The organism is Sulfitobacter sp., assembly GCF_036961165.1.
Classification (GTDB): Bacteria; Pseudomonadota; Alphaproteobacteria; order Rhodobacterales; family Rhodobacteraceae; genus Sulfitobacter.
In genome coordinates, this window is sequence record NZ_JBALVJ010000005.1 from 1 (window position 1) to 57,671 (window position 57,671).

Consider the following 57,671-nt stretch of genomic DNA (forward strand, 5'->3'; position numbering starts at 1 on the left):
ATCACTCCATCTTTGGCTAAAGATTAAAGTGTTGCGTCGACCCGTTGAAATCACCAGCGATAGCGCGCGCCGAAAGTCCAAAGCGGATCGCAATCGTCGAAAGAGGTGGGGATTATCGTTGGCTGGAATTTGAGTAACCCCGGAAACACATATATGCAATTGAAGCAGTCGTTCGTGTAACGCGCAGTATTGGTCAATCTGGGCTCATAGCCGACTTTCGCTGCAGGGGATTGATATTAGGCTTTCGTGCTCGGTTTTGGTAGTTGCCGACCTTTTTTAATCACGCCGCATCACCTTTCTGGATGAAAAAGAACAACGTGAAGACGGGGACTATTGCACCCTGACAGTGTGCACGGCCATAATGCCTCTATGGAAATATTTAATATGGATGCGCTGGCCCAATCAGCCGCGCTTGAAAAGGGTGATCTGTCAGCTTCAGAACTGATGGAGGTCACGCTGGACCGGATCGACGCGGTCAATGGTAAAGTCAACGCAATCGTCAGCCTGCGCGACCGTGACCGGAATATGGCAGAGGCACGCGCAGCCGATAACGCGCCGCGTGCAGGCTGGCTGCACGGCATGCCCATCGCGATCAAAGATCTGGCAAATGCCGCTGGTCTGCCCACTTCGATGGGCTCTCCGCTATTTGCGGGGCAGGTGGCTGACAGTGACGATACCATGGTGGCGCGCGTGCGGTCCGCAGGCGCGATCATCATTGGCAAGACCAACACGCCTGAATTCGGCCTTGGATCGCACACTTACAATCCGGTGCACGGCGCCACGCGGAACCCTTATGACCTGAGCCGCTCCGCCGGCGGGTCTTCGGGTGGGGCGGCGGCGGCGCTGGCAACGGGGATGCTAAGCATTGCCGACGGCTCTGACATGATGGGCAGCCTGCGCAATCCGGCGGGATGGAACAACGTCTATGGGATGCGCCCGACTTGGGGCACCGTCCCGTCAGAGCCTGTGGGCGATATGTTTATGCACCAGCTCTCGACCTCCGGCCCGATGGCGCGCAGCCCCTCCGATCTGGCCGCCTTGCTGGATGTCATGACAGGCGCAGACCCGCGTTTGCCGCTTAGCACGCAGGGGGCCAAGACGCTTGGCGACATCGGGACTGCGCCCAAGGGCCTACGCATCGGCTGGCTTGGTAATTGGGACGGGGCATTCGCCTATGAGGACGGGATCGCCGACATCTCCCAAGCCGCGCTTAAACAGATGGAAGAGCTCGGCCACCGGATTGAGACACTTGCCGCGCCCTTTGATGCGGATGCGATGTGGCAGTCGTGGATTGATCTACGCTCATTCGCCGTTTCGGCAGGGTTTGGCGTGTTCTACGATAGTGCGCAAAAGCGCGAATATCTCAAGCCTGCCGCGTTGTGGGAAATTGAGCGCGGATTTGCCTTGAGTGCGCGGGAGATACAGCGCGCTAGCGCGGTCCGCTCTGACTGGTTCCGCCGGACCACGCGCCTGTTCGAGAACGTCGATGTGCTGGTGCTGCCGTCGGCGCAGTTGTGGCCATTTGACGTAGATCTGGCCTATCCCGAGGAGATCGCGGGACGGAGCATGGACACCTATCACCGCTGGATGCAGGTGGTGGTGCCGGCAGGTCTGATCGGCTTGCCGGTGGTGAATGTGCCAGCGGGCTTTGGCGACAACGGGCTGCCTGCTGGCCTGCAACTGATCGGACGGCGCGGTAGCGACGCAGCACTTTTGCGCCTTGCACAGCAATGGCACGAAGCGACAGGTTGGCCACAGGCAAGGCCGCCTGTCCTTTAGGGAGGAACGACGATGGAAGCCACAACAGAGCGCAAGCATGGTGTTCCGACATTGGCAAAGCCGACAATCGCACTTTTACGAATTGCGTTGGCGGCCGGCTGGCAGGACTTTCGCGCCGCTCCGGCCTTCGGGTTGATCGTCGCGGTCTTGTGCCTGTTGGCGGGCTGGGGGCTTGTGGGCCTCACGGCCTGGGCCGGTCACACATTCTGGTTCGTACTGGGGGTCTTCGGCTTTCCGCTGGCAGCCCCTTTCGCGGCGCTTGGCACCTATGAGGTGTCACGTCTGCGCGGCTTGGGGGAGCACCCTTCGGTCAGACGGGTGATACATGTTTTATGGGCCGAGCGGGGGCGTCAATTGCCGCTGCTCTGTGCGCTGATGATGGTGATGCTACTGTTCTGGTTCTTCCTAGGCCATATGATTTTCGCACTGTTTTTGGGTCTCAAGCCGATGACGAACATTATGTCTTCGGCGTCGGTGTTTCTGAGCGCAGATGGTTTGATGATGTTGGGGCTCGGGTCGGTCGTGGGGGCGGTTTTTGCGCTGCTGCTCTACTCGATCTGTGTGATCGGGCTGCCGCTGTTGCTGGACCGTGAGGTGGATTATGTTACGGCGCTGATCACAAGCATCGGCTTTGTCGCCGCGCATTTCTGGTTCATGCTTTTATGGGCCGCGTTCATCGCAGTCGTGCTGATGATCGCCATGTTGCCTGCGTTTTTCGGACTGCTGGTGGTTCTGCCGTGGCTGGGCCACAGCTCATGGCATGTTTACGCGGCGCTAAGGTCCGATTAATCAGGCGCTTCGCGGCCATGGGCCACCAATTGTGCACGTAAGGTTTCGGCCTGCGCGTCGCCCAATTCCAGCGCAAAAACATAAGCATGGGTTAAATAGAAACAGGCCTCTTCCTCATCCAGCGCCGCCTGTGCCGCTGCATGATAAAGCGCCACTAGCGCGGGCAGATCACCCGCCTCATGCGCTGCGAGCATTTGCGCATTCAGATCGCTCATTCGGCCGCGAGGGGTGTGCGATGGCGGGTCATTTGGGATGCGACCCAATCATGGAACATGTGGGTCGGCCCGTCCATCGCAGGAGAGAACCGTCCTCCGTCAAACCCAACCGCATGGCGGCCACGCTGCATACCTTCGACTACAAAGATGTCCTCTTCGAGCACCTCTTTCCACTGGGCGGTGTTGCGTGCGCGCAGTTCGGGGTCGGTCTGGGGCTGGGCATAGTAGAGGTGTACGTGCTCGACCGTGCGCTCCGGTCCTTCGGGCACCAGAACGATGGCAAACGCGTGGTCACGGTGCACACCGAGCAGAACGTTTGGATAGGCGGTGATATATTCGGCGGCGGTGTCCCACTTGTCGCTCAGGCCTTCAAAATCAGGAAAGCTGTTGCCGTCTCCGCCCTTTAGCTGGCGGTAAACATATGTCCCTTGGCCGGAAAAACACCCAGACTGTTCAATGTGGTAGTGATCCTCAAGCCGTGAATAGCTGTTCAGACCGGGGTGTACCCAAGGCAAATGATAGCTCTCACAGTAGTTTTCGACGGCTAGTTTCCAGTTGCAGTTCACCGACAGTTCAAAGCGGCTGTCCGCGCCGCCGTGGTGCAGCGGTTTGTCAAACTCGGACCAACGCGCCAGAAGATCTGCATTGGCCTGCTCGAAGGGGTCGGCGGTGCCTGACACGTTGATCCAGACCACATCCATCCAGATGTGGCTGCGTACTTCGATAAGCCCCAATAGCGCGCGATTGATGCCGTCAGCGGTATTTCTGCCCGGACCGCCGACATGCGGGGTGCTCACCAGCTTGCCTTCGGTGCTGTAACACCACGAATGGTAGGGGCAGCGGATTGCCCCTTCGATTTTGCGCGGGGCATCCACAAGGATCATGCCACGGTGGCGGCAGATGTTCTGGAACACCCGCACGTTGCCTGCGCGGTCACGGACCATCAAGAGCGGCACACCAAGGAAAGTTACTGGTACAGCATCACCCACAGCGGGCACGTCCGCCGCAACGCCAAGACCGGCCCAATTGTCGAACAGCACCGCCTGCCGCTCTTCAGCGAAAAGGGCAGGGTCCGTGTAGTGGCCATTGGGCAAGCCATTGGCGGATGAGATCGGGCGGCGCACGGTGCTGAGATCGGAATGGGTCATGGAAGGAGTTCTCCTGTGGATGCTCCAATCATACCATGCGGCCGCAGGCGGCTTGTTATCGCCAGCGACCAGCTTTGCTCAGGGGCGACATGCTGTGTGTTATGCGCTTATTCGCCGCGTGACAGCGCGGCAACGCCTGTGCGCGCCACATCAGCAAGGCCAAGCGGGCGCATCAGATCGGCAAATGCGTCGATTTTCTCGGGCGCGCCGGTGATCTCGAAGACAAAGCTGCCCAGCGTGCTGTCCACAACATTAGCGCGGAAGATGTCTGCCAAACGCAGCGCTTCGACCCGCTTCTCGCCGGTGCCTACGACTTTGAACATCGCGAGCTCCCGCTCGACGCTCGCGCCCTCGACCGTCAGGTCGTGTACGGTACGGACCGAGATGATGCGCCCGACCTGTGCTTTGATCTGTTCGATCACCTGCGGCGTGCCGCGGGTCACAATCGTGATGCGGCTGAGGTGGCCTGTGTGGTCGACTTCGGCCACTGTCAGACTGTCGATGTTATAGCCGCGCCCGGCAAATAGGCCGATGACGCGCGCCAGAACACCCGGTTCGTTTTCAACCAGCATGGCGAGCGTGTGGCGCTCTTCCACGTCCGAGAAGTTGGGGCGTAGGTTGTAGGCGGAGTGGCTGGTGGCGCCTTTTTTGATTTTTAGCGGTGACATGTGTGTAGTCCTTTACAGTAGAAGGGGATGGCCGGAGATTGTAAAAACCTCCGAACCGTTTTTGCGAAAAAACGGTTAGACCAGCACCTTTCCTTCAGCATCAATAGCGGTAGATGTGTCCACATCGCCCATAATCATCTCATTGTGCGCCTTGCCCGACGGGATCATCGGGAAGCAGTTTTCATGCTTTTCCACCAGACAATCGAAAATCACCGGACCGTCGTAGTTGATCATCTCCATGATCGCCTCGTCCAGACCAGCAGGGTCAGAGCATCGGATACCCTTGGCACCAAACGCCTCTGCCAGCTTCACGAAATCAGGCAGGCTTTCGGACCAAGACTGCGAGTAGCGCTCACCGTGCAGCAGTTCCTGCCACTGACGCACCATGCCAAGGCGTTCGTTATTGAGGATGAACTGTTTGACCGGCAGGCCGTACTGCATCGCCGTGCCCATTTCCTGCATGTTCATCAGCCAAGATGCTTCGCCAGCCACGTTGATCACCAGCGCATCGCGGTGCGCCATCTGCACACCGATAGAGGCAGGAAAGCCATAGCCCATTGTGCCAAGGCCACCAGACGTCATCCAGCGGTTAGGATCTTCAAAGTCCAGATACTGCGCCGCCCACATCTGGTGCTGGCCCACTTCGGTGGTGATATAGCGGTCATGGTCTTTGGTTAGCGCCTGGAGCCGCGACAGCGCGTACTGTGGCTTAATCACTTCGCCCTTTTGCGTGAACTTGAGGCAGTTAACAGCGCGCCATCCCTCAATCTGTTTCCACCACTTGGCGACCGCTTCGGAATTGGTCTTGCGGCCGCGCGATTTCCAGACCTTCAGCAGGTCTTCAAGCACATGGCCAACGTCGCCCATGATCGGGATATCCACGCGGATTACTTTGTTGATCGAGCTTGGGTCGATGTCGATGTGCGCTTTTTTCGAATTTGGGCTGAACTTTTCAACAACGCCAGTGATACGGTCGTCAAAGCGTGCGCCGATGTTGATCATCAGGTCACAGCCGTGCATGGCCATATTTGCCTCATAAAGACCGTGCATACCCAGCATACCCAGCCATTTTTCGCCAGACGCAGGGTAGCAGCCCAGACCCATCAGGGTTGAGGTGATGGGAAAGCCTGTCGCCTCTACCAGTTCGCGCAGCAACTGGCTGGCACCGGGGCCAGAGTTGATTACGCCGCCGCCCGTATAGAACACAGGGCGCTTGGCCTTTTCCATGGCTTCAACCAGCTCGGTGATAGCTTCCATGTCGCCTTTAACCTGCGGCTGGTAGTGCGATTTCGAGGGTGATTTGGGTGTATAGCTGCCAGAGGCGAACTGAACGTCCTTGGGGATGTCCACCAATACAGGGCCGGGACGGCCGGAGGTCGCCACGTGGAACGCCTCATGGATTACGCCCGACAGCTTGTCAGTCTCCTTCACCAGCCAGTTATGTTTGGTGCAGGGGCGGGTGATGCCAACGGTATCAGCCTCCTGAAACGCGTCCGAGCCGATCATGAACGTCGGCACCTGTCCGGTCAGAACGACGATCGGGATGCTGTCCATCAGCGCATCTGTCAGGCCGGTAACCGCGTTGGTCGCACCGGGGCCGGACGTGACCAGCGCCACACCTGGCCTGCCAGTTGAGCGGGCGTAGCCTTCGGCGGCATGCACGGCACCTTGTTCGTGGCGTACAAGGATGTGCTTGATGCTGTTTTGCTGAAAGATCTCGTCGTAAATCGGTAAGACGGCGCCGCCGGGATATCCGAATACAGTGTCCACACCCTGATCAATCAGGGCTTGGACGATCATTTTGGCTCCGGTCATTTGGCGTGTCATTGTCTTGCTCCGTGCAGCGGTTTGCTATGTGTGTTCGGCATAAAAAAGCCCCCGAGGGTGTCGGGGGCGCATGGGGTCGAATATGGTTTACCGTTACCGGCCCATGCGCTTGTATCCTAAGATGACGACTAGATCGATCATGCCCAAAGGCTCCTTTATACGTTTTGCGACATTATGAGGGGTTTTCGAGGGCGTCAACCGTGAATATTGTGAAAAAGTGTCGCAGGGCTCATGTTTTTTGATATTTTATTTCGTATAGCGGGTGGTTTTGGCTAATTTGTGCTAAGCGGAGCCGCTAAAACGTGATTGTTGGCGGGATTTGATTGATCGAGGGGGCAGTTTGGACGGGTGTCGCAGCTTCGCCTTACTCAAAAACGATCGCACCGTAGTGCTTGGTTTTATGGGGTGGCTCCACGTGGATGGTCACGCTGGCATCCTCCAGTACATCCGTCAGAGCATGCTCGATCCGGTCACAGATTTCATGCGCTTCATAGACCGTCGTCTCGCTTGGAACGACGAGGTGGAAGTCGATGAAGGTTGCTACGCCGGCATGCCGCGTGCGCAGATCATGGGCCTCGATCGCACCGGAAGACTCTGCTGAGATCACGTCGCGGATGCTGTTCAGTGTTTGCTCTGACACCGCTTCATCCATGAGGCCGCTCAGGGATTCCTTCACAATCTTTGATCCGGACCAAAGGATGTTGATAGCGACAAGTGTGGCCAGCACCGGATCAAGTATCCACCAGCCAGTTGCAACAGCCAGTAGAACGCCAACGGCAACACCGACAGACGTGAAAACGTCGGTGATCAAGTGCCTGCCATCGGCTACAAGCGCGGGCGACTTTTGGATGCACCCGCGACTGATCAGAACCCATGCCCATAAGCCGTTGATAAGTGTCGCGGCCATATTCACCAACAGCCCCTCAATCGGCGCTTCAAGCGGCATCGGGTTCATCATGCCATCGAAAGCTTCCCGAAAGATCAAAAGGGCGGCTACAATAATCATCACACCTTCCAGCACGGCGCTGAAGAACTCTGCCTTGTGGTGGCCGTAGGGGTGATCCGCGTCAGCGGGTTTTGCAGCGACGCGAATGGCGATCAAAGCGGCAAAGGCTGTGGCAACATTCACCGTACTTTCGAGGGCGTCAGACAGCAGCGCGACCGAGCCCGTCATCCAGTAGGCAAACGTCTTTAGGGCCAGCACGGCGAAACCGACAAAAATACTACCAATCGCAAGTTTGATCGTGGTCATTTTGGCGTCCCTCTGACTTTGGCCCGTCAGCTAGTTCAGGATAGCAGCGGGTGCAAGTTACGTCTATGAGTGCAGCGTAGGTCGGCCGGCGTGCGCAGGAATAGGCGTGCTAGACGCCCGTTCCTTGCAGCACCCCATGCTCCAAGGCGTAGCGCGTCAGCCCTGCGGTGCTGGAGATGCCGAGCTTGCGCTTGATGTTTTTGCGGTGCGTCTCGACCGTGCGGACAGAGATGTCGAGGGTCAGGGCCACCTGTTTGTTTGACTGACCCTGTGCCAATTGCAGTAATATCGTCTGTTCGCGCCCTGTCAGGGTTTCGCGCGGATCATCGTCCTTGGGAATCAGCGAGCCTTGCGCGCCAGTGCACAGATATCGCTCGCCGCGCATGACCATATCTATGGCCAATTTGATCTCGTCCGTGGGCACGTCTTTCAACAGATAACCCATGGCACCGTGGTTCAGCGCAGAAGAGATGTATTCGGGGCTGTCATGCATGGACAGGATCACAATGCGGGTGCCGGGGCGTTGCTCAAGGATGATCTCGGTGGCGGAAAGCCCTCCCATGTCGGGCATGTTGAGATCCATCAGGATCACATCGGGGTTGAGCGTTTCGAGTTGCTCGATCACCGCGCGGCCTCCGGTTAGTGTGCCGACGATTTGCACGTCGTCATAGCTTTCCAGAATAGACTGGATGCCTTCGGCGACCATCGGGTGATCGTCCACGATGGCGATGCGCATACGTTCGGTCATACTGGTGCCTTTCTGGTATCGGGGCGTTTGGTGTCGGCGTTGCCGGGGCTTGGCGGCAGCATGTGGGTGAGGGGGGCCGTGGCCTCGATCTCGACCCCTTTGCCGGGGGCCGCACGCATGTACAGATGTCCGCCAAGCTGGTCCATCCGCTCTTGCATGTTGCGCAGACCCAGCCCTTGCGTACTAGAGCGGTGGTCAAAGCCGCAGCCGTTGTCGGTGATCCGCAGCGTTGCACCGCGCCGATGACCCCGCAAGTCGATGTTGACTTCGGTGGCGCCCGCATGGCGTTCGATGTTGGTCAGCGCCTCTTGGGCGATGCGGTAAAGCGCGATCTTGGCATCATCATCGAGCCGGTTGCGGAAAACAACGGTAGAGTAGTGCACCTTGATACCTGTGCGTGTGCCAAACTCTTCGGCCAGTGTGCGCAAGGCAGGGCCAAGCCCCAGATCGTCCAGCACACGGGGGCGCAGATCGCGGCTGATCCGGCGCACTTCGGTGATCGCTTCGCCAAGCGACTCGATACCCTTTGCCAAGGGCGCACCTGCGGCGGGATCACCGCGATCAAATTTGCGCCGCGCGTTGTCGAGCGCGTAGCGCACGCCGACCAGCAACTGGCTGATCCCGTCATGTAATTCGCGCGCCACGCGGCCACGCTCTTCTTCCTGGGCATCAAACACCCGTTGCGTCAGCTTTTTAAGCTTGGCATCCGCCAGCCTCCGTTCGCGCAGGTTCAGCAACATACTGCTGGCAAAGACCACCAAGAGTGCAATCAGGGTAATGGCGCCGATGTATAGAAAGGTCCGCTGCACGCGCGCTTCGACATCCCTGCGGGAGGTTGCGACCGTGGCCAGCACATCGTCGATGAAAACACCGGTGCCCACGGCCCATTGCCACGAGGGGAAAGAAGTCACGTAGTCAATCTTGCGAGCGGGCACACCCGTGGACGGCTTGGGCCATAGATAGCTGTGATAGCCGTCGCCCTTTCGGGCGATATCGATCAGTCGGTCCACTACGAGGGTGCCTTCGCTGTCTGTCTCGCCGCGTAGGTTCTGGCCGATCCGCTCTGTCTCACGGGGGGAGACAATGGCGGTGCCATCATAATCATAGACAAAGAATTGGCCTTCCTCGCCGTAGATCATCGCCGACAGGATCTGGGCTACGCGCCGCTTGGCGGCTTCATCATCCGGTGCAGCAGACCCGTAGATAAAGTAGAACCCGTTGCGGGCCTGTGTGACGTAGTTGCGCAGTTCGGCCTTCTTGGCCTCGATAAGTTGGGCCTCAAGCGCTGTAATCTCACGGTCTGCAAGCGCGCGTGACTGGGCCGCCACCAGCACGGCAATGGCCGCGACAGCAACGATCAAAGGCACAGACGCCAGCAGCGTAAGCTTTTGCGCGTAGGGGATGTGAAAACGGAAGCGGTCAAGTTTCATAGCGATTCGATACGACGAATCTGCCCGACGTTCAAAGCCAAAGCGCACAACAGCCTTTGTTACGTGATTTTGGAGAATCGTTGCGTCCAAGAACCCAAATAGCCTTTTGTGCATGAAAATTAGTCAGTCTGGGTGACAGAAAAGCTATTTCTACGCAGTACTAGGTATTTCAAATCCCTGAACGGTCGCTAGTCTTGGCCCACTTGAAACAACCTGCGCGAACTTTAACCGTGCGGGCGCAATAATCCCGGGAGGATACCTTTATGGATCGTCGTTCATTTTTGAAGACATCTGCACTTGGCGGTACAGCCGCAGCAGCGACAACGCTCGCGGCCCCTGCGTATGCCCAAGGCAAGCGCACACTGACAATGGTTACATCATGGCCACGCGGCTTTGCCGTGCTGGACGATGCGGCCACATACCTTAACAACATGGTCAACGAGATGTCTGACGGCACCTTGACCATCGACAAAAAAGCCCCCGGTGAGCTGGTTGGCGCGTTCGAAGTATTCGACGCCGTATCCTCCGGTCAGGCCGACATGTATCACTCTGCCGACTATTACTTCATCGGTCAGCACCCAGCATATGCCTATTACACAGCCGTTCCTTTCGGCGGTACAGCGCAAGAGTTGACAAACTGGTACCTGCACGGCGGCGGCCACGAGCTGCACAACGAGCTGGGCGAAATCTTCAACCTGAAGTCCTTCCTGGCGGGTAACTCCGGTTCCCAGTCCGGTGGCTGGTTCCGCAATGAGATCAACTCCGCTGCTGACTTTAACGGTCTGAAGTTCCGCATGCCGGGCCTTGGCGGTAAAGTACTGGGTAAAATGGGCGCATCCGTTCAGAACATCCCCGGTGGTGAACTGTATCAGGCGCTGTCTTCGGGTGCTTTGGACGGTCTGGAGTGGGTTGGCCCATTCGCGGATGAACGCGCCGGCTTCCAAGAAGTTGCAAAAGTCTACTACACAGCGGGCTTCCACGAGCCAGGTTCCGGCCTTGCCTGTGCGGTTAACCTCGACGTCTTCAACGAGTTGTCCCCAGCGCACCAGAAGATCATCGAGTATTCCACAATGGCTACAACACACACCCAGCTGGCCGAAACTCTGGCCAACAACGGTGCAGCCCTTTCACGTCTGCAGCAGCAGGGTGTGAAAACCATGCAGTTCTCGGACGATGTCTGGGATGCGTTCGGTAAAGCATCCGCAGAAGTCATGGACGAGAACATGGGCGACGAGCTGTTCGCACGTACACGTGAAAGCTTTGAAACATCGCTTACTTCTTCGGCCGAATGGCTGTCCAAATCGGACGCATTCTACGTCGAGCAGCGTGAGCGCGTGCGCAAAAACATGTAAGCTGACGACAGGATTGAGGGCCGCGCGGTTTCGCTGCGGCCCTTGGTCTTTCACCAACAAAAAAACGGCAGCGCGCAGGCCGGAAATAGGTGTCGATAACGGCACCGGACGCGCGACCCGGGGAGGGGACACATGGCTGACGATATTGTATGTTCGGGATTTTTCCGCGCAGCTGAGGGCGCAAAGCTTAGCTGTCTCGATAAGTTCCAAGAGGGCGGCCTTGTCCAGTTTGTGACAGGCAACGTTCTTGAGGCATTTTATAACTTCTTTGCCGCAATCCTGAATCCGGGCATGTGGTTGAACTGGTCAGACAGTCAGTCGCTGATGCGCTTTATTTATTACGGCGGTTCGGTCGAGCTGTTCTTTGTACTCGCGACAGCGCTGGCAATCATCACCGTTATTGGTATGCGCAAGCGTCAGTTCATGTGGGCTATGGTGCGCGGGCTGGAAGGTTTTGCCAACGGGGTGGGTCGTTTGTTTGCCTGGGCCGGTCTGATCATGGTTCTCCAACAGATCATCATTGTCTTCATGCAGCGTATTTTTACACGGCCGGATATCTCCATCGGTTTTGGTATTCCGCTCCAGTTTGACATCAGCTGGTTTGCGGAAGAATTGAAACTTTACAACGCTTTGGTCGTTTGTCTTTGTGTAAGCTACACCTTTGTTCAAGGTGGACATGTGCGGGTTGACCTGTTCTATGCCGGCGCGAAATTCCGCACCAAAAAGATTGTGGACATGTTTGGCGCGGTCTTCTTCATGGTCCCGTTTGCTATCGTCACGTGGATGTACGGCTGGTACTTCCTGTGGCGCCATCTGGTCACACCGAACCCGTCAGCCTCCGACAAACTTGAGCTTTTGCTGCGCAAGGCGCGGTTGTTGAAATGGAACGTGGAAACCATCGGTTTCTCACCCAACGGGTTCAACGGTTACTTCCTGTTCAAAATCCTCCTCTGCACCTTCTGTGTGATGGTGATCTTGCAGGCGATTGCGGTCTTCTACCGCTCGTGGTGCGAATTGCGCGAAGGTGAAGAGAGCGAAGGTAAATATCTCGACAAGGATACTCTTGGCGAGGGCGAAGAAGCCTATGAGGGCACACACTAATTTAGGGGAAAACAGAAATGTTTTTTGGTCTCGACGGGGTCGAAGTTGGCCTGATCATCGTATTCGTGTGTCTCTTCGGCGGCATTCTGTCCGGCTTTCCGGTGGCCTTTGCCATCGGTGGCGCGGGTATCATTTCATTTTTCATCATCGCGGCGCTCGATAGCGCGGGGCTGATGATCCATCAGGCGATCGACACCTCATCAGAGGCGTACCGCACGTTGATAAACTCCGGCATCAGAGAGGATACGGTATCGCTATTCCGATATCCCGACTTACCGCGCGTAGCTGAATCCGTGTTCCCGGCTGGCTGGGAAGTGGCATTGGACCGCAACGTGTCCTTCGTGGTGAACCGCATGAACGAACGTGTTCTGGCGGGACAATCCATTGAGACACTGCTGGCCGTGCTGATGTTCGTCCTTATGGGCATCACGCTTGAGCGCTCTAAGATCGCAAACGATCTGCTGACATCCATGGCCAAAGTGTTTGGCCCATTGCCCGGTGGTTTGGCTGTCTCTGTTGTTGTGGTAGGCGCGTTCCTTGCCGCTTCGACCGGTATCGTTGGTGCGACTGTTGTGACAATGGGTCTGCTGGCGCTGCCGACGATGCTGCGCAACAACTACTCGCCAGAGCTGGCAACGGGGGTCATCGCGGCCTCTGGGACCTTGGGGCAGATCATTCCGCCGTCCATCGTGATTGTCCTGCTCGGCACGCTGGCCGGTGATCTTTATTCATCCGCACAAGAGGCGCGTGCTTCTTCGTTGGGCTGTACCGATGCACTGACATATCTGGGTGAACCTGCTGTTGTCTCGGTCGGGACACTGTTCCAAGCGGCGCTGTTGCCCGGTATCCTGCTGGCTTTGCTTTATGCGCTTTATGCCTTTGGCTATGCGCTGTTAAACCCGAGCAAGGCACCTGCGGTTGTTTTGGGCTCCACCAATTCGGAACCTGTGACACGCAGTGAAGCGTTTACGTGGTTTGTGGGCGCACCAGTGCTTATGATTGTCGGCACAATTGTGCTGGGCAATCTGGGTTTCGTCGGCAGCCAAAGCACGCGCATCTCCAGCTTCTCCGATATTGGTGAGAGCGCGACCTTGCGTACCAACGTAGGCGACGAATGTAAGGCGGCGATGATCGACCTACACGGTCAGGAACGCTGGGACCTTGCCCTTCAACAGCAGTCGGTAATCGACGCGTCTGGTGGCCTATCGGCGAGTAAAAAGCTTACCGAAGATCAGTACGCTACCGCACAACAGGCCAAGATCGACGGCGCGGCCCCGATCGGGACCGGTATTGCGATCATCATGATCCTTCTGGGTATGATCCTGACCACTGCACGCGGTGTATCTCCTTCCTCGGACACCAAGCCGCTGATCATCGGCGGGATAGGTGTGGTGCTTTTGCTGCTGGTGGATATCCTGCTGGTAGCATCCACCACATCGCCGGGGACCATGGTTGTCCTGATGGCGCTGCCCTTTGCAGCGATCATGTACGGTGTGGTTTATGCGACGGGGCTGTGCGCCAGGAACGAGCTGATCCGCGTGGTCTTCCCACCGCTGGTTCTGATCGTTGCGGTGCTGGGCTCTATCCTTGGTGGGATCACCAACCCAACGCCAGCGGCGGCGCTTGGGGCAGGTGGTGCCCTCATGCTGGCGGCTTACCGCAAGCTCAAGGATATGGACCGTTCGCCTAAGGTGATCATCTGGTCCACACTGGCGATTATCATCGCGATCCTCGTGGGCGTGAACTTTGACCTGCGGATCAATCAGGACGAAGTCGGCTTTGAGAACTGGGTGGCCTTCTTTGTGGCTTACGGCGCATATCTCTACGCTGTGTTCGGCCTGCTGTTCAGCTGCTACATCCTGTGGACCTCGGGCGTTCTGGCGCCGGTGGTACGCGAGACGGCCAAAGTGACCTCGATGGTGTTTACGATCCTGATCGGCTCACAGCTGCTGAACCTTGTGGTCATCAGCTTTGGCGGCGAGCATTACATCCAGCAATTCCTCAAGTCTTTCGACAACGAGTTGACGGTCTTCTTGCTGGTTATGCTAGTGTTGTTCGTGCTGGGCTTCGTGCTCGACTTCCTTGAGATCATCTACATCGTGGTGCCGATTGTCGGGCCGGTGATCTACGGCGGCACGTTCGATCCTAAATGGGTGACGATTATGATTGCGGTGAACCTGCAGACGTCGTTCCTGACACCGCCCTTCGGCTTCGCTTTGTTCTATCTGCGCGGTGTGGCTCCGGCGAGTGTCACGACACAGCACATCTACCGCGGGATCATTCCCTTCGTGATGATCCAGGTGGCAGGACTGGCCATTCTATGGTTCTTCCCTGCTATTGTGACCATCGTTCCGGACCTGATCCCATAAGCCGGATCAGCCACAGAAATCTTACACAAAGGGCGTCCGACTAGGGCGCCCTTTTTTCATGACACTGCAAAGAGCTGCGCAAAGCGCAAAGCATTGGGAATAGAGACTTTTAGGGAAACAGCGACAGGCAGCTAAAAATGGCGCGATCTGACTATGCTGCGTCAGATGCGCTTGGGCGCCAGATCGGGCAGCGAGATATTCGCGACCTGTTCAGCAATCGGATCGTTGGTGAGCGGATGGGGCGGATGCTCAAAGCTTTCGGGATCTTTCATCGGCTGCCATTCGCCTCCAATGAAAACCTCAAGACCCGAGAATTTGGCCTTATAGCCCATCTTCTGACTGCCAGGCACCCAATAGCCCAGATAGACATAGGGCAGGCCTGCGCTGCGTGCGATCTCGATATGGTCGAGGATGATATAGGTGCCCAAGCCGTCGCGGGGGCGGTCCGGCGTGTAGAAGGAGTAGACCATGCTCACCCCGTCACCCAACACATCCGTCAGGCACACGCCGGTCAGGTCGCTGGTTTCGGTATCTGTATATTCAATCACGCGGCTGCGAATCGGGGTTTCCTCGATCATCGCGGCGAATTCGAACACATCCATATCGGCCATGCCACCATCCGAATGGCGGCTCTCAAGGTAGCTGCGGAACAGGTCATACTGGTCTTCGGTGGCCCATGGCGATGTGGCGCGGCGTGTAAGCCCTTTATTGCGGTTCATCGTGCGGCGCTGACTTTTGCTTGGCTTAAAACGCGACACGTCAATCCGTGCAGAAAGGCACGACGAGCATTCCGCGCATGAAGGGCGGTAGAGAACGTTCTGGCTGCGTCGGAATCCCTGCCCAGACAAGCTGTTGTTCAGCTTCTCTGCATTCTCCCCCTGCAACGCGGTAAACAGCTTCCGCTCCATCCTCCCGTCTAGGTAGGGACAGGGTTGCGGAGCGGTCACATAGAACTGCGGAGCAATGGGAAGCGAATGGCGCATAAGGGGGGTCCGTCTGTTTGTCTTGGGTAAGATAGCGCGCCTATTTTGAGGCGCAAACCCTAAATGCGCCCGTTGGCAAGACCCCGCGTGCGTGCGTGTCAGAAGAGAGGCTGAGCGCGACGGTTCAGCGCAACTGTGCCCAATAACAGATCACTCAGCCCTTGGCGGCGCTCTGTGCTGAGCATCAAGACAACCGAGATAAGCTGCAACAGGGGCATCGCTAGCGAAACGGTATAACCCAGCGTGTGCAGAAAGGCTGTGGGCAGATCAAAAGGTTCATCGTCGCGGTCGCGCAGTTCAACCGCCATCAGGCGCATGCCCAGCGTGGCTGAACCGCGTGATAGGGTCACAACGCGGTACGAAAAACCCAACACCAGATAGAGCAGGGGCAGAAAGAACAGCCCGATGAATGCGGTGAAGGGGACCACTACCACTGTCAGTGCGGTAATCACCAACGTGTCGACGACCCAAGCCAGCAACCGCTTGCTGGGAACGCCGTCATAAAACTGTGGCTGCATGTCTGGATCTGGGGTCATTTTTGGTCCTGTGCCTGTACGGGGTGCGCCCACCCGATATGTGGGCGGGCGCACGGAAGGTTTCAAGGCGCTTATGCCTCGGCGGCGCCATCGTTCCGCTTGGCACGCTCGTCCATAAAGGTGTCAAACTCGGATTTGTCCTTGGCTGCGCGCAGACGCTCTAGGAAGCTCTCGAAGTTGTCCTGCTCTTCTTGCAGGCGGCGCAGAGTGTCTGCCTTATAGGCGTCAAAGGCTGTGTTGCCTGTGGGTCGGCCCATTGCCATGCTGCGGTGCATTTTACGGCTACAGTCGCGGGAAGATGATGAAAACATACGTTTGCTCCAGATCATATAGGCCAGAAGGGCAAGGCCAACGGGCCAGAAAAAGATGAACCCCAGTACCATCGCGGCGATCCATGCGCCCTTGCCGCGCGCATCAAGCCAGTTTTCCGTACGCTTCAGCCAGCTTTCGCGGTTGGCGCTGCGGGACGGGTAGGAGGCAGTGTCAGTCATCGTGGTCATAATAGTCCCTCTAGGTGGCGGTGTGCGGCCGCCGTGCATGGGGCGCTTCACCGGAGAAAGGACTGGAATGTAAATGCCTTTCACATCACTCAATTTGGGGGAGTTCCGGAATATTACAAGACTTTATGTGAATGATGTTTACATTAATTTTTATTATTGTAATATTTCAATATGTTAGAGAGTTCAGAAATATCACTGTCGGGCATTGACGGCCACCAGAACAACAGCAACTGTGGAGATATGAAAGCCATATCTCTCTCAAAACGACTGACCAGATGCCCGCGCGGCACCGCCGAAGCTGACGCCGATCTACCGCTTGAGCGGTTCGATGCGGATATCCGTCCCTTACTTGCAGGAACAGCGGCGCTCGCGCCCTATCTCGCAACGCTAATCACCAAAGAAGCCGACTGGCTGGAAGAAGCGGTCGATGCGCCCGAGGCCGCTTTGGCAGCTATCTTGGCCGCGACAACCCAGCTTGATGAGGGGACCGTGAACGCAGGTCTGCGTCAGGGTAAGCGGCGTGTGGCACTGCTGTCTGCGCTGGCTGATCTGGGGGGCGTGTGGTCGCTAGAAGAAGTCACTGGCGCGTTGACCGATTACGCGGATGCCGCCACGCAAGCGGCGCTGCGGGTTGCGGTAGGTACCCAGATCCGGCGCGGCAAACTGCCGGGGCTGACCGCGGATGACGCCGAAACAGGCGGCGGTATGACGGTGCTCGCGATGGGCAAGATGGGGGCGGGGGAGCTTAACTACTCCTCGGATATCGACCTTATATGTCTGTTTGACGAGAGCCGCTATGATCCGGATGATTTTCAAGAGGCCCGGGCGGGGCTGATCAAAGCCACCCGCGCCATGTCCGCCAGCCTGAGTGACATCACTGGAGACGGTTATGTTTTCCGCACAGACCTGCGGCTGCGTCCTGATCCGGCTGTGACACCGGTTTGCGTCGGGCTTCTGGCGGCTGAACGCTATTACGAGAGCCTTGGCCGCACATGGGAGCGTGCCGCCTATATCAAAGCGCGTCCCTGTGCGGGTGACATCAGCGTGGGTGAGGGGTTCTTGCAGACCATGCGCCCCTTCGTTTGGCGCAAGCATCTGGACTTTGCCGCCATTCAGGATGCCCATGACATGCGCCTCGCTATCCGTGAACATAAGGGGCTTGGCGGTCCCATCACTTTGCCCGGCCACAACATGAAGCTGGGGCGCGGCGGCATCCGCGAGATCGAGTTCTTTACCCAGACACGCCAGCTGATTGTCGGCGGGCGGGACGAAAGCCTGCGCGTGCGCGGGACCAAAGAGGGGCTTTCGCTGCTGGCAGGTAAAGGCTGGTTGCCGCAAGGCGTCGCCGACAGTCTGACCGATCACTACACCTTCCACCGCACGGTCGAGCACCGCTTGCAAATGGTGCGCGATGCGCAGACCCATACGCTGCCGAAAACGCCTGAAGGCATGGAACGGATTGCTGCAATGATGGACATGGATGTGTCAGCGCTGGAAACAGAACTGCACGTGCGCCTGAGTGCCGTACATGACATCACCGAAGGCTTCTTTGCGGAAACGCGTGACCCCGTTACCAAGGCGGAGACGAACCACAGCTTTGACACGAGCGTGATTGATGCGTGGCACGGCTATCCTGCGCTCCGCTCCGAGCGGGGGGCAGAGCTATTTGAACGGCTCAAGCCCGAACTGTTGGCGCGGTTGGCACAAGCCGACAAGCCCGACGAGGCGATCCTTGCCTTTGACGGCTTTCTTAGGGGTCTTCCTGCGGGGGTGCAGCTGTTCTCTTTGCTCAAGGCAAATCCACAGCTGGCTGATCTGCTGATCACCATCGTGTCGGTGTCACCGATGCTGGGGGCCCACCTGTCACGCAACGCTGCTGTGTTGGACGCCGTCATTGGCGGGGATTTCTTTGCTGACTGGCCGGGGCAGGATGCTTTGGCCGAAGCGCTCACCAAACGGTTGGCCGCGACGGAGGACTATGAGACGCAACTTGATGGCACGCGGGCATGGGCGCGCGAATGGCATTTCAGGATCGGCGTGCATCATCTACGCGGTCTAACTGACGGTGCCACTGCGGCGGCGCAATATAGCGATCTGGCCCGCGCGGTGCTGCGCGCGCTATGGCCTGTGGTGATAGCAGAGATTTCGCGCCGTCATGGCCCGCCGCCGGGCAAGGGTGCGGTGATTGTGGGCATGGGCTCGCTTGGGGCAGGGCAACTGACGGCGCAATCGGACCTTGATATGATCGTGATCTACGATGCCGACGGGGTCGAAGCCTCGGACGGGCGGCGGCCCTTGCCTGCGCGGCAGTATTACGCGCGCCTCACGCAGGCGATGATCACAGCGATGAGCGCGCCGATGTCGCAAGGGCGCCTGTATGAGCTGGACCTGCGACTGCGCCCCTCTGGCAATAAGGGCCCTGTGGCAACCTCGATCGACTCGTTTGCCGGCTACCAACGGAATGAGGCATGGGTCTGGGAGCATCTTGCGTTGACCCGTGCAGAGGTTGTCGCAGGCCCCGAATCTTTGGCGGCAGAGGTAGAGGCGCTGCGCGTTGAAATCCTCAGAACCAGCCGCGATATTGCTTATGTTTGCACCCAGACCGCTGAGATGCGCGCGCGTATCGCAGCGGCGAAAACGCCCGAAGGGGTCCTGGATGCCAAGATTGGCGCAGGCCGCTTGCAGGATATCGAACTTTTTGCCCAAGCAGGGGCGCTGGTGGGCGGGGCGCTGGCGCGTGATATTCCTTCGGGGTTAGCTGCTGCGCGTGAGGCGGGGCTGATCGACGCGATGGGCGAACAGACGTTGACTAAGGCATACGCCTGCCTATGGGCGCTGCAATCTGCCACGCGATTGCTTTCCGCGCGGCCTCTCAAACTTGGGGATTTGCGCGCGGCAACTTGGCGTTTTCTGATCCATGCAGTTGGGGCATCACCCGAAAGCGACACCTCTGAGGCACTGGAGGCGCAGCTGGAGCAGACCTATACAGAAGCTGACGCGATAATCTCGGCAGCATTGAAAGCACATGGCAGCGAGACAGCATCATGAAGAAGTCCACACCGGATGATCCTAAGGGGCTGATTTATGAAGCCTATCGGATAGAGGGTATCACCAAGCCTGAGTGCCGGACTATTTTCCTTGATTGGGCGATTAGCCTTGGACCGGAGCGCGAGACCCACGCGGCACTTCTTGAACTGCTGAAGATCTACGGCACCGATCCCGCGCATCCGATGTCCGAAGTCCTCAACGAGGGGCTGCACAGCATTGCAACACCGCGCCGTCGCGGCGGGTGGCGGAGCCGCAAGCGGGATTAACGGGCCGTACAGGTTGACCTAAGGATACCTGTGCGTCAGCCGGATTACCTTCAATTCGTGCCAAGTTTGGCCCAGATTTGTCTCAAACCTGCCTCATTCAGACGTCAAGCCTGTGGAAACACCAGTTTCACGGCCCACCGGCCTGAGGAGTACGAGATGAAGATGATCAAGCTTGCATGTGCCCTGACACTTGGCGCCGCACTGAGCGCCTGTTCCACCAATGATGTCGTGACACGCGAAGCGGCGTTCACCGCGCCTCAAACCAGCAACGATGTAACATTCAGCACCGGTGACAGCCGCGCTACGCTGAAACAGGGTACTGAGCGCAGTGCGCGCCGGGTGACAAACAGCCAGCAGCAGGCACAGACCATACTCCCTGATGCGATCCTGCGCCATATTAACGTAGCGCAAATCAACGTCCGCGTGCCAACGAAACTGAAAGTCTCCGAGGCAAACCGTTATTACCCCAGCGGTGATATTGTTTGGCGCGAAGATCCGATGGGCAACCGTTACGAACAGGTAGCGCGCATCGTGTATGACGCGATGTCAGCTGGCACATCTACTTTCCAAGGGCCGGTTCCGGTGATCCTTGATGTAGAGGTTGAACGCTTCCATGCCCTGAGCGAAAAGGCTCGTTATACAGTGGGCGGTGTGCACCACGTAGTCTTCAGAATGGTGCTGCGCGATGCCAAGACAGGTGAGTTCCTCTCAGAACCGCGCCGCGTTGAGACTGATCTGGAAGCATTTGGTGGCCAGCAAGCTATTACCGCCGAAGCGCGCGGATTGACCCAAAAGGTTCGCATCTCGGGCCACTTGGCCGAAGTGATCCGCCAGCAAATGACCCAGCCTGACGGATACAAGAACGCCTCCTTTGGCTTCTACCAGCTGGTCAACAAATTATAAGCTTTCCCTCTGCATGGGAACAGACTAGGGAAGGGCGCTATGACAGCGCCCTTCCCCACGTCCGCTCCGCTTCCCGTTGTACGCCTTATGCCAAAGGCCAACGCGCGCGCCATTCGTCATGGTGCGCCTTGGGTTTATGCCAACGAACTGGTCACAGACCGCCGTACCAAAGGGCTTGCCCCCGGTGCAATGGCGGTGCTGGAGGACAGCCTGCGCCAGCCTTTGGGGGTGGTGACGGTTAACCCGAACTCCAAGATCATGGGCCGGATGATGGATAGAGATCCAGCCGCGGTCATCGACCAAGCGTGGATGGAAGCGCACCTGCGCCGTGCGCTGTCCCTGCGGACGCGCATGTATGATGCGCCAAACTACCGCTTGGTGCACGCCGAAGCGGATGGTCTGCCCGGTGTCATTATCGACCGTTTTGGCGATACCTGCGTGATCCAACCCAATGCCGCATGGTCCGACGCATTGATCGAGCCGCTAACGGCAGCACTGATCGCGTTAACCGGCGTTACAAACGTGCTCAAGAACGCCTCCGGCCGCACGCGCAGCCTTGAGGGGCTGGACGATGTGAGCGGCGTTCTGGCGGGCCAAGCACCTGATCAGGCCGTTCCTGTGCAGATGAACGGTGCGACCTATATGGCCGACCTGACTGGCGGTCAAAAAACCGGTATTTTCTACGACCAGCGGCCCAACCATGCCTTTGCAGCGTCCCTGTCGCGCGGTGCGCGCGTGCTGGATGTCTTTGCCCATGTGGGTGGCTTCGGTCTGGCTGCTGTGGCAGCTGGTGCCGACTCCGCGCTTTGCGTAGATGGTTCCGCCCCCGCGCTCGCCCTTGCCGAGCAAGGGGCCGCTGCGATGGGTGTTTCTGACCGTGTGAGCACGCGTCAGGGGGATGCATTCGACGTACTCACTGCCCTGCGTGCCGAAGGTGCCGAATTTGACATCGTCATCTGTGACCCGCCAGCCTTTGCACCTGCCAAACCAGCGCTTGAAGCCGGTCTGCGCGCCTATGAGCGTATCGCACGACTTGCAGCGCCGTTGGTGGCCGACGGTGGTGTTTTGGGGCTGTGTTCATGCTCGCACGCGGCGGATTTGACCGCATTTCGCGTCGCTTCTGTGCGCGGTATCGGACGGGCAGGTCGTCGTCCATCGCTGATCCACACCGGATTTGCCGGCGCAGACCACCCACAATTGCCGCAACTGGCTGAAACCGGCTACCTCAAATCGCTGTTCTTCCACCTGTAACGCGATGAAGGTTCTTCTCGACGCCTGCGTTCTGTATCCTACCGTTATGCGAGAGATGCTTCTGGGCGTCGCGCGCAGCGGTGTTTACACGCCGCTGTGGTCAGAACGTATTCTGGAAGAGTGGGCTAGGGCCGCGCGCAACATGGGCCCCGAAGGGGAGACCATTGCGCGCGGCGAAATCGCCTTGATCCAATCGGCTTTTCCGGGCGCCACCGTGCTAAAGCATCCAGGTCTTGAGGCGCGGCTGTGGCTGCCTGATGAGAACGACATTCACGTGTTGGCTGTGGCCATTCACGGGAATGCCGATGCCATCGTCACCATGAATGCAAAAGACTTCCCGCGCGGTATTCTGGCCGAAGAAGGGTTGGTGCGTATTGACCCTGATGCCTTTTTACTTGGATTCTACCATAGCGCACCTGATGAGGTGATGATGGTCGCCGAAAAGACCGTGGCCGAAGCCCGTAGGCTGTCAGGTGAAGACTGGAACATCCGATCTTTGCTCAAGAAAGCGCGACTTCCACGATTGGGTAAAGCGCTGACAGGCTAAAGTCTTGCTTTAGGAATTCTCGCTAAGACTTTGACTTAGTTATCCCATTTCAGCTGCATCTTTTCTAGCGCAGCAATGCGGTCGTCCGTTTTCGGGTGGGTCAACAACCATGCGGGCGCACGACCACCACCGGATTTGGTAAGCGCGTCCAGCTTTTGGAACAGGGAAATCTGCGGCCCGATACCGATGCCTGCCTTGGTCAGCAGCGCTGCGGCATAGGCGTCTGCTTCAAACTCGTCACTTCGCGAGAGCTTTGCAGCTAGCAGGGATGTCATCATATTGGCGATCCACATGCCGATGCCGGGGATAAAGCGGCTCAGCACCATGCCCAAGGCCGCGCGCATGGCGTTCTGGCCCGAGAAATCAATCATCCGGCGGCGCGAATGGCCCAAGGCGACATGGCCCAGCTCATGGGCGATGACGCTTGCCAGCTCCTGCGCCGTGACCTCGCCCGCGCGGAATTTGTTGTAGAACCCGCGGGTGATGAAAATACGCCCGTCAGGGGCGGCGAGGCCGTTCACTGGCTCAATCTCATAGATGTGGACATTGATGCGCGGCAGATCGAGCGCCTTAGCCATCTGCTTGCTCATCTCCACCAGCTTAGGATCGGCCAATACGGTGGATTTCTCATCCAGCTCGCGCCCCGTGCGCCAGACGGAAAAGCGGTACATCATAAGACCGTAAAGCACGGCGAGCAGGATGGGGATGACTTTAATCATTATATTAATATGGGGGGGATGCGGGCGGGGGCAAGGGTTGTTTTACGATGTGGGTACCTTGCAGGAGAGTTTCAGCAGAAGGTATCAGTATGAGCGCTCCAAAGGGTTGTGTCTCCCACAGCCTGCCTGCCAAGGCTATTGCCTTTTGGCGATTTGGTATATCGATGCGATATATTCGCGAAAGTGAGGAAGCATTTGGAGAATGAACAGGATAGAGTATCCGGGGGTACGGCCCTCGTTATTGTACTTTGGCCTGCGATTATTTGGCTGTTAGGTTTTGCAATCAGACTTCTGGTGCTTTTGAAGGGCTGTAGAATTTCGGCACAAGGTCCCCAAGAGTGTCTTGTTCTTAAAGTGGATGTTGGTGGAGCGGTCTACCCGCTCTAGGGACTTGGGGTTTATCTGATGTATGCTTTTCTTTGGATTCCATTTGGCTTGATCATTTTGGGAATTGCCAACTACATAAAACGAAACTCGTTTTAAGCCTCGCAAGACGGGGAATATGTATGCTGTATTCACATCAGACCACATGTAGGCGTGCAAGACCCCCCGTCTGATAGGTGTAGCTGTCGCTGAACTTTCAGTTGCCGGGTCCTACCGCGTCAGCGTCTTCATCCCGCGTGACAGCCCCTCGAGCGTCATGGGCACCATTGCGTCTTGGCCAAATATCTCTTGGATCATGGTGATCGACTGGGTGTAGGACCAGTATTTCTCGGGGATGGGGTTGATCCAGAGGCTGGATTTCCACTGCTCGCGCACGCGGTTCAGCCAGACGGAGCCTGCTTCGGGGTTCCAATGCTCGTTCGCGCCACCGGGGTAGGCGATCTCGTAAGGCGACATGCTGGCGTCGCCGACAAAGATGCAGCGGTAGTCAGGGCCGTAGGTGCGCAGGATTTCCTGTGTAGATATCTGCGCGTCCCAGCGGCGGCGGTTATCGCGCCACACGCCTTCATACAGGCAGTTGTGGAAGTAGAAATATTCCATGTGCTTAAACTCGGACCGCGCAGCAGAGAAGAGCTCTTCGACGACCTTGATATGTGGGTCCATGGAGCCGCCCACGTCGAGAAACAGCAGCACTTTAACCGCATTCCGCCGCTCGGGGCGGGTTTTGACGTCCAGATAGCCTTGCTCGGCGGTGGAGCGAATGGTGCCGTTCAGGTCCAGTTCTTCATTCGCGCCATCACGCGCCCAGCGGCGCAGACGTTTGAGCGCTACTTTGATGTTGCGCGTGCCCAGCTCGACGCTGTCATCAAGGTTGCGGAATTCGCGTTTGTCCCAGACCTTCACAGCCTTGCCATGGCGACCTTCTTTCTGGCCGATGCGCACGCCTTCGGGGTTGTAGCCGTAAGCACCGAAAGGCGAGGTGCCGCCAGTGCCGACCCATTTATTGCCGCCCTCGTGGCGCTTTTCTTGTTCCTTGAGTCGCTCCTTGAGCGTCTCCATCAGTTTTTCAAACCCGCCAAGGGCTTCGATCTCGGCCTTTTCTTCGGCGCTGAGGTGCTTTTCGGACATCTTGCGCAGCCATTCCTCTGGAATGTCGACGGCTTCAAGGACCTGATCCAGCGTGATGCTCTCAAGGCCGGAGAAGGCGGCAGAAAAGGCTTGATCAAACTTGTCGATATTCCGCTCGTCCTTCACCATCGAGACGCGGGCGAGGTAGTAAAACGCCTCCACGTCATAGGTTGCCAGGCCCGCAGACATGCCATCCAGAAACGCCAAAAATTCCCGCATGGATACGGGAACTTTATGGGCACGCAGTTGTTCGAAAAATGGCAGAAACATTAGCTGGCCAGCCTGTCGATAATGACTGTCAAAAACATACCGATAATAATGAATGCCATAGCGTAGCCGATAGCATATTGCGCAATGTCCTTACGGTTGCCTCGGCGTTTGCGCGCGGTCATTCCGCCAATCAATGCGCCAATTATCGCCAACCCGATTACAATCATGCTCTAGCCCTTTGTTGTTGCGGGCTATCCTTTGAGCGGGTTGAGCGATGCGATCTCGCGCAGCTTGGCCCGCACAGCCCAGTCTGAACCAAATCCGTACCGCGCCCAACCTAGACTGTCCAGACGGACGGCCTCTGCTTCGGAGGGGCGGTTTTCAAGATCTAGCGCTTCGGCACGTAGCAGCAACAGCGTTGAAAGCAATGCGGCGTTTTCGTTCAGACGTGCAATTTCTATATGCGGCGCAATCATTTGCAGCGCTTCGGAACCCTCACCCTGACTGATTGCAAAAGCCGCCATCTGCGTGGCCACATAGGCCTGATGCAAACGGGTGCCGGGCGTCGCGATGTAAAAGCGTTTCGCGGCAGCATAGTGCTGTTGTGCTTCACGCGGGCTGTCGTGCTGGATGACGCGGCCCATCGCATAATGGGCAAAGGCGCGGCGTTGGTCCTGCCAGCCCATCGCTTCGGCGATGCGTAAAGCTTCGGCTGCGGCAGATCGGCGCGCACTGCGGTGTGTCGCTGGACCCAGCGCTGTCTCGATGGCGCGCTTCCACTGGATCGGGGTGCGGGTAGCGTAGCTCGCAGGGGCTGCTTCGCCACGCGGGTTAATCTGACGCAGAATGTGGGGCAGGGTGGCTGCCACCTGACCGCGGCTCATGCCGTTGTGCAGTTGCGGTGCGTAGTATGTGCGCAACATCAGCATATCAAAGCCGGTCAACACGGTGTGCACGTTATCATCGTTAAAGACGGAATCGGGCAGGCGGTAGAGATCGTTGAGCGGACCAAGCGCCTGAGCCAGTTCTTCGTGCAGGCAATCGCGCACCTCTTGCGGGCTCACGTCGTTGGGTAAGAAGATCGCCATACGCTCTCGGGAGCGCAGTTGTGACCAGTTGGCAAGTTTGGTTTTGCGCGCCTTGCGGTACTCTTCAAGAGTGCTGACATTGGGTGCCACAAAACATGCGGCCTGTGGAAGCAGGCTGCGGATTTCCTTGCGAGGAACCGCGTTGATGGTGATGTTAGCACGCGGCGCGCTTATCTGTGAGATGTTGATCCGTGCTTCGGTGCGCAAGCGACCGATCAGACGGTTCAGATCGTGCTGAAGGGAGGCGGGCTGCTCACCGATCACGGCCACCGTAATTCGGCCTTCGAAACGGGTGAAAACGGGCAATTCGCGGCCGCTTTCAAGTTTGAAAGAAAGCTCGATGAAATCCAGCGCGAGATCATTGTTTGCGCGAACCGGACCAACATGCTGGCCAGTATCAAACACTTTCACTGGTGGCAAAACACTGTCGGGGATGGTCATTCGGCGGGAAACATCTCCGCCGGATGTCGGGGTACACGCATTTAACGCCATGGCGAGAACGAGGGCGATGTGTGACCTCATAGCGCCATGCCGCTGTCGTTGGGTGCTGCGTAAGCTGTTGAAAAGCGCGAAAACGCTACGGACACAAATTGTGCGATCCGGTTACTCATAATCTGCCTGCCTGCCCTTTTGAGCTTCAATTGGAGATCTTTTCGCTTTGCAACCTGTTCTCGGTAGGGAGCAATTAAGGCAAAATAGAGGCAATTTTTTCCGACTAAGGCAAACCTATGGTTGTGGATGCGAGAAAGCCACAGTTCAAATAGGGGGGAAAGTAGCCGTTCAGCGACGCAAACGCGTGCGGATTAGCCATGCATGCGTGCATATTAGGGCTGTCAGATTGAGGGCGGTAGCTTCGGCTGGGGTCGCTCCACCGAACATAATGCTGGCGAAAGCAGCAGCTCCAATCAGCACCGCCGCCGCGATAACTACTATCCTGAATTGCAGGAGATTCTGCGCCTGATCCAGAAGCCTAAGACGTCGCATTAGCGCAGGGACTGACCAATAGAGAAGGGCGCAAAAGACCGGCAGCGCGAAGGCAAGCTGAAGGACGATGTCAGGAGGGAGCAGCAGCGCGGCGGGCAATGTCGCCGCGACAGTCGCCAGGTGGTGTAGCGGCCCTATCACTACGATGTAGAGCAGGGCGCGCCACTTCATTTTAGTTAACGGCCGCCGCGTGCCATAAAGGCTAGGCGTTCAAACAGATGCACGTCTTGCTCGTTCTTGAGCAGCGCACCGTGCAGTTTTGGCAGAGCCGAATTGCCGTCCGCCTTGAGGTCCTTGGGATCCAAATCCTCGGCCAACAGCAGCTTGAGCCAGTCGATGACTTCGGACGTCGAAGGCTTTTTCTTGAGGCCCTGTTGGTCGCGGATTTCATAAAACTGGGTGAGGGCGGTCGTCAACAACTCTGGCTTGATCCCGGGATGGTGAACTTCGACGATCTTTTTGAGCGTCTCCATATCGGGGAACTGGATGTAGTGGAAAAAACAGCGGCGCAGGAACGCGTCGGGCAGCTCTTTTTCATTGTTGGACGTGATGATCACGATGGGGCGGATCTTCGCTTTGATTGTCTCGCCGGTCTCGTAGACAAAGAACTCCATCTTATCGAGCTCTTGCAAAAGGTCGTTCGGGAATTCGATGTCGGCTTTGTCGATCTCGTCAATCAGCAGGACGACTTTCTCGTCTGCGTCGAAGGCTTCCCAAAGCTTGCCCTTGCGAATGTAGTTGCGCACGTCGTGGACTTTTTTTTCGCCCAACTGGCTGTCGCGCAGACGGCTGACAGCGTCATATTCGTACAGACCCTGCTGGGCACGTGTGGTGGATTTGACGTTCCATTCGATCATGCGCAGACCCAAAGCAGAAGAGACCTGCCGCGCCAGTTCGGTCTTGCCTGTGCCGGGCTCTCCCTTGACCAGCAAGGGCCGTTCCAGCTGGACCGCAGCGTTTACCGCAATCTTCAGATCATCCGTTGCGACGTAGTCGGCGGTGCCTTGAAATTTCATGTCCTGATCATCTTTCCGGTTCATTTCAGTCAACTTTTTCGTTGTTTATCATAGCGCATCATTGAGTAGTGACAATCACCTACGTGTCATGTAGACCCCGCGCCATGGGAAATGTCGTGAGGGAGAAGTCCACGTGACAATGACGAATTATGTTGAGGGTAAAAGCAAAGTGAAGAACGAAAGCTTTTTGCCGGACGACTATACGCCGGCCGAAGACGAGCCTTTCATGAATGATCGGCAAGTCGAATATTTCCGCCGGAAGTTGCTTAACTGGAAAGCGGAACTGCTGGCAGGCAGTCGCGACACCATCGAGGCACTTCAGGACGGCACGCGCAACATTCCGGATGTGAATGATCGCGCCTCCGAAGAAACTGATCGCGCGCTTGAATTACGCACCCGTGACCGTGCCCGCAAGCTGGTTGGCAAGATCGACGCCGCCCTGCGCCGCATTGACGAGGGCGAATTCGGTTACTGTTCGGTGACCGGTGAGCCGATCTCGCTCAAGCGTCTGGATGCGCGTCCCATTGCCACCATGAGCCTTGAAGCGCAAGAAAAGCATGAGCGCCGTGAGAAAGTACACCGCGACGAGTGATCGCTTTGCGGTTGAACGTGGCTAGAACCGTAATGCCGGTTTCAGGCTGGTGTCGTGTAGAGATTTGAAGAGCGCTGCAGCGAAAGCTGTGGCGCTTTTTCCAAAAGGGACACTGCGATGAAAATCAGAAACGTGATTGTGGTCGGGGCAGGCATTGGTGGGCTTACCGCTGCCATCGCTTTTGCCCGTCGCGGGGTGGCCGTAACCGTGCTGGAGCAAGCCACCGCGATCCGTGAAGTTGGCGCGGGCCTACAGGTCAGTCCCAACGGATTGTTCGTGTTGCGCGCGTTAGGTCTGGAAAAGCGGTTGTTAGAACGCGGCGCTGTGCAGGGCAAAGCCGTTGTGATGCGTGCGCATGATAGCGCTGACGAACTGGTCCGCCTTGATCTGTCGCTTCTTCCGCCAGATCAGCGATATTTGTTTATGCACCGCGCAGATCTGATAGATGTATTGGCCCGTGCCGCGAGCGAACACAACGTCAGCTTCGAGATGGGCGCGCAGGTGCAAGATATCGAACCCGGGACGACCCCGAAGTTGACGCTGACGGATGGCAGCACCCGCCGCGCAGAGTTGATCATTGGCGCAGATGGTCTGCATTCACGCGCACGTATCGCCCTCAACGGGGACGACGATCCCTTCTTTACAGGGCAGGTGGCGTGGCGCGCGATGGTTCCGAATACGGCAGGGCATGCAAATGTGGCAATGGTCACGATGGGGCCGGGCCGCCACTTGGTGAGCTATCCCTTGCGCGGTGGCACACTGGTCAATCTTGTGGCGGTGGAAGAGCGTAAAAGCTGGGCGGCAGAAGGCTGGAACCATCCCGACGATGCCGAAAATTTGAAAATGGCTTTTGCCGGATGGGACGGCATGGCCGGAGAGTTAATCAACGCGGTCAAAGCGCCTACGCTTTGGGGCCTTCACCGGCATCCGGTGGCGCCCGTTTGGCAGGCCGGCGGTGTTGCTTTGCTGGGGGACGCCGCGCATCCGACGCTGCCATTTCTGGCGCAAGGCGCTAATATGGCGATTGAGGATGCTTGGGTATTGGCAGATCATGTCTTGTGGGGAGGTGTCGATGCTTTGCCAGCCTATCAAAATGAACGCCGCCCGCGTGTGGCCCGCGTGATCAAAGCAGCGGAGGGCAATGCATGGCGGTTTCATCTGCGCCCAGGACCTGTGCGCTTTGCCGCGCATAAGGTGATGGGGCTTGGCAGCCGCTCTGCGCCGCGCCGGATGCTGGGCGCGTTTGACTGGCTTTACGGTGTGGATGTTACGGCCCGCTCTTTGCGTTCCTGAGCCGCCACAGATTTCTTATTTTGCGCGCGCAACCATGCCGAAAAGGTCGCGTGGATCATCAGGATCAGCCAGCATATCGAGCGGGGTGAAGAATTCGGTTCCCTTGATTGCATCGCGTACATAGCACAGCGCTGAGAAATCCTCGATCGCGAAGCCGACACTGTCAAAAAGCGTGATCTGCTTGGCGTCCTTGCGGCCCTGCGCAGCACCAGTCAACACTTCCCAGAACTCGGTCACGGGATGATCGGGGGCCAACTGCTGGATTTCGCCCTCGATGCGGGTCTGTTCTGGATATTCAACGAAGATTTCAGCGCGGTTGAGAATGGCAGGGGCCAGCTCTGTCTTGCCGGGGCAGTCGCCGCCGATGGCGTTTATGTGCACACCTGCGCCCACCATGTTGTCGGTCAGGATGGTGGCGTACTGTTTGTCGGCGGTGCAAGTCGTGATGATCTGCGCGCCCAAAATTGCCTCTTCGGCGCTGTCGCAGCTGACAACTTTCAGGCCGGAGCCTTCGAGATTGCGTGCGCATTTGGCAGTGGCAGCGGGATCGACGTCATAAAGACGGACCTCTTTGATGCCAACGATGGCTTGCATCGCGATGCTTTGGAATTCGGATTGAGCGCCGTTACCGATCATTGCCATAACAGTGGAACCCTTGGGCGCTAGCACCCGTGCGACCAGCGCTGAAGTTGCGGCAGTACGCAGTGCCGTCAGGATCGTCATTTCGGATAACAGCACCGGATACCCAGTGGCCACGTCCGACAGCAGGCCGAAGGCGGTGACTGTCTGTAAACCGCCAGCAGTGTTTCCGGGGTGCCCGTTGACGTATTTGAAGCCGTATACATCGCCATCCGAGGTCGGCATCAGCTCGATCACGCCCACGTCTGAATGCGAGGCTACGCGCGGTGTTTTGTCAAACAGCGGCCAGCGGCGGAAGTCTGCCTCGATCCGGTCGCTGATACCTTGCATCATGGGGGCAAGGCCCACGTGATTAATGAGTTGCATCATGTGATCGACGCTGACGAACGGCACAAATGCCTTTTCGGATGGAGTAAGCATGACGGATACCTGTTTGTTAAAGTTTAGCGGCGCGAAAGGTGCAACCCTGCAATCATGCAGCGCACAGATCCTCCGGCGGTTTCGAGTGTTGGAATGGACAGCGGCAGCAGATCGGCGTGTTGCGCTATCCGGTCAATTTGGTTTTGGGTCAACGTGTTATGGGCCGTTGTTGACAGTGCCATGATCATTCCACCACGGCCTGAAAGCTCAATCGCGTTACTGGCAAAAGCGTTTATCTGGGCCTCGCTTAGCGCGATGACCTCACGGCCGCTTTCTTCAAGCCGTGTGGTAACTGTCGCGCGGCGTTCGGGATCTGTGATCATATCAAGACCCACCAGCGCCACACGCGTGCCAACAGCCATCAGCACGTTTGTATGATAGACCGTACGGCCCGCCTGATCTGCCGCATCAAAGGCGATGGGCTCAAAGTTGAAATGGGTGCAAAACCGCTCCAACAGAACCGGATCGGCGCGGCGGGATCGGACCACGTAAGCAACCCGCCCGATATGATCCAGCACCATCGCACCGGTGCCTTCCAGCGCCAGATTGTCCTGCTCAAGCCCGGAATAATCAATCACGTCCTGCACGCGGAAGTTGGTCTTGAGGTGGTCGATCACGTCCGCACGCCGCTCGGTACGGCGGTTGGGCGCAAACATCGGGTAGATTGCCACATGGCCGCCTGCATGAGTAGAGAACCAGTTGTTCGGAAACACGGAATCCGGTGTCTGGCCAGAGGTGTCATCGAAGTCATGCACCGCGACACCGTTTGTACGCAGCGCTTCCGCAACGTCATCAAATTTGGCGCGTGCGGTGGCGCTGACATCGCTGTCAGATGCCTTTTGATATGCGTTGTCACCCTGTGTCTGCGGGTTGGAATGGAAGTGGTGAGGACGGATCATCACCACGTCACAGGGGGCTTGTGGATACATATCAGTAGGCGCGTGTCGGGCGGTCGAACACGTTGCGGCCAAGGGCAGAGGCGGCCAGATCGACCATCAACTGCGCGGTACGGCCGCGTTCATCCAAAAACGGGTTCAGTTCAACCAAGTCAAGTGAGGTCAACTGGTTGCTATCGTTGATCATTTCCATGACCAGATGCCCCTCGCGCACGGTAGCGCCGCCCGGAACGGTAGTGCCAACAGCAGGCGCCGCAGCCGGATCAAGGAAATCCACGTCGAGCGAGACGTGCAGCATGCCGCCAGCAGCTTCGACGCGGTTCAGGAATTTGCCAAGTGGACCTGCGATACCTGACTCGTCGATCTCACGCATGTCGACGCGGGTGATATCTGTTTCTTGCAGGGCTGCACGTTCTGCTGGATCAACCGAGCGCAGGCCGATCATTGCGATCTGGTCGAACGGCTGCGGCGCGGGTAGGGCAGGCCAGCCGGCAAAATCGCCACGTCCCGTGACATAGCCCATAGGCGTGCCGTGCAGGTTCCCGCTGTCCGTGCTTTCCAGCGTGTGAAAATCGCTGTGCGCATCCAGCCAGAGCACAAAGAGAGGTCTATTTTGCGAAGCCGCATAGCGCATCGCGCCTAGTACAGTGCCGGCCGCCAAAGCGTGATCGCCACCCATAGTGATGGGCAGACCGTGCGCCAGTGACGCTTCGGTCGTGTCGGCAAGGCTCTGGGTCCATGCAATGGTCTCGGACAGGCGGTGCAGCTTGGGGTGCGGCACATCTGTATAAGGAGCAGGCGCGACATTGCCGATATCCTCGACCGTGTGGCCAAGGCTTTGCAGCGCAGGTCCGAGGCCAGCGGTGCGGTAGGCATCCGGCCCCATGATACAGCCACGGCGAATTTTGCCACAGTCGAGCGGTGCGCCCTGAAGAATGCAATGTTGTGGGGTCATGGGAGATTCCTTTCATGTTGGAATTGATATAATTGGCCCATATGTGCTATGAATAGCGCACAATGTGTCCGTTTTGGATTTTGATTGCGCATATCGGAGGTAATAATGGACGAAACGGACGATAAGTTGATCGCAGCACTACGCCATGACGCGCGGGCGTCCCTGTCTGATCTGGCTGCGCGGCTGAATATGTCGCGCACCACTGTTCGGTCGCGGATTGCACGGCTTCAGTCTCGCGGTGAGATTGTAGGCTTTTCAGTCATCACCCGTGCGGACGTAGCGCGCGATCCTGTGTGCGGCTTGATGATGATCGAGATCGAGGGCCGCGGTGCGGAACGGATCAAGCGCCAGCTTGCCGCCATGTCCGACTTGCGTGCAGTACATTCCACCAACGGCCGCTGGGATCTGATCGTCGAGATCGGGACACCCACGCTGCTGGAATTCGACAACGTGCTAAGCCGTATCAGGCGGCTTGACGGCGTTAATGCGTCCGAGACAAGCCTGCTGTTGAGCACCCAAAAGGCAGTTTAGGCCCGGCGCGCGACCTGTATCCAAATCACCGCAAGTACCACAGACAGAATTGCGTTCCAGCCCGCCATGCTGATGCCTGCCAACTGCCACGAGATATCGTCACAGCGTACCAGAGGGGCAGCAAGGATCTGGTCCATCAGCTCTTGTGCGCTCAGATTAGAGACACCCGAAGAGGTGCAGCTTGTCGGACCTTCCCACCAGCCTTGCTCGACCCCCACGTGATAAGTGCCGATCGCGGCGGTGCTCAGCGCGGCAATCGCGCCAAGCCATGCGAGCTCTAGCTTGTTGGTCAGCAGGATCAGACATCCGATCAGAATGGCAGCGGCATGCGGCCAGCGCTGCCACAAACAAAGTTTGCAGGGAGCCATGCCGCCAAGATGCTGGAAGCCGTAAGCGCCTAGCAATACGGCCGTAGAGCCAAGAGTAGCGATCAGGGCAAGTCGTTTCAAATCCATTTGAGCACCAAAAATCCACCAATCAGAAGCGCCAGCGCAATTGTGAACATCAAGGGCAGGCGGCGTTCGATAAAGTCACGTACCGGCGCGCCGAATTTCCACAATAACAGCGCCACAAGGAAAAACCGCAGACCACGTGCCAGAATAGAGGTGGTGACGAATGTCGCCAGCGGCATCCCGGTCCAGCCCGACATGATCGTTATTACTTTGTAAGGGAAGGGGGTAACGCCCGCCACCAACACGGCCCAGAAGCCCAGATCATTGAACCTAGTGGCGAATTCTTCCATCGAATCCGCTTTTCCAAGTGAGCGCAGGATCGGTTCGCCAAGAGTGTCGTAGGCCAAAGCACCGATGGCATAGCCCAGCATGCCACCCAGAACTGAAGCCACCAAAGCCACGCCAGCGATCACGAAGGCGCGGTTTGGACGCGCCAGGATCATAGGAATCATGATGATATCTGGCGGTATCGGGAACATTGAGCTTTCCAGGAATGACACCAGCGCAAGCACCCAAAGGGCATGGCGATGCTCTGCTAGGCTGAGCGTCCAGTCATATAGGCGTTGGATCATTCGGGTGGCTCCCTGAGTATGCCGTGTCAAAACCACCTCGCGCTGTTCAGGTCAAGAGAGGGTGGTAGTGTACAGAAGTGGTGATCGGGATGAAGTTTTGGCTTGCTCCGCATCTTTGCTCAGGCTAGACGCTGATCCGTGCCCAAGTGGCGGAATGGTAGACGCAGGGGATTCAAAATCCCCCGCCGCGAGGCGTGCCGGTTCGAGTCCGGCCTTGGGTACCAGCCTGAATTTATCAGGTTCTCCGTTTTCCTCTTAATGAACTCCGCTTCGGTTCATAGTTCCGAATGAATTTGCGCAATATGACGCTGAATTTCAGGTTATTACATCTCCGACAGGACATTTTGAGATCTTTAATTTTGAGGTAAGGAATGATTGCGGGTTCTCTCAGTGTGCCACCCGCAATCGGGATTCTTAACGGTTTGTTCGATTCGAACAAATGTGGCGGTAGCCTATACGAATGGGCTATAGTTTAGCTAAATCAGCCATATTGGTTCTGAGCACGGGACAACCCCTATGACGTGAATTCATCTACTTTTCAGGTCAAGATGGTGGTTTTGGTTCTTCGATTGTGTCGTATTTGGAAACGATACGGCCGGTTTTAGGGCTCATTCTTGGGCCGCATTACCACAAAACGCCAGCAAACAAAGGGTTTCTAATCAAATCAATAGTTTCTCTGGCCGCAACGGATGGTCGACGGGAGCGGAAATGGTGATTTCCCGCTATAGGTGAACCTTCCATATGTTGCCGCGACCTTGACACTTTTCAGACATTGTTCCCTTTTTCCGCTCTGTGTGAATAGATATCAGTACATAAGCCCAATTGGGGGGTGACGAAAAATTGGTTCGGGGGGCGGCCGCACTTAACCTGCATTTATTTGCAGGGGGATGTGCAGTGCCGCGTTTCGCGACCGCTGCTAATGAAGACTGCGGAACATGGTATATGTTCCGCAGTTCGGCCAAGATATGGCCCGTCTCTTCCTACTTATAGGTGCTTTAGTGTACGCGTAGCTTACGAACCTGTTTCGTAATCTCGCGGGGTAATGAGTTTGGACGGAGAATACCATGAAACAGGCCTTTGTTGATAATACGCCGTTAATAATATGCCAGTGACGCATCTTCTTAGTGGCTATCAAACAGACATCAGTCCCTCACATTGCGCATCTACCAATCCGGCCGCCCTGCGCGCCGCGCGCAACGCTGTCTAAGAGCACATCACATGATCAGAATAATTGACTTCAATAACCTCACCGCTGGTGAAGCAGTTACCAACCAGTACAGCGACCTTGGCGTTCGGATCGTGACTGCGGCGACGCCTCCAGGTGCAAACCAGGCGATGATTTTTGACTCCAATAACCCGACCGGTGGCGATGAGGATCTGGCGACAGATAATCTCGACAACGTATTGATCATCTCTGAAGACGGCGATGCAACAGACCCCGATGACAATACAACGGGTGGCGCGTTCAACTTTCAATTCGACAATCCCGTTGCGATTAAATCGCTTACGTTCCTTGATCTGGAAGCGCCCGCGCGCATGCTATTCTTTGGCGCGGATGGTTCACTGATCAGCGAACAGTTCGTCCCGCCGACCGGCGACAATGGCCAAACTGTTGTTCAGCTATTTGTCCCCGGCACAGTGCGATTCGAGGTCGTGTTGCAAGAAACCGGCGCGATCGACAATCTTGTATTTGAGGACGATACCGTTGATCCGGACGGTGACGGCATCGTAAGCGGCGACGATTCCGACAATCTGATTGATCTTGCGTATACTGGTGATCCGGAAGGCGACCGTATCGATGCAGGCGACGCGTTGATCGCGGGCGAAGCACCAAATGATGACATCGTTGACGCCTTGGGCGGGAATGACACGATCACGGCGTTTGAAGGCGATGACGATATCTATGCAGGTGCTGGCGACGATTTCGTATCCGGCGGCGAAGGTGATGACCTGATTTTTGGCGACCGTACGCTTGCGCACGGCACAGGAACCGCAAGCGGCGCGCGTAAAAGCTTTAACTGGAGCGATGCCGGTGTTGCTGAAGGCGAGACTTTGACCACGTTCACGCAGGACACCGGCTCGGTCAACGTGACGTTCACGACCCTATCCGCCACTCCTAAGACCACAATTTCCTTCTCGACCGAGACCCAGCGCACCGACGGCATCGACGGTGAGAGTGAAACCGTTGCGACCAACAGTTCACTGTCCAGCGAAACCCGTCTTGACGGACAGGGTGAAGTTTATGAGCTGGGCTTTGACACTCCGGTAACAAATGTTGACTTCAATATCAATGATATCGACGGTGACAGCCTTGTGCGTGTTTTGGCGTTTGATGCGGACGGCAATCCGCTTGAGGTGACGCTTGTGGGCGGCGGCGGCCTGACGCTTTCTGACAGCGATGGCGTTCCGGGTGCGGATACCGCAAGCAGCGATGGTGGTTATACCAGCGCTGACAACCCTTTCTATTCATTGCAGGTTGATATCGCAGGCCCTGTATCGCGCATTGAAATCCAGCATGACCAGACCGGCTCCGGCAACACCAGCGTCAACATCACAGACGTCTTCTTTACCGCTGGGGACGGTGTTGTTGTCGACGATTTCGGCAACGATGACCTGTCCGGTGATGCGGGTGATGACACGATATTTGGCGAGGGCGGCGATGATACGCTGACCGGCGGGACTGGTGCTGATAGTCTTTCTGGCGGTGATGATGCCGACCTGTTTATCGGCGGCAATGCGGGTGATGTGGTCGACGGTGGCACCGGCGGCGATGACCGCGACACTCTTGATCTGACCGGTAGCGGCCCACTGCGCGTCGTGGATGAGACTGTGGATGCTGATGGCGACTCCACTTCCGGCACGGTCGAATTCCTCAATGATGGCGGCACAGTATCCGGTTCAATGACGTTCGCGGAAATCGAGACGCTGATCGTTGACCCGATTGCCCCCGTTGCAGTGGATGACGTTGCGACGACGGAAGAAGACACCGCCGTGATCGTTGATCTGCGCGGCAACGACACCGATCCTGACAACACGCTTGATGAGCTGACGCTGTCGGACATCGCCGTTCCTGCCGAGCAAGGCTCTGTGGTCGACAATGGCGACGGCACTGTGACGTTCACGCCTGCGCCCGACTTCAACGGCGATGCGACGATCACCTACACCATCACCGATCCCGACGGCCAAAGCGACGAAGGCCAGGTGGTTGTGACCGTGACGCCCTTCAACGACGCACCTGTTGCGTCTGACGATTACGACACCAACAAGGAAGAAACGCCGGTTACGATTTCCATTTTGGATAACGACACAGATCCGGAAGATGATCCGCTGACCATCACCGAAGCTTTATCGGACGACGGTACTGTTGTGATCGACGACGATGGCACCATCACCTTCACACCGAACGAAGACTTCTTCGGCGAGGCGGTGATTGATTACACCATCACCGATGGCAATGGTGGCTTTGACGACAGCCGCGTCTTTGTGACCGTGAACAACATCAACGATGATCCGGTAGCGGTCGACGACTGTGTTGCAACACCGGTTGATACGCCTGTGACTATTCCAGTTCTCGAAAATGACAGCGATCCGGATGGGGACACGCTCAATGTGACGGCGGCAACATCGCCCGATGGCGACGTTGCCATCAACGATGACGGTACAATCACCTTCACGCCAAACGCGGGTTTCACAGGCGATGCTGAAATTGCCTATACCATTGAAGATGGCATGGGCGGTACAGACGACGCTGTGGCGAAAGTCTCGGTTGGTGAAGATTCCGGTGCGCCAGTTGCAATGGACGATGCGGCCGAGACGGACGAAGACACATCAGTCACCATTCCGGTTCTGGCCAATGACACGGACCCGGATGGCGATACGCTGGAAGTTGTCGAAGCGACATCGCCTGACGGCACTGTCACAATCAACGATGACGGCACGCTGGAGTTCACACCGAACCCCGATTTCAACGGCGAAGCAACGATCACTTACACCATCACTGATGGCAACGGCGGCGATGACACAGCCGAAGTGGTTGTTACCGTGAACCCAGTCAACGATGGCCCGCTTGCCGAAGATGACACGGCAGAGACGGATATCGGTACGCCGGTTACGGTGCCTGTTCTTGATAACGACAGCGACATTGAAGGTGATCCGCTGACCGTAATCTCGGCTTCCAGCCCTGACGGGTCAGTTGTCATCAACGATGACGGCACGCTGACGTTCACGCCGAACGAAGGCTTCACCGGTGAAGCTGCAGTTAAGTACACCATCTCCGATGGCGAGCTGACTGATCCTGCGGTTCTGTTTGTCACAGTTACCGATCCGGCTGAAAACCCTGTAGCGGTTGATGACGTGGCCGAGACGCCTGAAGACACTGCTGTGACCATTCCGGTTCTGGCGAACGACACCGATCCGAACCTTGATCCTTTGACTGTCACCGAAGCGACCAGCCCTGATGGCGAGGTTGTCATCAACGACGATGGCACCATCACCTTTACACCGGATGACAACTTCAACGGACCGACTACGATCACTTACACGGTCACGGATCCGGACGGGAACACGGACACGGCTACTGTCGACGTCACTGTTACGCCAGTGAATGATGCTCCTGTCGCAGTGGATGACACCGCTGGGACCAATCAGGACACGCCCTTGATCATCGACGTGCTTGCCAATGACAGCGATCCCGATGGCGATCCGCTTGAGGTCATCGCGGCAACCAGCCCGAATGGCACGGTAGACATCAACGACGATGGCACAATCACCTTTACCCTAGCTCCGGGCTTCAGCGGCCCAGCAGAGATTACCTACACCGTTTCTGACGGTAACGGCGGTGAGGCACCGGGTACTGTAGATGTTATGGTCAGCGACGGCATCGTAACGGGCACAGACGGCGACGACGTGATCGACACCGATTACACCGGCGATCCCGAAGGTGATCTGGTGGATAACAATGACGGTTTCCTGCCGGGCGAAGGTCCGCAGGATGACATCATCAATGCAGGCGACGGCAATGACACAGTTCTGGCCGGCGAAGGCGACGATGATGTGTCAGGTGGTAACGGCAATGACAGCATCGACGGCGGTGTGGGCGACGACGAACTGGACGGCGACGCAGGTGACGACTCCCTGATCGGCGGAGAGGGCGACGATACCTTAAACGGCGGGGCAGGCGATGACGTTCTGGACGGCGACGCAGGCGATGATAGTCTAAGCGGCGATGACGGTAACGACACGCTGAACGGCGGTGCGGACGATGACGTACTGGATGGCGGTGTTGGCGACGATAGCCTAAACGGCGATGCAGGCAACGACACAATCGACGGCGATGACGGAAACGATACCGTTGACGGTGGCACTGGTAATGATGTCATCGACACGAGCGGCGGCTCCCCACTGCCGGACATCGGCTATCCGGGTGTATTCCCCGCTGATCCCGATCCCGAGGATGATCGCGACAGCGTTGTCGGTGGCGATGGTAACGACACCATTACTACAGGCGACGACAGCGATACCATTCAGGGCGGCGCAGGCGACGATTTTATCAACGCGGGCATTGACGATGATGATGTTGACGGCGGTGAGGGCGATGACCGTATTGTCGGCTCAGAAGGTAACGACACCATCCTTGGCGGTGGTGGCAACGACACCATTTATGCCAACAACGATCCGGACTTTGGTCTTGATGCGTTCGAAATCGAAGATGACGGCTCCAACCCGTTTGGCCCTGACCTCGCGCCCGACAACGGCGACGACTTTGTTGACGGTGGCGCTGGTGACGATGTGATCTTTGGTGGTGACGACAACGATACCCTGCTTGGCGGCTCCGGTAATGACTTCCTCGATGGTGGTATCGATGACGATCTGCTGCGTGGTGGCACGGGTGACAACACGCTGATCGGTGGTCAGGGTAACGATAGCATTGATGGCGGCCAAGGCGCTGACTCACTTGATGGCGGGATCGGAAACGACACGCTGCGCGGCAACCGTGATGACGATACGCTGCAAGGGGGTGAAGGCGACGATTCTTTGGATGGCGGCGGTCAAAATGACAGCCTGTCCAGCGATGCCGGCGACGACATGCTGATGGGCGGTAGCGGTGACGACACGCTTGATGGTGGAGATGGCAATGACAGCCTCGATGGTGGTCAGGGCAACGACGATCTTAACGGTGACGCAGGCGACGACACACTTGATGGTGCTTTGGGCGACGATACGCTTCGGGGTGGTGACGGTGATGACGTCCTGACCGGCGGCTCCGGTGACGATATCCTGCTGGGCAATGCGGGCAATGACACCATGACAGGTGGCAATGACTGTGACATCTTCCGTGATGTAAACGCAGGCGATGTAGTTGACGGCTCTGAAGGTGGCGATGACTTCGACTGTCTGGAGCTTGCTGGTTCTGCACCGGAAGGCGGCCGTCTGGAAATTGTCTATGCTGACGAGAACCCTGAAAATGGTGTCGTTAACTACTTCAACGAAGACGGGTCCGACGCAGGCCAGTTGGTCTTCACGAACATCGAGAAAGTCGTGCCTTGTTTCACACCCGGCACAATGATCGCGACACCGAAAGGTGAGCGTAAGGTAGAAGAGCTTGTCGTGGGCGACCGCATCATTACCCGTGACAACGGGATGCAGGTCATTCGCTGGATCGGCCGTCGTGAGATGTCCGGTGAAGAGCTTGTCGCGAAGGAGCATCTGCGTCCGATCCTGATCCGTCAGGGCGCGTTGGGCAACGGTCTACCCGAGCGGGACATGATGGTATCGCCGCAGCACCGTGTGCTGATTGCCAATGACAAAACGGCCCTCTACTTCGAGGAACGTGAAGTTTTGGTCGCGGCAAAACGCCTGACGGATATTGAAGGGATCGACATGGTAGACGTGTCACACACCTCCTACATCCACATCATGTTCGACCAGCACGAGGTGATCCTGTCAGACGGCATCTGGACCGAAAGCTTCCAGCCGGGTGATCTGTCATTGGCTGGCGTCGGTGATGCGTCCCGCGAGGAAATCCTTGAATTCTTCCCCGAGTTTGCGACACGCAAAGGCATCGAAGCATATGCCGCAGCGCGCAAATCGCTCAAAAAACACGAAGCGAAGTTGGTCACCAAGAACAACTAAAGTTTTGAACGAAATTCCCTATGGCGGGCCCGCGACGGCCGCGCCATAGGGTCCATGTGTATGCAGCTCATTCAGGCGTAGTGACCCGGGATGAATGGAAGCGGAGTCGCAATGCGGCTCCGCTTTTCATTTTGGTGGCAATTGTTGCGCAAGAAGCACTAGTGTTCGAAAATTCAAGCTATTGTATTTAAGTTGTTGTTAATTAAAGAAAACTTAAGAAAGTTCTTAGGCTTTTTTGTGGCAGGTGCTATAGTTCAAGATATTACCTAGAATCTAAGAATTTTTCTGGGCCTTGTGAAGGATTTGACCAATGGCTGACATAAACGGCACTGAATTTGACGATAGCATTGCGGGAACAGACGAAAACGATTTGATCGTCACGGGCACCGGTAACGACTCGCTCGCTGGCCGCGAGGGGGACGATGTTCTTCAAGCTGGCGACGGTAACGATTTCCTGTTCGGCGAGGCTGGCAATGATACTCTGATGGGCGGCAACGGGATCGACGACATGTTTGGCGGCGATGGCGATGACTATATCGACGGAGGCACCGGCAACGACCTGATGACCGGCGGCGCAGGGAATGACACACTTATCGGTGACGTGGGCAAGGATATCTTCTGGGGCCTCAACCCCGGTGACGTCGTGTTCGGCGGTGAAGGGGGAAATGTCGACTACGACAGTGTCAATCTCGTCGGCTCTGCCGAGGGCGGTCTCAAACTCACAGTTGTGCTGGACAAAGAAAATCCCGAGAACGGCAAAGTTCTCTATACGGATGCGGATGGAAATGATGCTGGCAAGATCGTCTTTAAAGACATTGAACAGATCATCCCTTGTTTCACGCCCGGCACGCGTATTGCTACTCCGCGCGGTGAAGTCGCGGTGGAAAAGCTGCAGGTTGGTGACAAGGTAATTACTCGCGACAACGGCCTGCAAGAGATCCGCTGGATCGGAGCGCGCCACATGACGGTTACTGAGTTCGCCGCAGCCACGCATCTTTTGCCCATCCGGATCAGCCGCGGCGCGCTTGGCAATGACCTGCCAGAGCGTGATCTGATCGTCTCTCCGAACCACAAAATTCTGGTGTCCAACGACAAAACAGCACTTTATTTTGAGGAAAGCGAAGTGCTGGTGGCAGCGAAGCATCTGACAGGACTGGCCGGTGTGCAGGTGATGGACGGGGTTGATACAATCTACATTCACCTGTTGTTCGACCAACACGAAGTTATCTTGTCAAACGGCACGTGGAGCGAGAGCTTCCAGCCGGGTCTGCAATCACTTGCGGGTATCGGTAGCGCTCAGCGCCTTGAGCTTCTGGAGATCTTCCCTGAACTCGCAACTTATGCCGGCGTAGAGAACTACATTTCTGCGCGTCGTAGCATCAAGGCACATGAGGCGGCGTTGCTGGTCAAGTAACGTCGCGCGCTGCACGCCAAGCGGTCCACGCTTCTGGCGTGTCCAGATCAGTACGCGCATGGGCGTCGGGCAAGGCGATAAGCTTTGTCCGGTGCTTGTTCGCTTTGACTACCGCCGCACCGCCTGCATCGCCCGTTAGGGTCAACAATTCTGGTAACAAGCTTTTGTGAAAGACGATGGGGTGACCCGCGTCTCCCTGATCGGTGGTCGCGCGCCAGATTGAGAAGTTCGAATTTAGATTAACGGCTTGGATCATGGTGTTGATGTCACTGATCGTGATGTCGGGCATATCTGCAAGAAGTATCATCACGGCGTCAGCATCCTGCGGCACAGCGGCAAGGCCCGCACGCAAGCTTGCATTCATTCCCTCGGCTGCGTCAGGCACGAGGACTGTCCCAACATCCAGATCCGCCAACGCTTCATAGCGCGGATGTGGCAAGGCTGGCAGAGTGACGAGAACTTGGGCACCAGTCGCCAACGCGCGCTGGACCTGACGGCGCAGCAGCGCGACACCGTCAACCAGCTCCAACAGCTTGTCGCGACCCTGCATCCGGCTGGATGCCCCCGCAGCAAGGATCACGATGGGGATCATGCTAGCCACGCATCCTTGCACCATCAGCATCAAAAAGCGGTGTGGTGATCAAGCGGGCAGGCCGCATCTGACCGAGTATTTCAATCTCGACCTCCAATCCGGCCTGCGCTTGTGCTGTCGGAACGAAACCCTGTGCGACTGACTTTTTTGCAAAATGGGAATAGCCGCCTGACGTGCAAAAGCCGATCACGCTACCATCGAGCCAGATAGGCTCATACCCCTGCACATCCGCGTCCAGCGCATCCACTTCAAAGGCCACCAGCTTGCGTGCTGGACCGTTCTCGCGTTCTGCCTCTGCCGCTGTGCGTCCAATGAAATCCACGTTCTTCTTGAAGCTGATAAAGCGGTCGAGCCCCGTCTCGGCGGCAGTATAATCCGGCCCAAGTTCCAGCAGCCAAGCGCCAAAGAATTTGTCCAGCCGCAACGACATCATCGCGCGCATCCCGAATGGGGTCATGCCATGCGGCTGGCCTGCTTCCCACAGAGTGGCCCAAAGCTGGCGCTGCGCCATGGCATCGCAGTAAATCTCGTAGCCCAGATCGCCAGTGTAGCTGACGCGCTGCACAAGGCAGTTGGTCATACCAATGGTCATGGGGGCCACATCCAGAAAACGTATCGCTCCAACATCGCTGAGTGTGCAGGCTTGAAGGACCTCGCGTGCCAGCGGTCCGGCAATCTGGAAGCCGGTGCGGCGGTCCGAGATGTTCTCGACACGCACGCCTGCGTCCAAATTCTGCTCAAACCAGCGGCTGTGATAGTCCTGCGCGCCATAAGAAGCTGTAAGTTGGAACAGGTCATCGTCCAGGCAAGAGATCGTGAAATCCCCGATCAGGCGACCCCTGGGCGATAGCATCGGGGTGAGCGAGATGCGCCCCTGCGTAGGGACGCGCCCCGCCATAATCCGGTCAAGCCACGCGCGCGCACCTGTTCCGGACACCAGGTATTTGCCAAAGTTCTGTACTTCGTTGATCCCCACGCTGGTCCGCACGGCGCGGACTTCGCGCCCTGTGGCGTCAAACGCGTCGGAGCGGCGGAACGATGGAGTTTCGAATGTAGGCTCGTCGCCTTGCGCAAAGTAGTTGGGGACTTCTAGCCCGAATTGCTGGCCCCATACTGCACCCATATCGCTAAAGGTGTCGTACATCGGCGTGGTATGGTGCGGGCGTGCGGCGGGCAATTCCTCGTTCGGGTAGCTGACGGAAAAGCGTTTCTGGTAGTTTTCGATTACCTTGGGCAGCGTGTAGCCGGGGCTGATCCATTTGCCGAACCGCGCCACGTCCATGGCAAAGACATCGCGCTCCGGCTCGCCTTCGATCATCCACTGCGCCAGCGTCAGACCGACACCGCCGCCTTGGCTAAAGCCTGCCATAACGCCGCATGCAGACCAGTAGTTGCGCAAGCCCGGCACGGGACCGACCAGCGGGTTGCCATCAGGGGCAAAGGTGAAGGGGCCGTGGATCACATTCTTGACGCCTGCACGCTCTAAATCAGGGAAGCGACGGTAGGCGAAATTGATGCTATCCTCGATCTTTTCGAAATCATCAGGCAACAGATCCTGCCCGAAGCTCCACGGCGTGCCGCCTACGGCCCACGGGCGGCAGGATTGCTCATAAAACCCTATGCACAGGCCCATGCCTTCTTGGCGCAGATACGACTCTCCGGCTGGGTCCATCACATGCGGATGCTCATGCCCGTCAGCCATCATTTCGCGGATGAGGGGGACTTCTTCGGTGACCAGATACTGGTGCTCCATCGGGTGCAAGGGCAGGTAGACGCCGGCCATCGCACCCACCTCACGCGCCCAGAGGCCACCAGCGTTAACGATATGTTCGGCGTGGATTGTGCCTTTGTCGGTCACCACGTCCCACGTGCCATCAGCGCGTTGATCGGTTGCTTGCACCATGCAATGCGTCTCGATTGTGGCGCCGCCCATGCGCGCGGCTTTGGCATAGGCGTGGGTGGTGCCGGAGGGGTCCAAATGCCCGTCGAGCGGATCGTAAAGCCCGCCAATGATCCCGTCGAGGTTTGTCACAGGCGCGATCTTGGCGATCTCTTCGGGGCCGACAATCTCGGTATCCAGCCCCATAAAGCGGTGTTTGGCCCGCTCAGCCAACAGCATGTCAAAGCGGTCCTGATTGTCCGCCAGTGTGACACCGCCCACGTGGTGCAACCCGCACGACATGCCGGTTATTTCTTCCAACTCTTTGTAAAGCTTGATGGTATAGCCTTGAAGCGCCGCCATGTTGGTGTCGCCGTTGAGCGTGTGAAAGCCACCCGCCGCGTGCCAAGTCGAGCCTGAAGTCAGCTCTGATCGTTCCAGCAGCATCACATCGGACCAGCCCAGTTTGGTCAGGTGATACAGGACCGAGGCGCCGACGACGCCGCCCCCGATGATCGCAACGCGGGTTGTGGTTTTCATAGGTATACTCCAGCTTTTCAAGCATCTTGGGTCGGGTACCCCAGCGCGGCATGCGTCTTTGCGACAGTTTATGTCGATTTTGTATAGGCTGCCAGAGCGCGCTCGAAATGGAAACATTCTATGCTACCTCAGCGACATGAAAAAAATTCTTGATCTGTTTGATTCGCTGCCGGAGACGGTCTTGCAAAAAACGCGCTATTATTCGCGCAAGCTGTGGGTGTGGGTGATGCTGATGGGGCTGCTGGCCTTTGCGGCGATCGGGGTTAGCCAGTTGGTCGAGATGTTCATTTCTGATGAGCTTGCCAAAAGTCTGGGCGGCGGTTCTGCTGATCGGCTTCTCAACATCATCGCCAGCGCTATGCTGTCAGTCACGATTTTCTCAATCACCGTGATGGTGTCTGTTTACCAGTCTTCGTCCACGCAATGGACCCCGCGCATCCACCGGCTGATCATGCTGGACAGGACCACGCAGAACACGCTGGCGGTGTTTATCGGCGCTTATGTCTATTCGCTGCTGGGTATTCTGCTGCGAGAGCTGGGCATTTACACGGATGACCATGCGTTTGTGCTGTTCTGGATGACGGTTCTCGTGCTGATCGTCATCGTGGTTTCCTTGGTCCGCTGGGTGCTTCATTTGCAAGGGTTCGGGCAACTTATCGACATCACCCGCCAGATCGAAGACACGACGCGCGACCAGTTCAAAGAGCGTCTGTCACAGCCCTGTCTGGGTGCGCGGCCCTTTGTCGATGATCGGCCGGACAACACACGGGCCATTTCCTCATGGGAGAGCGGGTACATCCAGCACATCTATCCCGAAGCCATGAATGCAGCAGCCAAAGAGCATAACGTCGATCTTTATTTGGCTGATAACATTGGTAGTTTTGTGTTTCTTGACGCGCCGATCCTGCATGTACACCAACGCGGCGACGATTTGGATTGGGACAGCCTGTGCGAACAGGTTCGCGTTAGCCTGATTATCGGAGACTTGCGCACATATGATCAAGACCCGCGCTTTGGCCTGATTGTAATGGGGGAGGTCGGCTCAAAGGCGATGTCGCCCGGCGTGAATGATCCCGGCACCGCCATTGATGTGATCACGCGGATTGGCCGAATTCTGTCTTACTATAAGGATGAAACAGAGGTAACTCCCGAGGAAGTACTGGAGCATTTCTATGTGCGGCCGCTAGATCCCGCAGACCTGCTGCGCGACGGGTTTGGCGCGCTGTCACGCGATGCCGCCTCAACGCTGGAAGTGCAGCAACGCCTGCAACAAACCCTGAGCGGGCTGATGCAGCACCCCGACAAGGGCCTGTCAGCCGCGGCTAAGGATTTCGCGGTCAAAGAATTAGAGCGCGCGACCCAAGCGTTGGTATTTGAGCCGGACCGTGAGGCTCTTCGCGCCTCGGCCCACAAAGCAGTCGGTGGCGATTGAGCTCGCAAGAAAGCTAGGCCTTGTATGCCCGCGACGGGATGTGTCGCGAACGGAATACCGAAGGGGGAATTGAGGCGTCAGGATCAACTTATCCCGCGTCAATATCAGGACCCACCTCATGCGCACCCATGCCCAGGCCGTCATTATTGGAGGCGGCGTTATTGGCTGCTCCATCCTTTATCACCTGACCAAATTGGGATGGACGGATGTGGTGCTGCTGGAGCGTGACGAGCTGACATCAGGCTCTACCTGGCACGCGGCCGCCAACATCCACGGCCTGCATGATAACAACAACATTACCCGTATCCAGAATTACACGATGGATCTGTATAATGCGCTTGAGGCCGAGACGGGTCAAAGCTGCGGTGTGTTCCAACCGGGGAGCCTGTATCTGGCGCAGACCGAAGCGCGCGAGCATCAGTTGCGTCTTCAGGCGGCAAAGGCGAAATACTACGGGCTGCCTTTCTGTGAAGTTGACCGCGCCGAAGCAGAGGCGCTGCATCCGTTGGTGAACTACGATGGCATCCGCTGCATCATGTTCGAAGAAAACGGCGGCAATGTGGACCCGTCAGGTGTGACCAACGCCTATGCCGCTGGCGCACGCCAAAACGGAGCAGAGATCATCCGCTTCTGCCCAGTCACAGGCACAGAGCAGCAAGCCGATGGGTCTTGGATTGTGCGCACGGAAAAGGGCGATATCGCGACGCAGTGGATCGTGAACGCCGCAGGTCTTTGGGGGCGTGAAGTGGCTGCACTCGCGGGTATCACCCTGCCGCTGCAACCGACCGAGCATCAGTATTTCGTGACCGAAACCATCGCCGAGATTGCCGGGCTGGACCGCCGACTGCCGTCTGTCGCTGACCGCGATGGTGAATACTACCTGCGCCAAGAAGGCAAAGGCCTGCTGGTGGGCGCCTATGAAAAGGACCTGAGGTTCTGGGCCGAAGAGGGCACGCCGCAAGGGTTCGGTCACGAGCTGTTCGCCGATGATCTGGAGCGGATAGAAGATAACATGCTGCGCGCAATCGACCGCGTGCCCGCAGTGGGCACCGCTGGCATCAAGCGGGTTATCAACGGCCCGATGATATGGTCACCGGACAGCAACGTTTTGTTTGGTCCAGTACCCGAGTTGCAGAACTATTTCTGCTGTAACGGCATCATTCCCGGCTTTAGCCAGTCAGGTGGCATGGGGCTGCTCGCAGCGGATTGGATCGTTACGGGCGAAAGCCGCTATGATATGTTCGCTTGGGACGTGGCGCGGTTCGGCGATTGGGCGGACAAGGCCTTTACCAAGGCGCGCGTCGGCGACCAATATGCAAACCGGTTCAAAATCCACTTCCCGAATGAGGAACGCAGCGCAGGACGCCCCGCGCGCGTGCGTCCGATCTATGACACCCAGCGTGAAATGGGCGCGGTGTTTGGCCTCAACTACGGGTGGGAGCATCCGCTGTATTACGGTGATGAGATCGGCGCAGAGGATCAGACCCACGGCTTCACCCGCCAACCGTGGTGGGATGTTGTGGGCCGCGAGGCAAAAATGCTGCGCGAACACGCAGGCATCATCGATATCTCCAACTTTGCCAAATACCTGTGCAAAGGCGCAGGTGCCGAAGACTGGCTGAACGCGGTGTTTGCCAACACCATGCCGAAGGAAGTCGGGCGGTCTTGCCTAACCCCGTTGATCGGCACACGGGGCGGCATCGCGGGCGATTTCACAGTCACGCGGTTGGCAGAGGATGAGTTCTGGATCATCGGCTCGGGCATGGCAGAGCGATATCACCAGCGTTTCTTCCGCGCGGTCCCCTTGCCCGAAGACACAACGTTTGAGAGTAGGACCGAGGCGATGTGCGGCTTTAACGTCGCTGGCCCCAAGTCGCGCGCGCTGTTGCAGCGGTTGACCAACACGTCGCTGGCGACACCCGGTTTCCCCTTCATGCGCTCCAAATGGATCGAGCTGGGCGGAGTGTGCTGTTTGGCGCTACGGGTGTCGTTCACCGGCGATTTGGGCTGGGAGTTGCATTGCGATGCCGCTGACCAACCCGCGCTTTTCGCCGCACTCATCGCTGCGGGAGCAGAGGAGGGTTCAGGCCCTGTCGGCAGCCGCGCGCTGATGTCGCTTCGGGTTGAAAAGGGGTATGGTTCATGGGGGCGGGAATACAGCCCCGAATACTGGCCGCAAGAAGTTGGACTGGCGCGGCTGTGCAAGACGGACAAGCGGTTCCTGAACCGCGATGCGGTGACCGAGACGATGGCCAAACCCGCACGGGAGGAACTGGTGCTGCTAGCGCTGGACGCTGGCCAAACCGACGCTTCAAATGCCGATGCCTCCGGTGGTGAGCCGGTGTTCAAGGATGGTGTCGGTATCGGGCGAGTGACCTCGGGCGCTTTTGGTTACTCGGTCGGCATGTCGCTGGCGTTGGCCTTTGTTAAAGGCGTGCGTGTTGGCGAAGTTGTGGATGTGATGGTGTTGGGGCAGCCGCATAAGGCAACTGTATTGCCAGAACCTCCGTTTGATCCCAAAGGTCTGCGGTTGAGAGCCTAGGCGCACGGCCTCGTCCTTGCCCTTACGGGCAAGGAGACACTCCGATATTCCGTCAAAAACGTGGGATCTAGAGCGGGCGCATCTTGAGTTTTGTGATCCGATTGCCTTCGCGTGCCAGAACCTCGAACCGGAAGCCGTGGAACAGGAAGACCTGACCGCGGGTAGGGATCATCTGCGCCTCGTGGATGACAAGGCCTGCAACGGTGTTGGCTTCCTCGTCGGGCAGGTTCCATTCATTGGCGCGGTTGAGATCGCGGATCGTCATCGCGCCGTCGATCAGGAACTGGCCTTCAGCGTCGGTCTTGATGACATGATCTGCTAGCGGGTCGAATTCATCGGTGATTTCACCGACAATTTCTTCAAGGATGTCTTCGAGTGTGATTAACCCCTGAAGCGAGCCGTATTCGTCCACCACCAGCGCAAAATGGGTGCGGCGGTGCAGGAACTGGCGCATCTGTTCGTCCAGTGTCGATGTTTCCGGCACAAAGTAGGGCTCCATCGCGACCCCGGCGATGTCGAATGCTTTAAGGGCGGCGGCATCGCCTTCGGGGCCACCGATGAGCTTATACATGGCGCGCAGCAGGTCTTTGGCATGGATCACGCCAATGATGTTTTCGGGATCATCGCGGAAAACAGGCAGGCGGGTGTGGTTGGAGCGCAGGGCCTGCTCCAGAATATCAGCCGGTGTGTCGGCGGCATTGATCATCTCGATGCCTGAGCGGTGGAGCATGATCTCTTCGACCACACGTTCACGCAGATCGAGCGCACCAAGGATGCGGTCTCGGTCTTCTTTCTCGACCACACCTTCGGAGTGGCCCAGCTGCAGCGCGCCTGCGATCTCTTCGCGCACGGCGAGGATGTTGCTGTCTGGGTCTACCGCCACGCCCATCATCCGCAGCATGGTGCGCACCAGCAGACGCACGATGCTAACCATTGGCGCGAACACCAGCACGACGATGCTGATAGGGCCTGAAACCAGCGCTGCAGCACGTTCTGCGTTGGTGATGGCGTAGGTTTTCGGCAGCACTTCGGCAAAGATCAGCACCAGCAGCGTCATAACAAGCGTCGCCAGAGCCACACCGCTTTCGCCGAACAGGCGCGTAAACAGCGCCGTCGCCAGCGAGGCAGCGAGGATGTTCACAAGGTTGTTGCCCAGCAGAACAGAGCCGATCAGCCGTTCGTTGTCTTCGGTGATCTTCAGAGCACGTTGCGCACCGACGGAACCCTTGTCCGCCTGCATGCGCAGCTTGCCGCGCGAGGCGGCGGTCAGCGCGGTTTCAGACCCGGAAAAGAAGCCGGAGAGGACAAGCAAAAACAAGATGATCGCAATTGAAATCCAGAACGCCGTATCGGCCGTTGCCTGTGGCATATCCATGTGGGAAACCTTTCTCGGGTAGTTGGTTATGTTATGGGGCTCGGGGCCGTGTCATTCAAGGAGGGCAGCACATGAAACACCTTGATTTAGGGGTGCTGGACGACGATGTGCCGCTGTTTGGCGGCCCTTACAGTAACCTGCAGGCGTTGGATGCGCTGATGGCGTGGGCACATGCCGCGGGAATCGCGCCTGAGAGGATGATTTGTACCGGAGATATCGCGGCCTATTGCGGCGCACCACTGGCCTGTGTTGAGGCAGTGCAGGGATCTGGCGCTGCGGTCCTTGCCGGTAACTGTGAGAAGCAATTGGCGCAGGGTGCCGATGATTGCGGTTGCGGGTTTGAGGATGGCACGACCTGTGACCGATTGAGCGCAGCATGGTACGCTTTTGCACAAACCCAGATGACGGAAGATGCCCTTAACTGGATGGCCAACCTCCCCGATGTGCTAAGCTTTGAGCATCAAGGCATGCGGTATGGCGTGCTGCATGGCGGGGTGACGGATGTCGCCCGTTTTGCTTTTGAGACAGACGAGGACGCCGTCTTTGCCCAGGAATGGGCATCGCTTGAGGCGCTGACGGGGCCAGTTGACGGTGTGATCGCAGGCCACTCGGGTACCCCGTTTCTACGCCTGACGGCGCAGGGACCGTGGATGAACGCGGGCGTAATCGGTATGCCGCCGCATGATGGTGCGCCAAAGACCCGCTTCGCCGTGCTTAGCGGCGGCAAGATGCGGATCGAGTAGATGAGCCATGATGTGGAGGCGGCGATGGCTGATATGCGTGCAGCAGGGCTGCCGTCTGACTACTGCGAGGCTTTGCAGTCGGGCTATTGGCCTTCGGAGGATGTCTTGCCAGAGGCTTTGCGGGTCGCTGTTTCTGACAGGGGATGATGGTCTAACACCAGCTCTGACAGGCGCGCCGCAAGAACATGGGTGTAGATTTCGGTGGTGGCCACGTCCGCATGGCCCAGCATGGTCTGGATGGCTCGCAAATCGGCGCCGCCTGCAAGCAGATGGGTGGCAAAGGCATGGCGCAGCGTGTGCGGCGTGACTTTTGAAGGGTTCACACCGGCAGCCACGGCGATTTCCTTGATCAACAAATAGAAGCGGTGACGGGTCAGATGCCCTTCCTTCCCGCGCGAGGGAAACAGAAATCGCGAAGCGGGAAGCTTTTTCAAGGCACGCGCGGCCTCGTTTTCATCTCTGAGTGTGATCCACAACGCCAATGCCGCGCGGGCATCGGGCGACAACGGCACCATCCGTTCTTTACCACCCTTGCCAAGGATCAGCAGCAGGCGCGGGTCGCCTCGGGTGGCGCTGACGGGCAGGCCGACAAGTTCGCTCACCCGCATGCCAGTGGCATAGAGCAGTTCCATCAGACAGGTGTTGCGGACACGTTCAGTGTCGTTGCGACCCAACGTGCGGGCAGCGGTAAGCAGGCTGTCCACCTCATCCACCGAAAGGATTTTGGGCAGGCTTTTGTCCTGTCCCGGCCCGCTGATTTGGAGCGCAGGATTATCACTGCGCAAGCCTTCTTCAAAAGTAAAACGGTAGAGCTGCTTGACCGCCGAAAGCCGCCGCGCGCGGGTTGATTTCGCCAGACCCTGCGCATCGCAATAGACAAGGTAGCTTTCCACATCCGCACGCATAACTTCGGCAAAAGTCTTTGTTTGCCGCGCCAGCCATGCGTCAAAATCCTTTAGGTCGCGGCCATAGGCAAGTAGGGTATTGGTGGCCGCACCCAGCTCTGCCGCCTGCGCCTCCAGAAACATGGAGATCCACGAAGAGGGCGCGCGGGTGCTCACGTGCTGCGATCCAACAATAAGATTTGCAATGCTGCGCGTCGTGCCATGTCTTCCAGCCCCAATGACCGCAACGTGCCCAAGGCCTGCCGCAGCGCCAGTGAATCCCCGCGCGCGCCATCGTGAAGAGCGCCAAGTGCTTCAATCAACGCTTCACCAAGCCTTTGATCCCTGCTCATCTGTATCCACTCGGCGTTGGGTTGCGGGTCTGTAAACGCATCATAGATAGCGCGCTGGAGAGAGGTGGTTGGCGCAGTGCCAAAACTGGCGGTGTCCAGATAACCCTGAGCCACTGCGCGCAGCAGCGCTGTATCATCCCCGAGCAAGCCCATGTCATTCAGGCCCAAGGCCACGGTTTCATAGTCAGGCGACAACAACCCGATACGGGCTTGGATTTGTGCAGCGGCCCCAGTTAGCGAGATCTCAGCCAGCCGCTGGTGAAAAGCCGAAGCAAAGCTGACTTCGAGCGCGTTCTGGCGCATTTCACGCCACGCATCCGGCAGTGTCTTGGCCACGGCGTCCGCACTGCCAGTCCCAAGCGCTGTGTCAAAGCGCTGCACCGCACGCACGCGGTCCCAGATACCGCCTGAAGCAGCGGCTTTTCGGTCGGTATAGAGGCCCAATAGACGGTTATCGGGCAGGGCACCCGCCCGTGTCAGCCGCTCAGCCGCTTCGAGCTGGGACTTCCACCCTGCGATGTCCCGCAAGTCGGCAACGGCATAGGTGCGCGGCAGCGGCCCAGTGGGCAGCGGCTCTCCGATGGTTTCGAACAGGCGAAAAGTCAGCGGGTCCATTTCGCGCGGTGCGGGTAGGGGGGCTGCACCCTCAAACAGGTCGGGGTTCAGGAACCGATCCAGTACATCAAGCGTCTGACGGGGCAGCAATGACAGCGCGCTGGCAGAGCCGTAAGTCAGCGATGCTGTGTCCCAATCGCCGTTGCGCGCGGCACAGAAAATCCGCAAGCCCATGTCTTGCGACAGATAAATCGCGCGCGACAGCGCGCCGCAGGCGGCATCCTCGGTCCCTACCAGCAAGGTAAGCGCGGCCCATAGATCAAACAGCTCTGGCGAAGTGCTGGCACCGGCCTGCTCGATCAGTGCAAGGGCGGGATCAACAGCGCCCAGTTTCATCAGCTTTTCTACCCGCGCGCGGGTAAGGACGGCTTGCGCATGCTCGCCCGCAGGCGGCGCTTCGGCCTCTGCCACCATCAGCGTAAACAACAGCGCGTTTCCGGCTGGCAGTTCAAGCTCTGGCAAATTGGCGATCTGGCGCGCCAGCGCTTCGATGTCACTGCCCGACCACAGATCAGGCTGCATGCCGGTCATCGCAACCGGGGCAAGCCCTACATTGTTGCGGGGCGCGGCGTTAAGGCTTTGGGTCGTCACCTGTGGCGCGGTGCCGGTACTGGCGACGGCAGGTTCCTCTATGGCTTTTGGCTTCTTCGGTTTTTGCACAGGCGCGCGGGGGAGTTGCGCCAACGGCACGGGTTTATCGAGCCACTCGATTACCGAAAGCGGTGACGGCGACGCGGTTTGGGCACCAAGCGGTATCGGCATGAAGCTGCCAAGGGCGACACATAAGAACACCGGCCGGACCTTGAGGTGCATGGCTTATTGCCCCTGCAGCGTAACAGGTTGGCGGATCTCTTGCGGAGATGGTGCAAAATCAATGCCAAGCTCGGGACCGACATAGGCAAAGCCTACAAGGCCTATAAATCCAATAATTGCAAGGATAAACAGAAGCTTGAAGATTTTGCTTAACATGAAATTTTGCCCGATCTGCTGATATTTTTCATAACTTATATATGGCCTTTTCGGCAAGATCACGTCATTCAGGGACAAATGAGTGAAATTGATCAATCCACGGCTGACATCCGCCGACAGACCCGCCGCTTCCGTCTGAAAAAGACGGTGGCGATGGTGGGTATGATGGGCTCTGGCAAGACGGCCGTGGGCCGTGCTGTGGCAATCAAACTGGGTGTGCCGTTTCTGGATAGCGATCAAGAGATCGAAGCAGCAGCGAACCTTAGTGTGCCGGAAATCTTCCAGCGAGACGGGGAAGTGTTCTTTCGTAAGCGCGAAACCGAAGTGATTCGCCGTCTGCTGGAGACGCAAAGCGGGATTCTTTCAACGGGCGGCGGCGCGTTTCTGTCCGAGGTCAATCGCGACAACATCGCAAAAAAGGGTGTGGCCGTGTGGCTGGATGCCCAGCTTGATCTGCTGTGGAACAGGGTACGGCATAAAGATACGCGGCCGCTGCTGCGTACTGCCGACCCGCGCGCCACACTGGCTGAGATTTTTGCCACCCGCACGCCGATCTATAAATTGGCGGAGCTACGGGTAGCCTGCGCCGAAGACCTGTCTATTGACGCGATGGCGGAACGGGTCATTACAACGCTGCTTACGCGGCCAGATGTATTGGAAAAACTCGATGACTGAGCGTGTCCATGTGGCCCTGCCGGGCCGTTCCTATGATGTGCATATCGGTCCGGGATTGCTGGGGCAGGCGGGCAGCTATGTTGCACCGTTGCTGCGCCGCCCACGGGTGGCTGTGATCAGCGATGAAACCGTTGCAGGCCTGCATTTGGAAACCCTACGCGCAGGTCTTGCCGCTGAAGGCATCAGTATGGAGGCGCTTAGCCTACCGCCGGGCGAAGGTACCAAATGCTGGGCCGAGCTGACGTGCTGCGTGGAATGGCTGCTCGACCAACAGGTAGAGCGGGGCGATATCGTCGTGGCCTTTGGTGGCGGTGTGATCGGTGATTTGGTCGGCTTTGCCGCTGCCGTCTTGCGGCGCGGTGTGCGCTTTGTACAAATTCCGACCTCGCTTCTGGCACAGGTCGACAGCTCGGTCGGGGGAAAGACGGGGATCAACACGCGCCACGGCAAGAACCTTGTGGGTGTGTTTCACCAACCCTCGCTGGTGCTGGCGGACACGGCTGTTCTTGGCACTTTGGAGCCGCGTGATTTTCTTGCCGGCTATGGCGAGGTCGTAAAATATGGCCTGTTGGGCGACGCCGCGTTTTTCGACTGGTTGGAGCAGCAGGGGCCTGCGCTGGCCGACGGAAACGGGGCTGCGCGGGTAGAAGCCGTGCGCCGTTCGGTCCAGATGAAAGCCGACATCGTCATGCGCGACGAGACTGAGCAGGGGGAGCGTGCCTTGCTGAACCTTGGTCATACCTTTGGTCACGCGCTGGAGGCGGCAACGGGCTATTCCAGCCGCTTGCTTCACGGAGAAGGTGTGGCGATTGGTTGTTCGCTGGCGTTCGAGCTGTCTGCACGGATGGGTCTGTGCGCGCAAGAAGCGCCAAGCCGCGTGCGTGCGCATTTGCGCGACATGGGGATGAAAGTTGATCTGGCCGATATCGAGGGTGATCTGCCGGATGCCGATACGCTGCTGGCGCTGATGGGACAAGACAAGAAAGTGGTCGAGGGTCAGCTCCGCTTTATCCTTGCGCGCAGCATCGGTGATGCTTTCGTGACTGGCGATGTGGCGAAGGCGGATGTGCTGGCTGTCTTGGCGGACGCTTTGGCGCGCCGCTAATCCGTCGGTGGGCTAAGGTCGATATCCCAACGTTTGCAGAACCAGATAAACAGGGGCGCCTCTACGAGAGCTGCGCTGAGCAGGGTGAAAGCCCACCATGGAACCGTGAAGATAATAAGGGAAAACCGGATCTCTGTGCCGTAATATACAGCACCGGCAAGCACTAAGATGACCGCTGACAGTGCCCGATAAAGCCACATTAACCACATCAATGTCTTGGACCGAAGACGCGGATAGAGGTTCGTGTAGGCGAGGGCCATGATAGCCCCTACCACTAGAAATACTTTGAGCTCAGGGCTCACTGGCGTTCCTTAGAAAGGGATTTCATCGTCCAGATCGCGCCCGCCACCACCACCGGATGGCTCGCCGCCACCGGAAGATTGACCGCCACCGGAAGACTGCCCGCCACCATAACCGCCGCCCTGATCGTAGCCGCCACCGCTGTCGCGGTCATCATAACCACCACCGCCGCCACCGCCCATGCCGCCGCCACCGCCGCCATCACGCCCGTCGAGCATGGTCAGCGTGCCGCCAAACCCTTGCAGGACGACTTCGGTGGAATAACGGTCGGCACCGGACTGGTCTTGCCATTTGCGGGTCTGCAACTGGCCCTCGATGTAGACCTTGGAGCCCTTTTTCAGATACTGCTCCGCAATGCGGACAAGCCCGTCGTTGAAAATGGCGACGGTGTGCCATTCGGTCTTTTCACGGCGCTCGCCCGTGTTTTTGTCTTTCCAGTTCTCGGAGGTCGCGATGCGCAGGTTGCACACTTTGCCGCCATTCTGGAAGCTGCGGACTTCGGGGTCGCGCCCCAGATTGCCGATAAGGATG

Annotated in this window: 48 protein-coding genes and 1 tRNA gene (1 of these 49 running past the window's edge); 21 read left to right on the plus strand and 28 right to left on the minus strand. The window is 57.7% G+C overall.

All coding sequences use genetic code 11. The features are described from left to right. Positions 1 to 369 precede the first annotated feature (369 nt). Positions 370 to 1,779 (plus strand): amidase, encoded by a 1,410-nt coding sequence (locus V7730_RS04085; protein ID WP_335746318.1) that lies wholly within the window; start codon positions 370 to 372, stop codon positions 1,777 to 1,779. Between the two features lie 12 nt (positions 1,780 to 1,791). Then, the gene (locus tag V7730_RS04090; RefSeq protein ID WP_335746319.1) at positions 1,792 to 2,568 is read left to right on the plus strand and encodes a DUF2189 domain-containing protein; all 777 of its coding nucleotides are present in this window, start codon (positions 1,792 to 1,794) and stop codon (positions 2,566 to 2,568) included. Here V7730_RS04090 and V7730_RS04095 read toward each other — a convergent pair. From V7730_RS04095 to V7730_RS04125, 7 genes are all read right to left on the minus strand, one after another. Further along, positions 2,565 to 2,783 carry a hypothetical protein gene (locus tag V7730_RS04095; protein ID WP_335746320.1) on the minus strand — a complete coding sequence of 73 codons (219 nt, stop codon included), beginning with the start codon at positions 2,781 to 2,783 and terminating at the stop codon, positions 2,565 to 2,567. The genes V7730_RS04090 and V7730_RS04095 overlap by 4 nt on opposite strands. Next, positions 2,780 to 3,931: an aromatic ring-hydroxylating oxygenase subunit alpha gene (locus V7730_RS04100; protein WP_335746321.1), complete on the minus strand. Its 1,152-nt coding sequence runs from the start codon at positions 3,929 to 3,931 to the stop codon at positions 2,780 to 2,782. Before V7730_RS04100 ends, V7730_RS04095 begins: the two co-directional genes overlap by 4 nt. Before the next feature lie 107 nt (positions 3,932 to 4,038). After that, the gene (gene ilvN, locus V7730_RS04105) at positions 4,039 to 4,599 is read right to left on the minus strand and encodes an acetolactate synthase small subunit (protein ID WP_335746322.1); all 561 of its coding nucleotides are present in this window, start codon (positions 4,597 to 4,599) and stop codon (positions 4,039 to 4,041) included. 75 nt (positions 4,600 to 4,674) lie between these two features. Then, positions 4,675 to 6,426: an acetolactate synthase 3 large subunit gene (locus V7730_RS04110; RefSeq protein WP_335746323.1), complete on the minus strand. Its 1,752-nt coding sequence runs from the start codon at positions 6,424 to 6,426 to the stop codon at positions 4,675 to 4,677. A gap of 364 nt (positions 6,427 to 6,790) precedes the next feature. Further along, the gene (locus tag V7730_RS04115) at positions 6,791 to 7,678 is read right to left on the minus strand and encodes a cation diffusion facilitator family transporter (RefSeq protein WP_335746324.1); all 888 of its coding nucleotides are present in this window, start codon (positions 7,676 to 7,678) and stop codon (positions 6,791 to 6,793) included. 109 nt (positions 7,679 to 7,787) lie between these two features. Beyond that, positions 7,788 to 8,426, minus strand: a complete 639-nt coding sequence (locus V7730_RS04120; protein ID WP_335746325.1) for a response regulator transcription factor — start codon at positions 8,424 to 8,426, stop codon at positions 7,788 to 7,790. Next, positions 8,423 to 9,856 carry a cache domain-containing protein gene (locus V7730_RS04125; protein ID WP_335746326.1) on the minus strand — a complete coding sequence of 478 codons (1,434 nt, stop codon included), beginning with the start codon at positions 9,854 to 9,856 and terminating at the stop codon, positions 8,423 to 8,425. The genes V7730_RS04120 and V7730_RS04125 overlap by 4 nt, the downstream gene beginning before the upstream one ends. A gap of 263 nt (positions 9,857 to 10,119) precedes the next feature. On the opposite strand from V7730_RS04125, the gene V7730_RS04130 reads away from it, so the two are divergent. The 3 genes from V7730_RS04130 to V7730_RS04140 all read left to right on the plus strand — a co-directional run bounded on the left by V7730_RS04130 (position 10,120) and on the right by V7730_RS04140 (position 14,678). After that, positions 10,120 to 11,208, plus strand: coding sequence for a TRAP transporter substrate-binding protein (locus V7730_RS04130; RefSeq protein ID WP_335746327.1), 1,089 nt, complete (start codon positions 10,120 to 10,122; stop codon positions 11,206 to 11,208). A 132-nt stretch (positions 11,209 to 11,340) separates the two neighbouring features. Next, positions 11,341 to 12,309: a TRAP transporter small permease subunit gene (locus V7730_RS04135; protein WP_335746328.1), complete on the plus strand. Its 969-nt coding sequence runs from the start codon at positions 11,341 to 11,343 to the stop codon at positions 12,307 to 12,309. 17 nt (positions 12,310 to 12,326) lie between these two features. After that, positions 12,327 to 14,678 (plus strand): TRAP transporter large permease subunit, encoded by a 2,352-nt coding sequence (locus V7730_RS04140; protein ID WP_335746329.1) that lies wholly within the window; start codon positions 12,327 to 12,329, stop codon positions 14,676 to 14,678. Positions 14,679 to 14,839: 161 nt separating this feature from the next. On the opposite strand, the gene V7730_RS04145 is transcribed toward V7730_RS04140, so the two are convergent. The 3 genes from V7730_RS04145 to V7730_RS04155 all read right to left on the minus strand — a co-directional run bounded on the left by V7730_RS04145 (position 14,840) and on the right by V7730_RS04155 (position 16,697). Next, on the minus strand, positions 14,840 to 15,661 hold the full coding sequence (locus V7730_RS04145) for an arginyltransferase (protein ID WP_335746330.1): 822 nt from the start codon (positions 15,659 to 15,661) through the stop codon (positions 14,840 to 14,842). Positions 15,662 to 15,759: 98 nt separating this feature from the next. Beyond that, positions 15,760 to 16,197 (minus strand): RDD family protein, encoded by a 438-nt coding sequence (locus V7730_RS04150; protein ID WP_335746331.1) that lies wholly within the window; start codon positions 16,195 to 16,197, stop codon positions 15,760 to 15,762. A 71-nt stretch (positions 16,198 to 16,268) separates the two neighbouring features. Continuing rightward, entirely contained in the window at positions 16,269 to 16,697 is a 429-nt protein-coding gene (locus V7730_RS04155) for a DUF2852 domain-containing protein (protein ID WP_335746332.1), read from the minus strand. Between the two features lie 240 nt (positions 16,698 to 16,937). On the opposite strand from V7730_RS04155, the gene V7730_RS04160 reads away from it, so the two are divergent. The 5 genes from V7730_RS04160 (at position 16,938) to V7730_RS04180 (ending at position 22,712) form a co-directional block, all read left to right on the plus strand. Then, positions 16,938 to 19,745: a glutamine-synthetase adenylyltransferase gene (locus V7730_RS04160; RefSeq protein WP_335746333.1), complete on the plus strand. Its 2,808-nt coding sequence runs from the start codon at positions 16,938 to 16,940 to the stop codon at positions 19,743 to 19,745. Beyond that, on the plus strand, positions 19,742 to 20,011 hold the full coding sequence (locus V7730_RS04165) for a hypothetical protein (RefSeq protein ID WP_335746334.1): 270 nt from the start codon (positions 19,742 to 19,744) through the stop codon (positions 20,009 to 20,011). The genes V7730_RS04160 and V7730_RS04165 overlap by 4 nt, the downstream gene beginning before the upstream one ends. Positions 20,012 to 20,167: 156 nt before the next feature. Further along, positions 20,168 to 20,914 (plus strand): DUF6778 family protein, encoded by a 747-nt coding sequence (locus tag V7730_RS04170; RefSeq protein WP_335746335.1) that lies wholly within the window; start codon positions 20,168 to 20,170, stop codon positions 20,912 to 20,914. Between the two features lie 39 nt (positions 20,915 to 20,953). Next, positions 20,954 to 22,165, plus strand: a complete 1,212-nt coding sequence (locus V7730_RS04175; RefSeq protein WP_335746336.1) for an RSP_2647 family RNA methyltransferase — start codon at positions 20,954 to 20,956, stop codon at positions 22,163 to 22,165. A 4-nt stretch (positions 22,166 to 22,169) separates the two neighbouring features. Beyond that, positions 22,170 to 22,712, plus strand: a complete 543-nt coding sequence (locus V7730_RS04180) for an RSP_2648 family PIN domain-containing protein (RefSeq protein WP_335746337.1) — start codon at positions 22,170 to 22,172, stop codon at positions 22,710 to 22,712. Between the two features lie 35 nt (positions 22,713 to 22,747). Here the strand turns inward: V7730_RS04180 and V7730_RS04185 are convergent, their stop codons facing one another. The 5 genes from V7730_RS04185 to V7730_RS04205 all read right to left on the minus strand — a co-directional run bounded on the left by V7730_RS04185 (position 22,748) and on the right by V7730_RS04205 (position 28,241). Then, positions 22,748 to 23,431 carry a M48 family metallopeptidase gene (locus V7730_RS04185; RefSeq protein WP_335746338.1) on the minus strand — a complete coding sequence of 228 codons (684 nt, stop codon included), beginning with the start codon at positions 23,429 to 23,431 and terminating at the stop codon, positions 22,748 to 22,750. A gap of 594 nt (positions 23,432 to 24,025) precedes the next feature. Further along, positions 24,026 to 25,213 (minus strand): vWA domain-containing protein, encoded by a 1,188-nt coding sequence (locus V7730_RS04190; protein ID WP_335746339.1) that lies wholly within the window; start codon positions 25,211 to 25,213, stop codon positions 24,026 to 24,028. Further along, positions 25,213 to 25,380: an apolipoprotein acyltransferase gene (locus V7730_RS04195; RefSeq protein ID WP_335746340.1), complete on the minus strand. Its 168-nt coding sequence runs from the start codon at positions 25,378 to 25,380 to the stop codon at positions 25,213 to 25,215. The genes V7730_RS04190 and V7730_RS04195 overlap by 1 nt, the downstream gene beginning before the upstream one ends. Positions 25,381 to 25,404: 24 nt before the next feature. Beyond that, entirely contained in the window at positions 25,405 to 26,763 is a 1,359-nt protein-coding gene (locus V7730_RS04200) for a DUF2927 domain-containing protein (RefSeq protein WP_335746341.1), read from the minus strand. A 638-nt stretch (positions 26,764 to 27,401) separates the two neighbouring features. Next, positions 27,402 to 28,241 (minus strand): AAA family ATPase, encoded by an 840-nt coding sequence (locus V7730_RS04205; RefSeq protein ID WP_335746441.1) that lies wholly within the window; start codon positions 28,239 to 28,241, stop codon positions 27,402 to 27,404. A 139-nt stretch (positions 28,242 to 28,380) separates the two neighbouring features. On the opposite strand from V7730_RS04205, the gene dksA reads away from it, so the two are divergent. Together dksA and V7730_RS04215 are read left to right on the plus strand one after the other, a co-directional pair. Beyond that, the gene (dksA, locus tag V7730_RS04210; RefSeq protein ID WP_335746442.1) at positions 28,381 to 28,833 is read left to right on the plus strand and encodes an RNA polymerase-binding protein DksA; all 453 of its coding nucleotides are present in this window, start codon (positions 28,381 to 28,383) and stop codon (positions 28,831 to 28,833) included. A gap of 117 nt (positions 28,834 to 28,950) precedes the next feature. Continuing rightward, positions 28,951 to 30,126 (plus strand): FAD-dependent monooxygenase, encoded by a 1,176-nt coding sequence (locus tag V7730_RS04215; protein WP_335746342.1) that lies wholly within the window; start codon positions 28,951 to 28,953, stop codon positions 30,124 to 30,126. Between the two features lie 15 nt (positions 30,127 to 30,141). Here V7730_RS04215 and V7730_RS04220 read toward each other — a convergent pair whose 3' ends face one another. From V7730_RS04220 to rocF, 3 genes are read right to left on the minus strand one after another with little or no spacing between them, the layout of a single operon-like run. Further along, positions 30,142 to 31,185, minus strand: a complete 1,044-nt coding sequence (locus tag V7730_RS04220) for an ornithine cyclodeaminase (protein WP_335746343.1) — start codon at positions 31,183 to 31,185, stop codon at positions 30,142 to 30,144. 23 nt (positions 31,186 to 31,208) lie between these two features. Continuing rightward, complete coding sequence (gene ctlX, locus V7730_RS04225; protein WP_335746344.1) at positions 31,209 to 32,084, minus strand: citrulline utilization hydrolase CtlX; 876 nt, start codon at positions 32,082 to 32,084, stop codon at positions 31,209 to 31,211. 31 nt (positions 32,085 to 32,115) lie between these two features. Further along, the gene (gene rocF / locus V7730_RS04230; protein WP_335746345.1) at positions 32,116 to 33,036 is read right to left on the minus strand and encodes an arginase; all 921 of its coding nucleotides are present in this window, start codon (positions 33,034 to 33,036) and stop codon (positions 32,116 to 32,118) included. A gap of 105 nt (positions 33,037 to 33,141) precedes the next feature. On the opposite strand from rocF, the gene V7730_RS04235 reads away from it, so the two are divergent. Beyond that, on the plus strand, positions 33,142 to 33,567 hold the full coding sequence (locus tag V7730_RS04235; protein WP_335746346.1) for an Lrp/AsnC family transcriptional regulator: 426 nt from the start codon (positions 33,142 to 33,144) through the stop codon (positions 33,565 to 33,567). Here V7730_RS04235 and V7730_RS04240 read toward each other — a convergent pair. After that, entirely contained in the window at positions 33,564 to 34,022 is a 459-nt protein-coding gene (locus V7730_RS04240; protein WP_335746347.1) for a disulfide bond formation protein B, read from the minus strand. The genes V7730_RS04235 and V7730_RS04240 overlap by 4 nt on opposite strands. Continuing rightward, positions 34,013 to 34,591, minus strand: a complete 579-nt coding sequence (locus V7730_RS04245; protein WP_335746348.1) for a YqaA family protein — start codon at positions 34,589 to 34,591, stop codon at positions 34,013 to 34,015. Before V7730_RS04245 ends, V7730_RS04240 begins: the two co-directional genes overlap by 10 nt. 140 nt (positions 34,592 to 34,731) lie before the next feature. On the opposite strand from V7730_RS04245, the gene V7730_RS04250 reads away from it, so the two are divergent. The 3 genes from V7730_RS04250 (at position 34,732) to V7730_RS04260 (ending at position 43,136) form a co-directional block, all read left to right on the plus strand. Then, positions 34,732 to 34,815, plus strand: a tRNA-Leu gene (locus V7730_RS04250). 994 nt (positions 34,816 to 35,809) lie between these two features. Next, the gene (locus V7730_RS04255) at positions 35,810 to 41,722 is read left to right on the plus strand and encodes an Ig-like domain-containing protein (RefSeq protein WP_335746349.1); all 5,913 of its coding nucleotides are present in this window, start codon (positions 35,810 to 35,812) and stop codon (positions 41,720 to 41,722) included. Positions 41,723 to 42,032: 310 nt separating this feature from the next. Further along, positions 42,033 to 43,136 (plus strand): Hint domain-containing protein, encoded by a 1,104-nt coding sequence (locus V7730_RS04260; RefSeq protein ID WP_335746350.1) that lies wholly within the window; start codon positions 42,033 to 42,035, stop codon positions 43,134 to 43,136. Here V7730_RS04260 and V7730_RS04265 read toward each other — a convergent pair. Together V7730_RS04265 and V7730_RS04270 are read right to left on the minus strand one after the other, a co-directional pair. Further along, the gene (locus V7730_RS04265) at positions 43,129 to 43,728 is read right to left on the minus strand and encodes a nucleotidyltransferase family protein (RefSeq protein ID WP_335746443.1); all 600 of its coding nucleotides are present in this window, start codon (positions 43,726 to 43,728) and stop codon (positions 43,129 to 43,131) included. The two genes, V7730_RS04260 and V7730_RS04265, sit on opposite strands and share 8 nt — an antisense overlap. A 1-nt stretch (position 43,729) precedes the next feature. Further along, positions 43,730 to 46,147 (minus strand): GcvT family protein, encoded by a 2,418-nt coding sequence (locus tag V7730_RS04270; RefSeq protein ID WP_335746351.1) that lies wholly within the window; start codon positions 46,145 to 46,147, stop codon positions 43,730 to 43,732. Positions 46,148 to 46,328: 181 nt separating this feature from the next. Between V7730_RS04270 and V7730_RS04275 the strand changes: the two genes are divergently transcribed. Together V7730_RS04275 and V7730_RS04280 are read left to right on the plus strand one after the other, a co-directional pair. Continuing rightward, positions 46,329 to 47,579 (plus strand): DUF2254 domain-containing protein, encoded by a 1,251-nt coding sequence (locus V7730_RS04275; RefSeq protein ID WP_335746352.1) that lies wholly within the window; start codon positions 46,329 to 46,331, stop codon positions 47,577 to 47,579. A gap of 118 nt (positions 47,580 to 47,697) precedes the next feature. Then, positions 47,698 to 50,121, plus strand: a complete 2,424-nt coding sequence (locus V7730_RS04280; RefSeq protein WP_335746353.1) for a GcvT family protein — start codon at positions 47,698 to 47,700, stop codon at positions 50,119 to 50,121. Between the two features lie 67 nt (positions 50,122 to 50,188). Here the strand turns inward: V7730_RS04280 and V7730_RS04285 are convergent, their stop codons facing one another. Then, complete coding sequence (locus V7730_RS04285; RefSeq protein WP_335746354.1) at positions 50,189 to 51,496, minus strand: HlyC/CorC family transporter; 1,308 nt, start codon at positions 51,494 to 51,496, stop codon at positions 50,189 to 50,191. Positions 51,497 to 51,567: 71 nt separating this feature from the next. Here V7730_RS04285 and V7730_RS04290 point away from each other — a divergent pair, with 71 nt between their 5' ends. Then, positions 51,568 to 52,239, plus strand: coding sequence for a metallophosphoesterase family protein (locus V7730_RS04290; RefSeq protein WP_335746355.1), 672 nt, complete (start codon positions 51,568 to 51,570; stop codon positions 52,237 to 52,239). Between the two features lie 83 nt (positions 52,240 to 52,322). Here the strand turns inward: V7730_RS04290 and V7730_RS04295 are convergent, their stop codons facing one another. The 3 genes from V7730_RS04295 to V7730_RS04305 are packed head-to-tail and all read right to left on the minus strand — an operon-like array spanning position 52,323 to position 55,060. Next, positions 52,323 to 53,267 carry a tyrosine recombinase gene (locus tag V7730_RS04295; RefSeq protein WP_335746444.1) on the minus strand — a complete coding sequence of 315 codons (945 nt, stop codon included), beginning with the start codon at positions 53,265 to 53,267 and terminating at the stop codon, positions 52,323 to 52,325. Positions 53,268 to 53,296: 29 nt separating this feature from the next. Then, a complete protein-coding gene (locus tag V7730_RS04300; RefSeq protein WP_335746356.1) occupies positions 53,297 to 54,904 on the minus strand; it encodes a hypothetical protein in 1,608 nt (535 codons plus the stop codon). Between the two features lie 3 nt (positions 54,905 to 54,907). Beyond that, the gene (locus tag V7730_RS04305) at positions 54,908 to 55,060 is read right to left on the minus strand and encodes a hypothetical protein (RefSeq protein ID WP_335746357.1); all 153 of its coding nucleotides are present in this window, start codon (positions 55,058 to 55,060) and stop codon (positions 54,908 to 54,910) included. Between the two features lie 78 nt (positions 55,061 to 55,138). Between V7730_RS04305 and V7730_RS04310 the strand changes: the two genes are divergently transcribed. Further along, positions 55,139 to 55,735 (plus strand): shikimate kinase, encoded by a 597-nt coding sequence (locus V7730_RS04310; RefSeq protein ID WP_335746358.1) that lies wholly within the window; start codon positions 55,139 to 55,141, stop codon positions 55,733 to 55,735. Then, the gene (aroB, locus tag V7730_RS04315; protein ID WP_335746359.1) at positions 55,728 to 56,840 is read left to right on the plus strand and encodes a 3-dehydroquinate synthase; all 1,113 of its coding nucleotides are present in this window, start codon (positions 55,728 to 55,730) and stop codon (positions 56,838 to 56,840) included. Before V7730_RS04310 ends, aroB begins: the two co-directional genes overlap by 8 nt. On the opposite strand, the gene V7730_RS04320 is transcribed toward aroB, so the two are convergent. Next, entirely contained in the window at positions 56,837 to 57,142 is a 306-nt protein-coding gene (locus V7730_RS04320) for a hypothetical protein (RefSeq protein ID WP_335746360.1), read from the minus strand. The genes aroB and V7730_RS04320 overlap by 4 nt on opposite strands. 9 nt (positions 57,143 to 57,151) lie before the next feature. Continuing rightward, positions 57,152 to 57,671, minus strand: the 3' portion of a protein-coding gene (gene ssb, locus V7730_RS04325; RefSeq protein ID WP_335746361.1) for a single-stranded DNA-binding protein. It continues 23 nt past the right edge of the window; 520 of the gene's 543 nt are visible here — the last part of the coding sequence; its start codon lies off the right edge, out of view; the stop codon is at positions 57,152 to 57,154.

Bases quoted from the DNA above. Each gene is read 5' to 3' on its own strand.
- V7730_RS04085 (WP_335746318.1), top strand. From the start codon at position 370: ATGGAAATATTTAATATGGATGCGCTGGCCCAATCAGCCGCGCTTGAA.
- V7730_RS04090 (WP_335746319.1), top strand. From the start codon at position 1,792: ATGGAAGCCACAACAGAGCGCAAGCATGGTGTTCCGACATTGGCAAAG.
- V7730_RS04095 (WP_335746320.1), bottom strand. From the start codon at position 2,783: ATGAGCGATCTGAATGCGCAAATGCTCGCAGCGCATGAGGCGGGTGAT.
- V7730_RS04100 (WP_335746321.1), bottom strand. From the start codon at position 3,931: ATGACCCATTCCGATCTCAGCACCGTGCGCCGCCCGATCTCATCCGCC.
- ilvN (WP_335746322.1), bottom strand. From the start codon at position 4,599: ATGTCACCGCTAAAAATCAAAAAAGGCGCCACCAGCCACTCCGCCTAC.
- V7730_RS04110 (WP_335746323.1), bottom strand. From the start codon at position 6,426: ATGACACGCCAAATGACCGGAGCCAAAATGATCGTCCAAGCCCTGATT.
- V7730_RS04115 (WP_335746324.1), bottom strand. From the start codon at position 7,678: ATGACCACGATCAAACTTGCGATTGGTAGTATTTTTGTCGGTTTCGCC.
- V7730_RS04120 (WP_335746325.1), bottom strand. From the start codon at position 8,426: ATGACCGAACGTATGCGCATCGCCATCGTGGACGATCACCCGATGGTC.
- V7730_RS04125 (WP_335746326.1), bottom strand. From the start codon at position 9,856: ATGAAACTTGACCGCTTCCGTTTTCACATCCCCTACGCGCAAAAGCTT.
- V7730_RS04130 (WP_335746327.1), top strand. From the start codon at position 10,120: ATGGATCGTCGTTCATTTTTGAAGACATCTGCACTTGGCGGTACAGCC.
- V7730_RS04135 (WP_335746328.1), top strand. From the start codon at position 11,341: ATGGCTGACGATATTGTATGTTCGGGATTTTTCCGCGCAGCTGAGGGC.
- V7730_RS04140 (WP_335746329.1), top strand. From the start codon at position 12,327: ATGTTTTTTGGTCTCGACGGGGTCGAAGTTGGCCTGATCATCGTATTC.
- V7730_RS04145 (WP_335746330.1), bottom strand. From the start codon at position 15,661: ATGCGCCATTCGCTTCCCATTGCTCCGCAGTTCTATGTGACCGCTCCG.
- V7730_RS04150 (WP_335746331.1), bottom strand. From the start codon at position 16,197: ATGACCCCAGATCCAGACATGCAGCCACAGTTTTATGACGGCGTTCCC.
- V7730_RS04155 (WP_335746332.1), bottom strand. From the start codon at position 16,697: ATGACCACGATGACTGACACTGCCTCCTACCCGTCCCGCAGCGCCAAC.
- V7730_RS04160 (WP_335746333.1), top strand. From the start codon at position 16,938: ATGAAAGCCATATCTCTCTCAAAACGACTGACCAGATGCCCGCGCGGC.
- V7730_RS04165 (WP_335746334.1), top strand. From the start codon at position 19,742: ATGAAGAAGTCCACACCGGATGATCCTAAGGGGCTGATTTATGAAGCC.
- V7730_RS04170 (WP_335746335.1), top strand. From the start codon at position 20,168: ATGAAGATGATCAAGCTTGCATGTGCCCTGACACTTGGCGCCGCACTG.
- V7730_RS04175 (WP_335746336.1), top strand. From the start codon at position 20,954: ATGACAGCGCCCTTCCCCACGTCCGCTCCGCTTCCCGTTGTACGCCTT.
- V7730_RS04180 (WP_335746337.1), top strand. From the start codon at position 22,170: ATGAAGGTTCTTCTCGACGCCTGCGTTCTGTATCCTACCGTTATGCGA.
- V7730_RS04185 (WP_335746338.1), bottom strand. From the start codon at position 23,431: ATGATTAAAGTCATCCCCATCCTGCTCGCCGTGCTTTACGGTCTTATG.
- V7730_RS04190 (WP_335746339.1), bottom strand. From the start codon at position 25,213: ATGTTTCTGCCATTTTTCGAACAACTGCGTGCCCATAAAGTTCCCGTA.
- V7730_RS04195 (WP_335746340.1), bottom strand. From the start codon at position 25,380: ATGATTGTAATCGGGTTGGCGATAATTGGCGCATTGATTGGCGGAATG.
- V7730_RS04200 (WP_335746341.1), bottom strand. From the start codon at position 26,763: ATGAGGTCACACATCGCCCTCGTTCTCGCCATGGCGTTAAATGCGTGT.
- V7730_RS04205 (WP_335746441.1), bottom strand. From the start codon at position 28,241: ATGAAATTTCAAGGCACCGCCGACTACGTCGCAACGGATGATCTGAAG.
- dksA (WP_335746442.1), top strand. From the start codon at position 28,381: ATGACGAATTATGTTGAGGGTAAAAGCAAAGTGAAGAACGAAAGCTTT.
- V7730_RS04215 (WP_335746342.1), top strand. From the start codon at position 28,951: ATGAAAATCAGAAACGTGATTGTGGTCGGGGCAGGCATTGGTGGGCTT.
- V7730_RS04220 (WP_335746343.1), bottom strand. From the start codon at position 31,185: ATGCTTACTCCATCCGAAAAGGCATTTGTGCCGTTCGTCAGCGTCGAT.
- ctlX (WP_335746344.1), bottom strand. From the start codon at position 32,084: ATGATCCGTCCTCACCACTTCCATTCCAACCCGCAGACACAGGGTGAC.
- rocF (WP_335746345.1), bottom strand. From the start codon at position 33,036: ATGACCCCACAACATTGCATTCTTCAGGGCGCACCGCTCGACTGTGGC.
- V7730_RS04235 (WP_335746346.1), top strand. From the start codon at position 33,142: ATGGACGAAACGGACGATAAGTTGATCGCAGCACTACGCCATGACGCG.
- V7730_RS04240 (WP_335746347.1), bottom strand. From the start codon at position 34,022: ATGGATTTGAAACGACTTGCCCTGATCGCTACTCTTGGCTCTACGGCC.
- V7730_RS04245 (WP_335746348.1), bottom strand. From the start codon at position 34,591: ATGATCCAACGCCTATATGACTGGACGCTCAGCCTAGCAGAGCATCGC.
- V7730_RS04255 (WP_335746349.1), top strand. From the start codon at position 35,810: ATGATCAGAATAATTGACTTCAATAACCTCACCGCTGGTGAAGCAGTT.
- V7730_RS04260 (WP_335746350.1), top strand. From the start codon at position 42,033: ATGGCTGACATAAACGGCACTGAATTTGACGATAGCATTGCGGGAACA.
- V7730_RS04265 (WP_335746443.1), bottom strand. From the start codon at position 43,728: ATGATCCCCATCGTGATCCTTGCTGCGGGGGCATCCAGCCGGATGCAG.
- V7730_RS04270 (WP_335746351.1), bottom strand. From the start codon at position 46,147: ATGAAAACCACAACCCGCGTTGCGATCATCGGGGGCGGCGTCGTCGGC.
- V7730_RS04280 (WP_335746353.1), top strand. From the start codon at position 47,698: ATGCGCACCCATGCCCAGGCCGTCATTATTGGAGGCGGCGTTATTGGC.
- V7730_RS04285 (WP_335746354.1), bottom strand. From the start codon at position 51,496: ATGGATATGCCACAGGCAACGGCCGATACGGCGTTCTGGATTTCAATT.
- V7730_RS04290 (WP_335746355.1), top strand. From the start codon at position 51,568: ATGAAACACCTTGATTTAGGGGTGCTGGACGACGATGTGCCGCTGTTT.
- V7730_RS04295 (WP_335746444.1), bottom strand. From the start codon at position 53,267: ATGTTTCTGGAGGCGCAGGCGGCAGAGCTGGGTGCGGCCACCAATACC.
- V7730_RS04300 (WP_335746356.1), bottom strand. From the start codon at position 54,904: ATGCACCTCAAGGTCCGGCCGGTGTTCTTATGTGTCGCCCTTGGCAGC.
- V7730_RS04305 (WP_335746357.1), bottom strand. From the start codon at position 55,060: ATGTTAAGCAAAATCTTCAAGCTTCTGTTTATCCTTGCAATTATTGGA.
- V7730_RS04310 (WP_335746358.1), top strand. From the start codon at position 55,139: ATGAGTGAAATTGATCAATCCACGGCTGACATCCGCCGACAGACCCGC.
- aroB (WP_335746359.1), top strand. From the start codon at position 55,728: ATGACTGAGCGTGTCCATGTGGCCCTGCCGGGCCGTTCCTATGATGTG.